This window comes from Nocardioides sp. cx-173 (genome assembly GCF_021117365.1).
Lineage (GTDB): Bacteria > Actinomycetota > Actinomycetes > Propionibacteriales > Nocardioidaceae > Nocardioides.
Window position 1 is genome coordinate 4,357,942 of sequence record NZ_CP088262.1, and the last position, 55,779, is coordinate 4,413,720.

The window sequence follows — 55,779 nt, forward strand, 5'->3', positions numbered from 1 at the left end:
CTGCCGTGGCCGACCAACCTGCCGCTCTACCTGGTCGCCGTCCTGGTCTGCGCCGTGCTGTTCGTGGCGTTCGCGTTCTGGACGGCGGCCTGGACCCGCACGGCCGAGGCGGCCCAGATGACCAGCCTGCCGGTGATCACGCTGGCCCTGCTCGGCACCATCACCCCGGCGCTGCCGCAGCGCTACGCCGAGATCGTGGAGCGCACCCCCGCCGGTGCGCTCGAGCAGCTGGTGCGGCTGTCCTGGTTCGGTGAGGACGACGCTCGGACGGTCGGCTCCCTCGACACCTGGGTCGCCGCCGGGGAGCCGGTCCTCGTCCTGCTGGCGTGGACCGCCGGGGCGGTCTGGCTGGCCGGCCGTTCCCTGCGGTGGGAGCCCCGGACCTGATCCGTAGGCTGACCCACCACGGTGACGAGGGGAGCGAGATGACGGGCGCGCGGCACGACCGCGGTCGGGGTTGGCCCTGGCGCAGCTGGTCGGCCCTCGACGAGGTCGAACGGGTCGACGTCTACACCCGCCAGTCGCTGTACCTGCTGCTGTGGTGCTCCCTCGGGTTCGTGCTGCTCGGGGGCGCCAACGAGGCGGACGCCGCGCCCGCCCGGCTCTCGCTGGTGCTGGCCGGCGCCGCCGTGCTCGGCGTACTCGGCACCCGGGCGCTCACCGCGGTCGCCGACCTCTACCCCGCCACCGGACCGCTCCCCTGGCGTCAGCTCGGATCGCTGCTCGCCGCCTGCGTCCTCGCCGTCGCCGGTCTGCTGGCACTGCCGCAGGACCTGCGGCTGGCCGCCGGGGCCGGCATCTGGGTCGTGCTGGCCTGGTCGCTCGGAGGACTGCGCGACCGCGTCGCGATCGCGTCGCTGCTGGTGGTCCTGACCCTGCTGCCCCTGGCGCTGACCGGCGAGTGGTGGGCGGCCGCCTACGGGCTCATCACCGGCTCGTTCTTCGTCTTCACCTGCCGGGTCTCCCTGTGGCTGCTGGGAGTCGTGACCGAGCTCGACGCGGCGCGCACCGCCCAGAGCGCGCTCGCGGTGGCCGAGGAGCGGCTGCGGTTCTCGCGCGACGTGCACGACGTGCTGGGGCGCCGGCTCTCCACGATCGCGGTGCAGGCCGAGCTCGCCGCGACGCTCGCCGGACGCGGCGACGAGGGCGCGGCCGAGCGGATGCTCGAGGTGCGCGGCATCGCCCACGAGGCGCTGCGGGAGGCCCGGGAGCTCGCCCGCGGCTACCGCGCGACCGACCTCGCCCAGGAGCTCGAGGGGGCGCGGGCGCTGCTGCAGTCGGCCGGCATCCGCACCGAGGTCGACGTCCAGGGCCTGGACCGGGCCTGGCACGAGCCCGCCGGCTGGGTGGTGCGCGAGGCGGTCACCAACGTGCTGCGCCACTCCGCGGCCACGGCCGTGTCGATCACCTACGCCGATCGCGTGCTCGAGGTGCGCAACGACGGGGCGAGGACCACCGACTCCGGCGACGGCAGCGGCCTGGCCGGCCTGCGGGCGCGGCTCGCGCCGCTCGGCGCCTCGCTCGAGGTCGTGCGCGACGCGCCGGCGTTCGCCGTACGACTGCGGATGCCGGACCACGAGCTCGCCGGAGCACCCGCGTGATCCGGCTCCTCGTCGCCGACGACGAGCACCTGATCCGCGCCGCCCTCGCCCAGCTCCTCGACCTCGAGGAGGACCTGCAGGTGGTCGCGCAGGCCGCCACCGGAGCCGAGGCCCTCGCGGCGGCGGTACGGGCCGCGGTGGACGTGGCGGTCCTCGACCTGCAGATGCCCGAGCCCGACGGCATCGCGGTCGCCGAGCGGCTCGGCGCCGAGCTGCCCGGCTGTCGTGTGGTGATCGTGACCAGCCACGGCCGCCCCGGCCACCTGAAGCGGGCGCTCACGGCGGGGGTGCGCGGCTTCCTGCCCAAGACGACCTCGGCGGCGACGCTCGCCGACGTCGTGCGCCAGGTGCACGCCGGTGGCCGGTACGTGGACCCCGAGCTGGCGGCCGAGGCGATCACCGCCGGCGACAGCCCGCTGACGCCGCGGGAGGCCGACGTACTCGAGCTGGCCGCCGACGGCGCGAGCATCGAGGAGATCGCCCAGCGTGCCTCGCTCTCCCCCGGCACGGTGCGCAACTACCTCTCCAACGCCGTCGCCAAGCTCGGCGCCGCCCACCGACACGAGGCCTGCGCCAAGGCGCGCCGGCTGGGCTGGATCTGAGGCCTACCGCCCCGAGCCGACCTCGACCGTGGACACCACCGAGGTCAGCGAGGGGCGACGCGGCGTCGAGGAGAAGCCGAAGCGCGGGGACGGGTCGATCGGCGCCAGCCCACCGAGGTCGCGACCGCCGTACGAGCCGGTGAGCGAGACGACGGCGTGGTGGTCGGTGGCGCCGTACCACTCGCGGCCGTCGCGGGCCCGTCCGCGCGTGCGTACGCCGGGCAGGACCAGGCGCGCCACCGGGTCGGTGAGCACCGTGAACCAGGTCGCCTCCGCGACGACGCGGGGCACGCAGCGCAGGACCCGGCCCAGCCAGGTGCGGCGGCCAACGGCCCACTCGAGCGACAGCGAGGGGGAGCGCAGCCGCCAGTGATCGCCGCGGACGCCGACCTCCACCGGCTCGACCCGGACCTCGTCGAACACGTAGGTCGCCGCGATCAGCCGGGCCACGTCCTCTCGCGGAGCGACGAGCACCCGGTGCCCGTCGGGACGCTCGAGCATCGCGTCCGCGAACGCGCCGTACGGCGAGCTCCGCCAGCGGCCGACCACGACGCGGACCCCGCTGGTGCTGCCGAGGCCGGTGATCTGCCCGCGGAACCGGGCGCGGGTCACCGGATCGGCGCCCCGGAGACGGTGCGCGCGATGACCAGCCGCTGGATCTCCGAGGTGCCCTCGAAGACGGTGTAGATCTTGGCGTCGCGGGCCATGCGCTCGACGGGGTACTCCCGGGTGAAGCCGTTGCCGCCGAGGATCTGCATCGCCCGCTCGGTGACGCGGACCGCGGTCTCGCCGGCGAACAGCTTGGACATCGAGCCCTCCGCCTTCTCGAAGCGCCTGCCCTGCCGCGCCATCCACGCCGCGCGCCACACGAGCAGCCGCGAGGCCTCGATCGAGGTGGCCATGTCGGCGAGCATGAACGCGATCGCCTGGTTCTCGATGATCGGCTTGCCGAACTGCTCGCGGGTCCGCGCGTAGTCCAGCGCCACCTCGTACGCCGCCCGCGCGATGCCGATCGCCTGCGCGCCGACCGCGGGGCGGGTGCGCTCGAAGGTCGCCATGGACGCGTTGCCCGAGGAGCCGACCCCCTGGCGTGCCTTGGCGAGGCGGGCGTCCAGCTTCTCCTTACCGCCGAGCAGGCAGCGCCCGGGCACGCGCACGTCGTCGAGGACGACCTCGGCGGTGTGGGAGGCGCGGATGCCGTGCTTGGCGAACTTCTGGCCCTGGCTGAGGCCCTTCGTGCCAGGAGGTACGACGAAGCTCGCCTGCCCGCGGGTGCGCAGCTCGGGGTCGACCACCGCGGTGACGACGTGGACGTCGGCCAGGCCGCCGTTGGTCGCCCAGGTCTTGGTGCCGGTGATGACCCACTCGTCGGTGGCCTCGTCGTAGCGGGCACGGGTGCGCATTGCCCCGACGTCGCTGCCGGCGTCCGGCTCGGAGGAGCAGAAGGCGCCGAGCTTGAGGTCGCCCGGCTCGCCGAACATCTGCGGCACCCACTCGCCGACCTGCTCGTCGGTGCCGTTGGCGCGCACGCCGGCCGCGGCGAGCGCCGTACCGCAGATGGCCAGGCCGATCCCGGCGTCTCCCCAGAACAGCTCCTCCATCACCACCGGGATGCCCAGGCCGGTCTCGTCGAAGGACTGGGTCGCGAAGAAGTCCAGCGAGTAGATCCCGGCCTTGGCGGCCTCCTCGACCACCGGCCACGGGAACTCCTCGCGCTCGTCCCACTCGTGGGCGGCGGGGCGGATGACGTCGGCGGCGAAGGTGTGCAGCCAGTCACGCAGCTCGACGTGGTCGGGGCCGAGCTCGAAGGAGGGCGTGGTCACCGCCCGAGAGTAGCCAGACCCGCCGCTGACCCGTCAGAAACTTTCTGACGGGTCAGCGGTGTGGGGTGCGCCTGGCGGCTCAGGTGACGGCGTCGTCCTCGTCCTCGGGCCCGTCGTCGGGCTCGGTGCCGTCGGCGAGGATCCCGTAGAGCTTACGGCGGGTCTCGACGAGGACCCCGACCGCGGCGCGGCGCTGGCCCTCGGAGCCGGCGCTGACGATCTGCCAGACCGCGCCCATGACCTGGCCGATCTCGGACTTGATGTCCGCCGAGCCCTCGACGGCACCGTCGGTGGGCTCGTCGCGCCGGAACGGCGCCCAGACCGCCGTCAGCTCGGCCGCGTGCTCGGCGACGTACCTCGCGCCCTCGGCGGTGAGCCTCAGGCTGCGGCGGCCGCGCTCGTCGTCGGTCTCGACGAGGCCCTCGTCCTCGAGCTGCTGGATGGTCGGGTAGACCGACCCCGGGCTCGGGCGCCAGGCGTCGTCGCTCTTCTCGGCGATGGCCTGGATGACCTGGTAGCCGTTGACCGGCTGCTCGGCCTCGCCGGCCTCGCGGAGCACGTCGAGGATGGCCGAGCGCACGTCGCCCCGGCGTACGCGGGGGCCGCGGCGCCGGTCGTCGGGCTCACCGAGGCCGAACAGCCCCGCCAGCCAGGGCGGCCCCTGGAGCCCGGAGCGTCCGCCCCAGCCGCCGCCGGCCCAGCCGCCCCGGTGTCCCTCCGGCCCGCCGTGGCCACGGCCGCGGTGCTGCTCCCAGGGGCCCTGCGGCCCCTCGGCCCACTCGCTGAAGCGGTCGTTGCTGCGTCGTTCTTGTCGATTGCGTCGTGGGTGTCCCATGAGTCGCGTCCTTCCGTGAGGGGAATCGCGGTACGCCGGAGAGTCCGACTGACTATCGACGACTGTTCGCGATATATCGCAAGCGTACGCGCGGGAGCATGCCGGCACAAGAACCGGTGGGGTAGTCCCTGACGAACGTGTCGGTGCAAACGCCGTTTCGACAACACAAACGTCCGGGACTACCCCGGAGGCGACAGCTCAGTGCGCCAACCAGGCGGCGTACGCGTCGAAGGTGTAGGGGCGGCCGAGGAAGTCGGCGACGAGGTCGGCGGCGTCCTTGCTGCCGCCGGGGGCGAGCACTCGGTCGCGGTAGCGGGCGGCGGTCTCGGGGGCGAAGAGGTCACCGGAGTCGAAGGCGCTGAACATGTCCTTGGCGATGACCAGCGACCACATGTACGTGTAGTACGCCGAGCTGTAGCCGCCGAGGTGGCCGAAGCTGGCGAACATGTGGGTGTCCTCGATGTAGGGGAACGGCGAGTACCTCGCCTGCAGCTCACGGGTCTTGGCGGTGAGGTCGTCGGGCCGCTCCTGGTGGAACCAGTAGGACATGGCCGCGTAGAACATCTGCTGACGAGCCAGGTAGGCCTTGCCGAAGTCGTCTCCCCTGCGCATCCGCTCCACCAGGTCGGCGGGGATCGGCTCGCCGGCCTCGTCGGTCGCAAAGGTTCGCAGCACGTCGGCGTCCCAGGCCCACTCCTCGAGCATCTGGCTGGGCGCCTCCACGAAGTCCCACTCGGTGCTGACGCCGGCGAAGCGCGTCCACTGCCCGCGGCCGGCGAGCACGTGGTGCACGAGGTGGCCGAACTCGTGGAAGAGCGTGACCACGTGGTCGTGCTCCATGAGCCCCCGCGAGAAGTTGCAGACCAGCACGCCCTCGGACAGCTGGCGTCCGGCGATGCCCTCGGTGAGGGTGAACTGCGCGGCGTGCTTGTACTTGCCCTCGCGCGGGTGCAGGTCGAGGTAGATCCGGCCGAAGGACTCCGACCCGTCGGCGTCGTAGACGTCGTAGGCCGTCACGTCGTCGGCCCACAGCGTCGCGTCCGTGGCCTCCTCGTAGCGAAGCCCGAAGAGCCGCCCGGTGACGTCGAGCAGGCCTTGGCGCACCTTGGGAAACGCGAAGTAGGTCCGCACCTGCTGGGCGTCGACCTGGAGCTGCTCCTTGCGGACGAGCTCCTCGTAGTAGCTGGCGTCGGCGCCCGTGATGGCGTCGGCGTCGGGGTGGTCCTGGCGGAAGCGCTCCAGCAGGACGGCCAGGTCGCGCTGCATGGGCTCCTCGGCGGCGGCGGTGATCTTGTCGATGAACGCCGGGATCGCCGGCCCGGTCCCGATCATCTTCACGTCCGCGTCGTACGACGCCCAGTCGTCGTAGCCGACCAGGGTGGCCAGCTCGTGGCGCAGCGCGAACATCTCCTGGAGCAGCGCGTCACTCGCCGGCCACCCGCGGTTGAGGAAGGCCATCGTCAGGTCGCGGCGTACGTCGGCGTCGTGCGCGAACATCCGCACCGGCACCACGTCGGGGTAGTCGGTCGTGACCGTCACCAGCCCGTCGTCCCCGGCCGGGTGCGCCTCGCGCCAGTCGGCGGGCAGGCCGTCGAGCCGCTCGGGGGCGACCTGGATGGTGCGGACGTCGTCGCGCACGACCTTGCCGAACTCCTGGTCCAGCTCGGTGATCCGCTCGTTGATCGCGGTGATCCGCGCCCGGGTCTCCTCATCCCGGTCGACGCCGGAGCGGCGGAAGTCCTCGAGCACCTTGTCCAGCAGCCGGGCCGCCTGGGGGTCGAGCCCGGCAGGGTCGAGCGCGGCGAACACGTCGTAGAGCCCGCGGTCCAGGCTCAGCTCGGTGGCCAGCCTCTGCACGTCCTGCTCCGCGGTCTCCGACTCGTCGCGCACCTCCTCGAGCGGGTGCACGTTGGACAGCAGCGAGCCCATGGCCGCCACGTTGCTCAGCTGCAGGCTCACCTCGTCCCACTGCCGCAGCGCGTCGAGGGTGTCGGTGGGCGGGGCGTCGCGCAGGCGCTGCGCGAGCTCGCGCGCCGTGCTCAATCCCGCCTCGGCGCGGGTCTGGACCCAGGCGAGGGCGGAGTCGGCGTCGGGCAGGTCCAGGGGGCTCAGGCTCACCGGGCCAGCCTGCCATGTGCCCGGCCGACGCAGCCGCCTCAGGTCAGCCAGCCAGCTGGTCGCGGCGGCGGGTGAGGTAGGCGCGCTCGGCGGGGTTGGCGGTGGCCGCGATGGCCTGGTCGTACGCCGCACGCGCGTCGGCGGAGTGGCCGAGGCGGCGCAGCAGGTCGGCGCGGGTGGCGTGGAAGGCGTGGTACCTCCCCAGCGCCGGCTGCTGCTCCGGCAGCCGGTCGACCACGGCGAGGGCGACCTCGGGGCCGTCGAGCTCGGCGAGCGCCACCGCGCGGTTGAGGGCGACCAGCGGGCTGGGCGCGACGGCGTACAGCTGGTCGTAGAGCGCCGCCACCTGGGCCCAGTCGGTGGCGGCCGCGGTGGGGGCGTCGGTGTGGACGGCGTTGATGGCGGCGAGCAGCTGGTACTGACCCGGGCGCCCGCCGGCGAGGCACTCGCGGACCAGGGCGTGCCCCTCGGCGATCAGCGTCCGGTCCCAGCCGCCGCGGTCCTGCTCGGGCAGCGGCACCAGCTCCCCGCCGGCCAGCCGCACCGGCCGCCGGGCCTCGATGAGCAGCATCAGCGCGAGCAGGCCGGCCACCTCGGGCACCGTGGGCAGCAGCCGCCGCAGCAGCCGGCCCAGCCGGATCGCCTCCCCGGTGAGCTCGTCGCGGATCGGCTCCGGGCCGGAGCCGGACAGGTAGCCCTCGTTGAAGATCAGGTAGACCACGGCCATCACCCCGGCCACGCGCTCCTGCAGGTCCGCCTCCGCGGGGACGCGGTAGGGGATCCGAGCGCCCTTGATCTTGGCCTTGGCGCGGGTGATCCGCTGCGCCATCGTCGTCTCGGGCACCAGGAACGCCTGGGCGATCTCCGCGACGGTGAGCCCGCCGAGCAGCCGCAGCGTGAGCGCCACGCGGGCCTCCGGGGCCAGCGCGGGGTGGCAGCAGGTGAAGAGCAGCCGCAGCCGGTCGTCCTCCACGACGCCCGTGGGCTCGTGGGGTGTGTCGTCCATGATCATCAGGGCCGCCTGGTGCTTGGCGTCGCGTCGCTGCTCCCGGCGGATCCGGTCGATGCCCTTGCGGGCCGCGGTGGTGGTCAGCCAGGCGCCCGGGTTGGGCGGGGTGCCGTCCACCGGCCACCGCTCGAGCGCGACCACGAGGGCCTCGCCGGCGGCCTCCTCGGCGGCGTCGATGTCGCCGAGGCGGCGTACGAGCGAGGCCACCACGCGGCCGTACTCCTCGCGGAAGATCCGTTCGGTCGCGGCGTGCGCGGTGCCGTCGGGCGCCTCGCTCACGCCTCCGGCTCGTCCTGGAACGGGCGGACCTCGACCTTGCCCTCGCACGCCTGGGAGCCCTCCTTGGCCCAGGCAAGAGCGGCGTCGAGGTCGGGCGCCTCGATGACCCAGAAGCCGCCGAGGTACTCCTTGCTCTCGACGAAGGGGCCGTCGGTGACGATCGGCGCGTCGCCGGTGTTGTCGACGGTGGTGGCCTGGTCGATCGGCTGCAGGCCGCCGGCGAAGACCCACGCGCCCTCGGCGCGCAGCTTCTCGTTGAATCGCTCGACGGCGTCGAAGACGGGCTGGTAGTCGGCCATGGTGCGGGTGTCGGCGGCGTCCTCGTCGACGTTGCCGTGGACTGCGAGCAGGTACTGCGTCATCGGAATCCTCCTGTGTCGGCGGCGGCCTCCTGGTCGCCTCTCACCCTGACTACGAACCGGTGCAGACGGCTACGACAACACGGGCCGAGGATTTCTGCCAGGACCTCCTCACCAGCCGTCGGTGCCGGGCCCGCCCTTGAACGGCCCGACGACGCGGCGGGTGATCCAGCCGCCGTAGAAGCCGCCCGGCTGGGGGTCGACGACCTCGCCGTCGACGGTGCACTGCTCGACGAGCAGGGGATTGACGGCGACGGCGCCGGCGATCGCCTCGAAGCCCTCGCGCGGCTCGAGGTAGGTCCACGCGGCCGAGCGCGCGACGGCCGAGCCCGCGGCCAGGTCGAAGTAGGACGCCTGGCCCTTCCACTCACACCAGGTCGCCCCCTCGGCCTCGCGCAGCACGCCGGGCGCGAACGCCGTACGCGGCAGGTAGTACGTCGGCGGGTGGCTGGTCTCGAGGACCCGCCACGACGTGTCGCTGCGGGCGACCACCTGCCCGCCGAGGAGGATCTCGACGTGCTCGTGGCTCGGCTCCACGCGAGGCGGGCGCGGGTAGTCCCAGACGGACTCCTGGTCGGGGCCCGCGGGGTCGGGGGTGGGGCGTCTCATCGGTCCCAGTGTGGCGCACGGGTGGTCAGCCGCGGTCCTCTGCGAGCGTGTGCGCAACGATCGCGTTGGCGTGCCCGTGGCCGAGGCCGTGCTGCTCCTTCAGCGCCGCCACCAACTGCATGTGCGTCGCCTCGGCGCCGTAGCCGGGCGAGGATCGGAGCACCTGCTTCCAGTGGGCGACGGGCTGGCCGTACTTCTTCTCGATGGCGGGGAAGTACGAGGCGGGGCCCTTCACCTGGTTGTTCACGACAGCCTCTCCTCGAGGTGGACGGTCACGGTGTCGCCTTCAGACTTGCCGCAGTCGACCCGAAGCGCGAAACGCACCGGGAGCTTGTGGTTGCCGTCGCCCAGCGCCATGAAGGAGCTCTCGAACGGCGCCCCATCGACGGTGCCGCGGACCTTCACGCGGCCGCGCCCCGGGGTGTGCTCATGCCATTCCGACCGCCGGACGCGTCGGAACTCATCGGCGACGTCCCGGTCGGTGCGGCGGGGTGTGGCTCGGGGCGGTGCTGCGCGGTGCCATCTCGCGGTCCTGACCTCGATCGCGGCGCCGCCGACGGACGACGTAGGTTCTGCCCGTGCAGATCCGCGCCTTGGTGGCCGACACCCGGCCGTTGCGCAACCCGCACTTCCGGCGGCTGTGGCGGGCCAACATCGTCACGGTCATCGGCGCACAGTTGACCGTCGTGGCGGTGCCGGCCCAGATCTACGCCGACACCGGCTCGTCGGCGTACGTCGGGCTGACGGGGCTGTTCGGCCTGGTGCCGCTGGTGGTCTTCGGGCTGTGGGGCGGCGCGCTCGCCGACGTGTTCGACCGCCGGGTGCTGCTGATCATCACCACGGTCGGGCTGATCGTCACGAGCGGGCTCTTCTACCTGCAGGCGGCGGCGGGGAGCACCAACGTATGGCTGCTGCTGTGCCTGTTCTCGGTGCAGCAGGCGTTCTTCGCCATGAACCAGCCGACCCGCAACGCGGTGCTGCCACGGCTGCTGGGCCCCGACCTGCTCCCGGCGGCCAACTCGCTCAACATGACCGTCACCCAGGCCGGTGCCATCGCCGGCCCGCTGGTCGCCGGCGCCCTGATCCCGGTGCTGGGCTTCGAGTGGCTCTACCTGCTCGACACGTTCACGCTGCTCGCCACGCTCTCGGCCGTCGTGCGGCTGCCCCCGCTGCCGGTGGAGGGGGCCGGGACCGGCACGCCGGGGCTGCGCTCGATCTTCGACGGGCTGGCCTACCTGCGCGGCCACCCGGTGCTGATGATGTCGTTCGTCGTCGACATCATCGCGATGGTCTTCGGGATGCCCCGGGCGCTGTTTCCCCAGATCGCGCACGAGAGCTTCCTCGGCCCCGAGGAGGGCGGCCTGGCGTTCGCCGCGCTGTTCGCCGCCATCCCGGCCGGCGCCGTCATCGGCGGAGTCTTCTCCGGCTGGGTCTCGCGGGTCAGCCGGCAGGGCGTCGCGGTCCTCGTGTGCATCGTCGTCTGGGGCGTGGCGATGGCCGGCTTCGGCCTCGCGGTCGCGCTCGCGGACCAGTGGCGTACGCCGATGCTGGCCGCCGCCGTCGCGATGCTGGTCGTCGGCGGCGCGGCCGACATGGCCTCCGCGGCGTTCCGGGTCAGCATGCTCCAGGCCTCCGCCTCCGACGCCGTGCGCGGGCGGCTGCAGGGGATCTTCACCGTCGTCGTGGCGGGCGGGCCCCGCATCGCCGACGTCGCCCACGGCGCCAGCGCCGCGATGGTCGGCACGGCCACCGCGGCCGCGGGCGGCGGCGTGCTCGTCGTCGTGCTCACCGTCGTCGCGGCGATCGCCGTCCCGTCGTTCGTGCGCTACCGGGTCACTCGCCCAGCAGCCCTCTGACGTACGCCGCCTGGCCGACGTGCTGCAGGTCGTCGGTGACCACGCTGGCGAGGCGCACCCCGAGCGTGACCGGCGGGTCCCAGCCCTCGTCGACGACGCGCTCCAGGTCGTCGGGCTCCAGGCCGGCGACGTAGGCGGTGCTCTGCTCGTGGACGGCGCGCAGGTAGCTGGTGAGGAGGGCCGCGTCCGCGCGCACCGCACCGACCTGCTCGGTGGTGTGACCGTAGCCGATCTCGGCCGGGTCGAAGGGCAGGCCGAACCGCTCGGCGTAGCCCTGGGCGGTGTAGACCTGCTCGATCCCGGCGACGTCGGCGACGTGATCGTCCTGGACCCGGGCGAGGTGCCAGACGAGCCAGGCGATGGTGTTGGCCCCCTCGGCGAGGCGGGTGGCGAGCTGGTCCTCGGTGAGGCCGTCGACGGCGGCCTCGGCGCTCTCGACGACGCGCCCCAAGAGCTCGGTCAGCAGCTGTGCGGGAGTCATGGCTCCGACGGTAACCCGGCCCCGAAGTGGGTATCGGCTCGTCATGACGAACTTCGGCTACACCCTGATGACCGAGCAGAGCGGGCCGCGCGACCTGGTCTCGTACGCCGTGGGCGCCGAGGAGGTCGGCTTCGACTTCGAGGTCTCCAGCGACCACTTCTCGCCGTGGCTGACCGAGCAGGGGCATGCGCCGTACGCCTGGTCGGTGCTGGGCGCCGTCGCCCACGCGACGTCGCGGGTCGGGCTGATGACCTACGTGACCTCGCCGATCCAGCGCTACCACCCGGCGGTCGTCGCGCAGAAGGCCGCGACGCTCGGGCTGCTGTCGGAGGGGCGGTTCACGCTCGGCCTGGGCTCCGGCGAGAGCCTCAACGAGCACGTGGTCGGCGGCGGCTGGCCGGGGATCGCGACCCGGCAGGAGCGGCTCGTGGAGGCCGTCGAGATCATCCGCGAGCTGTTCACCGGCGAGCTGGTCGACTACCGCGGCAACCACTTCGACGTCGACTCCGCCCGCATCTGGGACCTGCCGGACACGCCGGTGGAGCTGGCGCTCGCGGTCGCGGGCGAGCGCGCGATCTCGACCTTCGCGCCGCTGTCGGACCACCTGATCGCCGTGGAGCCCGACTCCTCGCTGGTGTCGACGTGGAACGACGTGGAGGGGGCGCCGCGGATCGGCGGGGACGGCGGCGCGCGGGCGATCGGCCAGATCCCGATCTGCTGGGCGCCGGACGCCGAGGAGGCGAAGGCGCTCGCGCACGAGCAGTTCCGCTGGTTCGGGGGCGGGTGGAAGGTCAACGCCGACCTGCCCACGCCGATGGGCTTCGCCGGCGCCACCCAGTTCGTGACCCCCGACGACGTGGCCGGGTCCATCCCGTGCGGCCCCGACCTGGACGCCATCGTCGAGGCGGTCTCGGCCTACTGGGAGGCCGGCTTCACCGACATCGCCCTCGTCCAGGTCGGCGACCGGCACCAGCGCGCCTTCCTCTCCGACGTCGCCGGCCCCCTGCTCGAGAAGCTGCGCGCCGCGGCGCCGTGAGCCGGTCGCGGCGCCGCGGTCCGACGGTCACACCGCCACGCTCGCGCTCGTCAGGTACGTAGACCCACTCACCCGAGAGAGGACCACGTCATGCTGAGCCAGAGCTCCTACCCCGCGGCGTACGTCGCCGCCTCCCGCGACGCCGTCAGCCGCCAGCTCGACGCCTACGCCGCGCTGCCCCTGTCCGCCGCCGACCGCGCCGGCTTCGAGCCCGACTACCTGCGCCAGCTGGTGCTCGCCCTCGACACCTACGCGCTGCACCGCAGCCGCGGGCAGGAGGGCAAGGACGGCAACCCGCTCAACGAGGTGCGCCTGCTGTGCACCTCGATCCGCGAGCACGACGGCGTGCTCACCGGCGAGAAGTCGATCAAGTACGCCCCCGACCGCTCCGTCCTCGGCCTGGCCGAGGGCGAGCAGATCACCCTGGACGCTGCCGGCTTCCGCCGCCTCGCCGACGGGTTCTTCGACGAGCTCGTGGTCCGCTTCCCGGGGTAGTCCCTGACGAATGTGTCACTGAGAGGCCTCTGGAACGACACACTCGTTAGGGACTACCCGACCGGGGTCCCTCAGTCGCGCAGCTTGGCCAGCCGGGCGAGGAGGGCGTCGCGGCGGTGCGCGTTGCCGTGCAGGTCGACGTAGCGCTCGGCGTACGTCGCCAGGAGGGCGTCGTCGAGGCGGCGCACGGCGCCGGGCGGGTAGCGGTAGTCCATGCGGGCGTTGAGGTCGTCGGGGCTGGCGCGGAGCACGTCGTTGAGCTCGTCGATGCTGGTGATGCCGAGCTCGAGCAGCAGCCCGGAGATCCACGCGTAGTGGTCGGTGCGCGACCAGCCGGCGTCGTCGTACTGCCCGGCGAGGTACGCCGCCAGCTCGCGCTGGTCGATCCGCGGGTCGTCGACCACCTCGTCGGGGCTCGGCGCCGCCGGGACCGCGCCGGTCGAGCGCAGCCGCTCGCGGATCGTGGAGAACTCCTGGTCGGCCAGCTCCAGCAGGCCGGCGGCGAGCGTGAAGCGGCGGTCCAGGTCGCGCGCGTGCTCGTCGGGGACGTCGCCCTTGTAGCGGATGTCGTGCTCGAACTCCGCCCACGCGTGCTGCAGCACCGTGCGGACCTGGACCTGCGCCACCCGCCCGCGCAGCGCGGCGTAGGCGCGCTCGCGCTCCCGCGCCGCGTCGAGCTCGATGAGCAGGTGCCGGCTGGCGTAGCCGAAGCGGCCCTGGCTGGCGGTCTCCTGGCCCAGGTCGCGGTCCTCCTTGACCACCACCTGGTCGCCGAGCAGCTCCGCGACGGCCGAGACGTCGCTGTGCACGTAGGTGATGACGCGCACGCCGATCTGGTCGGTGATCTCGCGCAGCGGGTCGGTGAAGACCGGCCGGCCGTCGACCATGCGCGCCGCCTTGACCGCGAAGGACTGCACGCTCTTGGTCCGCCCGGTGACCGAGAGGTAGTTGATGCCGGCCTCGTCCAGGATCGAGGTCACCAGCGCCACGAACTGCGCGGCGGCCTCCATCAGGGCCGGCTGCTGGGCGGCGTACTCCTGGGTCGCGGCCCGTGCGTCGGGCAGCGACGGGGTGACGATGTAGCCGGTCTCGAGGTCGCCGTACGTCGTGGTGCGCTCGGGCCAGCGCTCGCGGAAGTAGGCGACGTAGGCGCACACCACGGCGTCGACCTGGTCCTCGACGACGCGCAGCTCGCTCTTGCGGGTCGCCGTCTCGACCGCCAGGCGCAGCGCCGCCCAGTCGTCGCCGGTGCGGACCAGGCCCTGCACGTGCCCCATCAGGGTGAGCAGCTCGCCGCGCAGCAGGTCGAGGTCGCGGCCCCGCTTGTCCTTGTACTTCAGCGTCTTCGACAGCCCGAACAGCACCACGGTGGCCGGATGCGGGTAGACCTCGATCGCGCGCCGGGCGCGACCCGAGCGCGGGTTGAGGTCCAGACCGAGGCGCTGGCACACCCGGGCGCCGCGGGTCTCTCCGCCCGCGAACTCCGGCTTGCCGGTGTTGGCTGGGTGCGTGCCCGCCTCGAACCGCCGGAAGTCCTTGCTCAGGGCCTTCTCCGCGGGGCGCGACCCGGTCGGGTTGGTGACGATGAGCGGGGCGTCGATCGCGACCAGGCACTCCTCGGCGACGTACGGCGCCACGGTCTCGGCGATCTCCTCGTCGGTGCGCACCGCCCGGACCAGCACCAGGCGCGCCTCGTCGTCGAGGACCGCCACGCCGGTCGGCTGGCGCTCCCCCCACGCGAGGTCGATCCCGACGAAGTGCACGGGGACACCCTGCCCTACGGGCGGTCTCAGTGGACGGCGTACTCCCGCGCGATCGCGGCGCCGAGGCGCGCATTGCTGCGCACCAGCGCGATGTTGGCGGTGAGGCTGGCCCCGTCGGTGAGCTCGACGATGCGACCCAGGAGGTACGGCGTGGCGTCCTTGCCGCCGATGCCCAAGCGGTCCAGGTCGGCCAGCGCGTGGTCGATCACGGCGCCGATCTCGGCGGCCGGGATCTCGTCCTCGGCGGGGATCGGGTTGGCGACGACCAGCCCGCCGGCCAGGCCGAGGTCCCACTTCGCGCGCATCATCGCGGCCACGTCGGCGGGCGAGTCGAGGCGCATCGGCGCCCGGTGGCCGCTCTCGCGCGAGTAGAACGAGGGGAACTCCTCGGTCCCGTAGCCCACCACCGGCACCCCCAGCGTCTCCAAGGTCTCCAGCGTGAGGCCGATGTCGAGGATGCTCTTCACGCCCGCGCACACCACCGCCACGTCCGTGTGGCCCAGCTCGGTGAGGTCGGCCGAGACGTCGAAGGACGTCTCCGCACCACGGTGCACGCCGCCCAGCCCGCCGGTCACGAAGGTACGGATCCCGGCCAGGGCCGCCAGCCGCATGGTCGAGGCCACGGTGGTGGCGCCGTGCCCGCCCCGCGACACGACGTACGGCAGGTCGCGCACGCTGGCCTTCATCACGTCGGGATGGCTCGCGAGCAGCTCGAGGTCGTCGGGCGACAATCCGATCCGCGGGCGACCGTCGAGCACGGCGATCGTCGCGGGCGTGGCGCCGAGGTCGCGCACGATGCCCTCCACCTCGACGGCCATCGCGACGTTCTGGGGGTACGGCATGCCGTGGCTGATGATCGTGCTCTCCAGCGCGACGACCGGACGGCCCTCCGTGAGCGCGGCCGCCACCTCGTCGGTGACGCTCAGCGAGGGGTGGCTCACAGTCGGCTCCGCACCAGCTCGTCGGTGAGGTCCCGGCGCACGGTGTCGGGGGAGGCCACGGTCAGCGCCGCGGCCGCATGGCCGTAGGCCGCCGCCTCGCTCGGAGAGGCTCCGCCCAGCACCGCATGGCAGAACGCCGCCAGCATGGCGTCCCCGGCGCCGGTCACGTCCACCACCTCCCCGGGCACGGTCGCGAGCTGGGTCTCGCCGTCCGGGCCGCTCAGCACCGACCCACAGGGTCCGCGACGGACCCACACCAGCTCGACGTCCCGGGCGCGCAGCGCGGCCGGGCTGCCGCCCAGGACCGCGAGCTCGCCGGTGTTGGGGGTGGCGCACCACAGCGGCCGCTCCCCGACCAGGGGAGCGAGGGCGGCCGCCTTCGCCACGCTGACCGGGTCGAGCAGCACCCGGACCCCGGCCTCGGTCGCGTGCGTCCAGGCCGCGGCCAGCGTGTCGTTTCGCAGGTTGCCGTCGAGCACGACCAGGTCGGCGCTCGCGATCAGGTGGGCGTCGAGGTGCTCGGGCCCGAGCGTCGCGGTGGCCGCCATGTCGGCGACGCCCACGCTCAGCTCGCCGCTGGGCTCGAGCACGGCGAGGTAGGTGCCGGTCGCACCGGCCACCCGGCGTACGCCGGACACCTCGACCCCGGCGCCGGCCGTCGTGGCCACCAGGTCGTCGCCGAACACGTCGTCCCCCACGGCCGCGACCAGCGCGGTCGGGGTGCCGAGCCGGGCGAGGTTCTCGGCGATGTTGCGGCCCACCCCGCCGGGGCTCGTCGAGAGCGTCCCCGGGTTGCTCGTGCCGCGTACCACCGCGGACGTCGTCCGCGCCTTCAGGTCGAGATTGGCTCCCCCGATGACCACCACCGTCACGAGCGTGACGCTACCGGCGATGAGATGCGGTGTCCGCGGCGGTCTCTACCGTGGAAGGACGGCGGCGAGACAGCACACACGAGAGGCGAGGCCGTGGTCGAGATGATCCGCGCGACCGGACTGGTCAAGCGCTACCAGAAGGTGGAGGCCCTCGGCGGCCTGGACCTGTCGGTCGAGGAGGGTCGGGTCCTGGCGCTGCTGGGTCCCAACGGGGCGGGCAAGACGACCGCCGTCCGGATCCTGGCCACGCTGCTCGAGCCCGACGGCGGCTCCGCCCAGGTGGCGGGGGTCGACGTGGCCGCCGACCCCGACGGGGTGCGCTCGCGCATCGGCCTCTCCGGGCAGTACGCCGCCGTCGACGAGTACCTCACCGGCTACGAGAACCTCGAGATGGTCGGGCGCCTCTACGGCCTGGGCAAGCAGCGCTCCCGGCGGCGGGCGCGCGAGCTGCTCGAGCGCTTCGACCTCGCCGAGGCCGGCGACCGGCCCGCCAAGACCTACTCCGGCGGGATGCGCCGGCGCCTCGACCTCGCCGGGGCGCTCGTCGCCGAGCCGCCGGTGCTGATCCTCGACGAGCCGACGACGGGGCTCGACGTGCGCAGTCGGCTGCAGATGTGGGAGGTGATCCGCGAGCTGGTCGCCTCGGGCGCGACGCTGCTGCTGACGACGCAGTACCTCGAGGAGGCCGACCGGCTGGCCGACGCCATCGTGGTGATCGACCACGGTCGCACGATCGCCCGCGGCACCGCCGACGAGCTGAAGTCGCAGACCGGGGGCGAGCGCATCGAGGTGGTCCTCGCCGACGTCGCCGACCGCGCCGCGGCGGGCGCCGTACTCGGGAGGGTGGCGATCGGGGAGATCCAGGTCGACGACAACGGCCGCGACCTCGTCGCCGCCGTCGACGGGGGCGCCGGCGCGCTCGCGCAGGTGCTGAGCGGCTTCGCCGCCGACGGCGTGGAGGTGCTCGACGTCGGGCTGCGCCGCCCCACCCTCGACGACGTGTTCCTCAGCCTGACCGGCCGCGCCGCGGAGTCCGACCCGGCGACCGACGCGGCCACCGAGACCACCCAGGAGGTGTCGCCATGAGCGTCGGAGCCGCGCGCGCCGTCACCGACGGCTGGATCGTCGCCAAGCGCAACCTGATCAAGATCAAGCGGGTGCCCGAGGTGCTCGTGTTCGTGCTGATCTCGCCGATCATGTTCGTGCTGCTGTTCGCCTACGTGTTCGGCGGTGCGATCGACCCCGCCGGGGCCGTGGGCTACAAGGAGTTCCTCATCGGCGGGATCTTCGCGCAGACGGTCGTCTTCGGTGCGACGTTCACCGGCGCCGGACTGGCCGAGGACATGCAGAAGGGCATCATCGACCGGTTCCGCTCCCTGCCGATGTCCAACGCCGCGGTGCTCGTGGGCCGCACGACCTCCGACGTGGTCTACAACGTGCTGTCGCTGATCATCATGGCGCTCACCGGCCTGCTCGTGGGCTGGCGGATCCGCGAGGGCGTCCTCGACGCCGCCGCCGGCTTCCTGCTGCTGCTGCTCTTCGCCTACGCGATCAGCTGGGTGATGGCGTGGGTCGGGCTGCTGGTGCCGAGCGTGGAGGTCATCAACAACGCGTCGTTCATCGTGATCATGCCGCTGACCTTCGTCTCCAACGCGTTCGTGCCGCTGGAGTCGTTCTCCGGGGTGCTGCGCCACATCGTCGAGTGGAACCCCGTCTCCACCCTCACCCAGGCCGTACGCGAGCTGTTCGGCAACACCGACCCGGCGATCCCGGTCTCCGACGCCTGGTCGATGCAGCACCCCTTCGTCTACACACTGCTGTGGGTGGTGCTGATCCTGCTCGTCTTCGTGCCCCTGTCGGTGCGCCAGTACCGGCTCGCGAGCACCCGCTGAGGCGGTCGGCCGCCGCTAGCGCGGCCGGCCCAGGGCCCGCAGCGTCCGCCGTACGAGGGGCTCGTCGAGAGCACGCAGACCGAAGCGCAGCGTCCCCTTCCCCGACGCGTACGGCGCCAGGTCCAGCACCAGCCCCGGGTCGTCCGCCGGCGCCTCCGGCTCCGGGTAGATCGCCAGGTGCGTTCTCCACCCGGCCAGGTGGAGCAGCGACCGGCCCTCGCGGGTGAAGGTCGCCATGTTGTAGGCGATCGTCTCCTCGACGCCCGCGATCTCCTCGTGCACCCACCCCCGCACCGCCCGCACCGCCGCCGCCGGCCCCGGCTCGAGATCCGCGAGGTAGGCGTCCACGTCGGCGTACTTCTGCACCATCCGGGCAGGATATCCATCCGCCGCCGGGGATAGTCCCTGACGTTTGTGTCGCAATCTCCGTGCTTTGACAGCACAAACGTCCGGGGCTACCCCACCCGCCCGGTACGCCGTCAGCGCACCGGCAGCGACGCGTCCCGGTCGTCGAACAGCCGGACGGGGAGGGACTCGACGCCGTAGACGGCCGAGAGCTTGCGGAAGTCGAGGTCGGCGGGGTCGGCGGTGATGCGCAGGTCGGGGAAGCGGCGGGCGAGCCCGCGCAGGGCGATGCGCAGCTCCATCCGGGCGAGCTCGGCGCCGACGCAGCGGTGGATGCCGTGGCCGAAGGCGAGGTGGCGGGTGGGGACGCGCAGGGGGTCGAACCGGTCGGGCTCGGGGGTCAACGACGGGTCGCGGTTGGCCCCGAGCAGGGAGATGCCGAGGACGTCGCCGGCCCGGACGTGGTGGCCGGCGATCTCCATGTCGTCGCGGGCGAAGCGCACGAACGCGAGCTGGACCACGGTCAGGTGCCGCAGCAGCTCCTCGACGATGCGGTCGACAGCCGCGTCGTCGCCCTCCCGCATGAGGGTCATGGCCTCAGGGTGCTGGGCGAGCAGGTAGGTGCCGAGGGCGAGCATGCTGGCGGAGGTCTCGTAGCCGCCGAGGAAGACCCCGTCGGCGAGCCCGCCCAGCGTGACGTCGTCGAGCTCGTCACCGTGATCGCGCAGGAGGGCGCCGATCAGCCCCTCGCCGGGGTCCTTGCGCTGCTTGGCGACCGAGCTGATCAGGAACTCGCGGGTGTGGGCGGCGGCCCCGAAGACCCCCGCCCCGCCCTGCGACAGGTCGAACCGGGCGGCGCCGAGGCTGTGGAACCGGGCCCGGTCGTCGACGGGCAGGTCCAGCAGCTCGCAGATGACCTCGAAGGGGATCGGGAACGCGAACTGGTCGACCAGGTCGACCTCGGGTCCCAGCTCGGCCATCGCCTCGAGCCGCGCGTCGACGATCCGCTCGATCACCGGCTCCAGCCGGGCCAGCCGGCGCTTGGTGAACTCGGGGGTGAGGTAGCGGCGCAGCGCGGTGTGCGCCGGCGGGTCGGTCATGCCGAGCCCGCCGATCTGCTCGGAGTCGCCGCGCCCCTCCTGCGAGACGAACTGCCCCAGGTCGTTGGACGTGGCGGCGCCGTTGGCGAGCAGCGCCCGCGCCTCGTCGTACCCGCTGACCAGCCAGATGCCCTTGCCGAACATCTCCGCGATCCGCTTGACCGGCGTCTCCGCACGGACCGCGGCCATCTCCGGCAGCGGGTCGAGGCCGTCGCGCTTGAGCGGCATGGTGATCGAGTCGGGCAGGAACCGCAGCTTGCGCAGGTCGATGCCGTTGCGCGTCGAACGGGTCAGGAGGCGCGTCGCCACCCGGCGCTTGACGGTGCTGAGGAGACCCATGGCCCAAGTTCACCAGAAAGGAGGAGTTTTCGTGCATCAGGCATGACCCTGACCACACCCCGTGTCACTCCCGGTGCCGTCGCAGGACCTCCGGACTCACCGACGCGAGGAGCAGCAGACCCCCGACCTCGAGCACCAGAACCATGCCGTCCACCGTGCTCGGGCAGGGGACCGTGTCGTCCCGCTCAGCCGGAGCCCCGAGGAGCCGGGTCAGGAGCCTGATGCCCGCCGGCGGGCAACCATGGGCCAGCAGCTCACAGGTGCATTCGGCGTCCCAGTCATCACGCCTCATCAGGCGCAACAGCAGCAGGACGACCAGGTCGTCCGTGGCCGATGCCAAGGTCGCCGCTGGCACCCCCCGGAGCCGGTCGAGCGTCCGTCCCGCGAGGCGGCGGAGCGATGCCGCGTCGCACCCGGCAGCCACCGACTCACAGAGGGCGTCGACGAGGACGCCGGGGAGTAGATCGAGCGCCGGGTGGGCCGCCGCGGCTGGGCGAGTGGCCGACGGTGCCCGTGATCTCGACACTCGGCTTCTCGGCGGCCCCTGCGGCGGCCGCCGGCGCTCACGTGACTGACGACGTCGTCTGCTGTTGGCACCCATGGGCCCAGGGTGCGCGAGGAGGCCGACCTCGTGCCGGCTCTCTCCACAGGCCTCAGGTCGGCGGCGGCCCGTGGCCGTCGATGAGCGCCGCGAGCCGGCGCGGAGCCTGCAGGCGGTAGCTGTCGGTGAGCAGCTCGGCGACCTCCTGCCAGTCGGTGTCGTCGTCGAGGAGCAGGCCCGCCGCGGTCGGCCACCACTCCGGCCGGAAGTACGGCGGGCCGAGGTGGCCCAGCGCCGCGGCCTCGGCGGCCTCGGCCCGGAACACCAGCACCAGCGCCGGCCCCCGCGTCCCCGCCGCGCGGGCGTAGCCCTCCGGCCGGCCGTCTCGCACCTGGCAGACGTGGGCGAAGGTCCTCTGGCGCACCCGCCACCTCACCCCGACCCAGGCGTCCTCCTCGCGGGTCTCCGGCAGCGCGAGGCAGATCGCGGCAAGGCGTCGCACCACGTCTGCGAGCAGCTCGTCGTCCTGGTCCATACCGGCGACGCTAGCCACCGCCACGGACGGTCCCCGGGGTCACTCGGCGTCGAGCCGGGTGACCTCCTCGGGGGTGAGGTGGAGGTCCGCCGCCGCGGCGGAGTCGGTGATCGACTGGGGGCGCTTCGCACCGGGGATCGGGATGACGACCGGCGACTGGGCGAGCTCCCAGGCCAGGGCGACCTGCTGGGCGCTGACGCCGTGCGCGTCCGCGACCTCCTGGAAGGCCGGGTGCTTCTCGGCGAGCTCCTTGGCGTCGCTCAGGCCCCCCAGCGGGCTCCACGGCAGGAAGGCCAGCCCGAGCTGGTGACACACCTCGATCTCGGGACGGCTGCTGCGGAACTTCGGCGAGAACTGGTTCTGCACGCTCACCAGGGAGTCACCCAGTACGGCGTGCGCCGAGCGGATCTGCGCGGGGTCGGCGTTGGAGAGCCCGATCATGCGGACCTTGCCCGAGTCGGCGATCTCCTTGAGCGTGCCGATCACCTCGTCGTAGGGCACCTCCGGGTCCGGCCGGTGGTGCTGCCACAGGGCGATCTGCTCGACGCCGAGCCGCTCCAGGCTCGCGTCGACGGCCTCGTGCAGGTGCGAGGGCGAGCTGTCGGTCGCCCAGCCCCCGCCGTCGGTCCGCACGTGCCCGCCCTTGGTCGCGAGCAGGACCCGGTCGCGGACCCCGAGCTCGTCGAGGATGCCGGCGATCAGCCGCTCGTTGGCGCCCTGCGCCCGCGCACCGAGCTCCTCGCCCGGGCCGTAGGCGTCCGCGGTGTCGAAGAGGGTGACGCCGGCGTCGAGGGCGGCCCGCACCGTGTCGACCAGCTGCTCGCGCGGCTGGGTCCCGGTCTGGTCGAACGTCATGAGGCCGAGCCCGATGGCGCCGACCTCGATGCGTCCGGTGGTCTGGTTTCCAAGGTGTCGTGTCTGCACCCTTCGCAGCCTACGGACGCGACCTGCTCAGGACGACCCGCGCGCCGAGAACTCGTGGTGGGAGGTGGCGAGTGCCTCCTCCTCCCACGTACGCCGCTCGGCCGGCCGGGCGAGCGGGCTCTACGCTCAGGGGACATGTCCGGACCCTCACGCCTCGTGCTCGGCGCCCTGGCGCTGGTGCTCCTCTCGGCAGGCTGCGCGGCGACCACGGACGACGGGGCCGCGCCACCGCCCGCCGTGCCTGCCTCCGCTGCCCCGCCCGGTGACGCTCCCGCGCCGGCGGCTCCCGACGTCTCCGCGGCGTTCCGCGCTCTCGAGTCCCGCTTCGATGCCCGACTGGGCGTCTACGCCGTCGACACCGGGACCCGGGCACAGGTGGCCTGGCGCGACGGCGAGCGCTTCCCCTACGCCTCGACGGTGAAGGCACTGGCGACTGGCGCGCTGCTCGACCGGCTCGGTGTCGCGGGCCTCGACGCGGAGGTGCGGATCACCGCCGCGGAGATCCTCCCCCACTCCCCGGTCACCGAGCGGCGGGTCGGCTCCACCATGACCCTGCGCGAGCTCGCGGCGGCCGCCATGACCGAGAGCGACAACGCCGCGGCCAACCGCCTGTTCGAGGCCCTGGGCGGTCCGCGGGGCCTCGACGACGCCCTGGCCGCGCTGGGCGACGACGTCACGACCGTCTCGCGCACCGAGCCCGACCTCAACGAGGCGATCCCCGGCGACGAGCGTGACACCACGACGCCACGCGCGATCGCCGGCGACCTGCGCGAGTACGTGGTCGGGGACGCCCTCGGCGCCGAGGAGCGTCGGATGCTCACGGCCTGGCTGCGGGCCACGAGGACCGGCGACACCCTCGTGCGCGCGGATCTCCCGGCCGACTGGGTCGTGGGCGACAAGTCCGGAGGCGGCGGGTACGGCAGCCGGGGCGACATCGCGGTGATCTGGCCGACCACGGGGGCGCCGATCGTGATCGCGGTGCTCTCGACCCGCGACCGGTCCGACGCCCCGTACGACGACCGGCTGGTCGCGCGTGCGGCCGCCGTGGCGGTCGACGCGCTGAGGTGACCGGGCGCCCGATCCAGGTGTCCAGCTCGCCGCGTTCGACCCCCTCCAGCGTGAGCGGCCCGGACCAGCCCCGCTCGGCCAGCAGCTCCTGGTCCCTCGCGCGGACCAGGCGGGGACCGCCGTCGTTCACCGGGAGACCGGTTGCTCGGTCTCCGCGGCGACCGCGCGGGCAGCCTGCGATGTCGTGGTGCCCTGGTCCCGGGCGACCTCGAGGATCCGGCTGACCTGGTCGCCGATGGCGTCGATCCGCGCGTTCGTGGCCGCCTCGTCGAGGTCGAGTTCCTCGCGGCAGACCGCGTGGATGATCCCGCCCGCGCTCGCGATCACGTCCGGGACCCAGACGATCCCCCGCTCTCGCAGCACCACCTCCACCCCCTCGTCGGCCAGCTGGTTGTTGGCCGGCCCGACGACCAGCGTCGCCCGGCAGGATCGGGCAGTCGCGGCGGTGAGGAGTCCCCCGGTCGCCGCGGGCACCAGGACGTCGAGCTCCTCGTGGACTAGCTCGGTCGACGCCCAGGCCCGCCCGCGACGCTCCGCCTCGGGTCGCAGGCCGTCGTCGACATCCGACACGATCACCCGGGCACCAGCGGCCGCCAGCGTCGATGCGACGAGCCGGCCCACCCTCCCGAAGCCGACGACGCCGACCCTGAGGCCGGCGAGCCCCCGCCCGTGCGTGTGAGCGAGCGCCGCGGTCAGGGCCGCCACGACGCCGCGGGCCGTGCCCGGGCTGGAGTCCCCGCTGCCGCCGTGGGACTCGGGGCGGCAGAAGGCCCAGCCGTGGGCGTGGTCATGGATGAGCGCCATGTCGTCCGGCCCGGACCCGAGGTCGGGTCCGGTGAGGTAGCGGCCGTCCAGCTGCGCGATGCAGTCGGCGATGTCGAGGATGAGCGCACGCCGGGTGCTCGGGGCGAGCGCGCGGTCGGGGACCATGGCGACCGCCTTGCCGCCGCCGTGCGGGAGCCCGGCCAGCGCGCACTTCTGCGTCATCGCGCGGGAGAGGCGCAGCACGTCGGCCAGCCCCTCCTGCCAGGAGGGGTAGGCCCTGATCCGGCAACCCCCGATCGCCGGACCCGGCCCGGTCGAGTGGATCGCGATGGCGAGGGGGAGCCCGGTCCGCGTCCCGCGGGTGAGGCGCACCTCCTCATGCTCGGGGTCCAGGAGCTCTGGGTCTATAAGAGGTCGCGTTCGATCCATCCCGAAATGCTGCACCGTTCCTGCGCGCAGCCAGACACCGAAGAGCGATATGTTCGACGAATGCCCGAAACTCCGCTGCTCGATCGGATCGACAGCCAAATCGTCCACGCGCTCCAGCGAGATGCCCGGCTCCCGCTGCGCGACCTCGCCGAGATCGTCGGCGTCGCCGCATCGACGTGCTCGGAACGGATTCGCCGCCTCCAAGCGAGGGAAGTCATCTCCGGCTTCCACGCCGAGGTCGACCTGACCGCGCTCGGGCGGTCCGTCGAGGCGCTGGTCTTCGCCCAGGTCCGACCACTGAGCCGAGACCTCATCGAGCGCTTCCACCACGATGCCCTGGCCATGCCCGAGGTGATGGCGGTGTTCGTCCTGGCGGGCGGTGACGACTTCCTCCTGCACGTCGGTGTCGGCGACGTGCAGCAGCTCCACTCCTTCCTGGTCGACCGGCTCAGCAGCCGCAAGGAGGTCGTGCAGTTCCGGAGCTCCATCGTCTTCACCCACGGCCGCAAGCAGGCACTGGAGAACCTGCGACCGCCAGCCACCTGACGGCCTGGCCACCGCGGTCGTGATCAGCCGGTGCGTGGCGAGTACATGATGACCGCCACCCCGGCCAGGCAGAGCAGGGCGCCCGCGACGTCATAGCGGTCGGGACGGAACCCGTCGAGCGCCATCCCCCAGGCGAGAGAGCCCGCCACGAACACCCCGCCGTACGCGGCGAGGATCCGCCCGAAGTGGGCGTCGGGCTGGAGCGTGGCCACGAAGCCGTAGAGGCCGAGCCCTGCCAGACCAGCCACGCGCCACCGATCTCGGCGATCGCCGCCGCGCCGAAGAGGGCGAGCGATCTGAGGGCGTCCACGGCAGCATCCTGTCATCGGGCGCGCGCCACGGCGCAGGTCGCCGGTGTCCCTGGGCCCTCGGGCGCAGTTGCTCGCCGATACGACGCCGCCCGCGGGTCTGCTTCACGACAACGCGGCCTGGTACCGGGCAGCGGGCGGGATGCGGAGGTCGATCAGCCCGTCGACGCCACCGCCCCGAGCGCAAGGCTGGCGAATCCGGCGGTGATGAGGGCGACGCGCAGGTAGTGCAGCCGGTCCCAGCGCTGCACCTGGTCTCGCCAGTCGGCTGGCGCATCCCCCGGTGTCCAGGTCTTGGCGCGATTGTTGATCGGGACCAGCAGGGTCACCGAGATGACGACGCTCACCATGAGCAGCGCCGCTCCTATCGCCGCCGCCCAGGTCGAGCCCGCACCCTGCGCGAGCACCGCGACCGCGACGCACAGCAGGAACGACGCGACGTACCACCACGGCATGAGCCGGCCGAGGACGCGGCCGCCATCGGCGCGGCCCAGCAGGCCCGCATCGCCGGGCAGGCGGTCGAGGATGGGGTTGACGAAGACCGCCACGCAGAGCTCGACCCCCACCAGCAGGCCGGTCACGACCAGGGCAACCACCGCAATCGACGTCGTCATACCGATGATCGAAACACGGTGGTGCCAAAAGGCACAGTACTTACATTCTTGGCAGTGCCTACGCTCTCCGCATGCCCTCCTCGAGCTCTCGCCTGCCGCGTCCTCCCGAGACGGTCGAGCACTGCCCCGTCGACACCGCTCTCGCCGTGGTTCGCGGGCGATGGAAGGGGACGATCCTGTGGCTGCTCAGCGAGCGTCCGATGCGCACCAGCGAGCTGCGCCGCCGGATCCCCCGCATCAGCGAGCGCATGCTGATCCGCCACCTCCAGGAGCTGGTCGGCGACGGCGTGCTCGATCGGCACGACGCCGGAACGGTGCCGCCCCACGTGACGTACTCGGTCAGCGAGTACGGACGCACCCTGGAGCCGGTGGTGCGGGCGCTGTGCAGCTGGGGCGGTGACCACCTCGACCGGAAGACCGCAGCACGCTGACCCCCGCAGCCGGGCGTCCGCCTGGTGTCCTCACGCCCACCAATCGAGGTAGGAGTCGTCCTCGGCAGGGCTCTCGCAGACCCAGCCGGGGACAGGGAAGACCCGCCAGCGGACGGAGGATGACTCGCTTTCGACGCTGTCGGCGCACCGATCCGCCGCCCGATCGGACTGCGGAGCAAACAGGCCTGGCCCGAAGGCGTACACCGCGAGAGCCAGCACGAGCGCTGCCAGAACCAGGGCCCGAGTGCTCGTCATCTCGTCTCCATCAGTAGGCAGGGAAGCGGCATGGGTGTCGTCAGAAGCGGAAGGGAACGGCCGGACCAGGGGGATCCTCGCCCACGCGGCCGTCCACCGATTCGCGGAGCAGGTCGGCCTGGCCCGTGTGACGGCCGTACTCCTCGATCATGTCGACCATCAATCGCCGGATCGCGATGAGGCGGCGCCCGGCGGGTGGACGGTAGGTCGCCGCGGGTCCGTGCTCGTGAGTCAGTGCCGTCCGCAGTACTGCATCACTCCGGTCCACCGCGTCGTGCCAGAGCTCGTAGAGCACGGCCGGCGGGTCGTGGTCTGCCGACTCGAACACCCACCTCGACCGCGTCTCGGGCTCCTGCAGGGACCACGGCCGCGGCAACGGTCCATGTCCGAGATCGCGGGTGAAATTGAGGTCCTCCATGTAAGCGAGATGCTTCAGGAGCCGACCCAGCGTCAGCTCCGACCTGCCGACGCGTGCGGACAACCCGGCCGCGTCGAGACCCTCGCACTTCCAGATGAACGTCGCTCGTTGCCTCTGCAACGACCCCGCCAGCGTCTCGGCCTCGGAGCCGACCTCCGGCGGCTCCGCGTACCCGTCCCGACCTCGCTCAGCCATCACGTCAGCCTAGACGCGCGCAGGTCGACACACCCCCCGGATCTCCCCCTACCGTGGGTCGGGTGACCTTCTGGCAGCTGGTCGAGGCACGTGTGGTGGACCTGGTAGGCCTCGGAGCGACTGTCGAGCGAAGGACACCAGGCCTCGGCCCCCGGTGAGTCGTTCTACTACGTCGTCCTGCGCGACCCGGAGGGCAACGAGTTCTGCGTCAGTTGAGGGCTGTTGCCCAGGCGAGGCAGTGCCCCATAATTCGCGTGCCGGTGCTCCAGCAACCCACCATGCTGATCGGCATGGATGTCACTGCACTCACCCAGCCGGACCGGTACCCGCTCTCCGCCAAGTACGACAGTGAGTGGGTCCTGGGCCTCGACATGGGCCCGCACCCTCTCTGGCAACTCGAAGATCTGCTGACGGACCTCGATGTTCGCCCTGGCGCGAAGGTGTTGGACCTCGGCTGCGGCAAGGGCGCTACGTCAGTCTTTCTCGTACAGGAGTGTGACGTCGACGTGGTCGCGTTCGATCTCTGGGTCGACGAGGACGAGCTGCGGAGCAACTTGGAGGCGCAGGGGGTCGCAGAACGCGTGACGGCCGTCAACGGGGATGCCCGCAACCTGCCGTTCGATGACGACGCGTTCGACGTGATCGTCAGCATTGACGCCTTCGAGTACTTCGGCACCGACGTGCGCCTGTTGCCGACTGTCCTGCGCGTGCTGAAGCCAGCCGGTGGCATCGGCATCACGACCCCTGCCCTTCGGACAGATCCCTACCAGACCACTCCACCGACATACGTGACAGATGTGGTCGGGTGGGAAGCCGCCGGCTGGCATGCGCCCGACTGGTGGGCAAGGCACTGGCGCCTGAGCGGCTTGGTCGAGAACATCACTGCGAGGATGCAGGAGCATGGACATGAGGACTGGCTGCGGTGGGCCCACGCGCTCGGCGGGGATGAAGGCGAGGCCATCATCAACATGCTCAAAGCTGACCTTTCCCACGAGGTCGGCTTCTCTGTCGTGAGTGCGACGAAGCGGGAACGCCGGGCAATTGACCGGCCACCACCTGGCGGTCAGTGAGCCATGTCGACAAAACGGGAGTAGTGGCCCTGGAAGGCGACGGTGATGTCGCGGGTGGCGCCGTTGCGGTGCTTGGCGACGATCAGGTCGGCCTCGCCGGGGCGGGTCGACTCCTTCTCGTAGGCGTCGTCGCGGTGCAGCAGGATCACCATGTCGGCGTCCTGCTCCAGGGAGCCCGACTCACGCAGGTCGCTCATCATCGGCCGCTTGTCGGCGCGCTGCTCGGGGCCACGGTTGAGCTGCGAGAGCGCGATGATCGGGAGCTCGAGCTCCTTGGCGAGCAGCTTGATCTGACGGGAGAACTCCGAGACCTCGAGCTGGCGCGACTCGACCTTGCGACCCGACGTCATGAGCTGCATGTAGTCGATGACGATCAGGCGCAGGTCGTGGCGCTGCTTGAGCCGGCGGGCCTTGGCCCGGATCTCCATCATCGTCATGTTGGGCGAGTCGTCGATGAACATCGGCGCCGACGACACCTTGCCCATGTGACGGGCCAGCTTGTCCCAGTCCTCGCTGCCCATCTTGCCGTTGCGGATGTGGTTGAGCGGCACCTTCGCCTCCGCCGAGAGCAGGCGCATCGTGATCTCCGAGCGCGTCATCTCGAGGCTGAAGAAGACGCTGGCGAGGTTGTTGCTGATCGAGGCCGCGCGGCAGAAGTCGAGAGCCAGCGTGCTCTTTCCCATGGCGGGTCGCGCCGCGACGATGATCATCTGGCCGGAGTGCAGGCCGTTGGTCAGGTCGTCGAGGTCGGCGAAGCCGGTGGGCACGCCGTAGAGCCCGGACTCGCGGTTCTCGATGGCCTCGATCTCGTCGAGGACCTTGTCCATGATGTCGGACAGCGGCGCGTAGTCCTCCGCGCTGCGGCGGTCGGCCACCTGGTAGATCTCGGCCTGGGCCCGGTCGACGATGTCGTCGACCTGGCCCTCGCCGGCGTAGCCGATCTGGACGATCCGGGTGCCGGCGTCGACGAGGCGGCGCAGCACGGCCTTCTCCCGGACGATCTCGGCGTAGAAGGCGGCGTTGGCGGCGATGGGGACGTTGGCGGCGAGGGTGTGGAGGTACGGCGCCCCGCCGATCTTGGCCAGCTCGCCCCTGCGCTGGAGCTCGGAGGCGACGGTGATCATGTCGACGGGCTCGCCGCGCCCGAACAGGTCGATGATCGCGTCGTGGATGGTCTCGTGGGAGGGCCGGTAGAAGTCCACCCCGCGCAGCACCTCGGAGACCTCGGCGACGGCGTCCTTGGAGATCAGCATCGAGCCGAGCACCGACTGCTCGGCGGCCATGTCCTGCGGCGGCGTGCGGTCGCCGGGGCGGCTGGGTCGTTCACCGGGCGCGTAGGCGGCGGGACCGTCGCCCCAGTCGTCGAACGGGGGCTCGGGCGTGCCCCGGGTGTCGGACTCGGTGACGCTCAACGCGGGCTCCCTGTCGTCCGCACTCGCGCGCGGACGCTGGTCATGGGTGGAGGGGGTCGATGGTGCGGGATCGATGCTGCCGGCCGTGCGTGCGGGGGCGAGCCCGGACGCGTGTCGACACGCTAGGAGGGGGCGCCGACATCGGGAGGTCAGCTGCGAACTTACGGGCGCGCGGGCCCAGGTGGAAGCGGCCTATCCACAGGGCCTGGGGATAACCGGTGGATCCAGGTGGACGACACGCGGGTAACTGTGCACAGGATGGGGAGCAGCCTGTGGAGAAACGCCCGGGAACGCCGCCCATCAAGGCGCTGACCTGCGAAGACGCCGCAGAGGGCGTGTGCATGAAAAATACTTCGAGAGCATCTCGGTTCACCGGCCGTCCACCTCGTGGTCGCGCCCCGGATTGTCGACATGGCGCCCCAACGTCCGGGTTTCCACACGTTATCCACCGGTTGCGCTTTTACCACGACAATGGCGTGGTGCGCCGCGAAATCGACCGAGAGATCTGGCGGCTCGCGGTCCCGGCGTTCCTGGCGCTGGTGGCCGAGCCGCTGTTCCTGCTCAGCGACGCCGCGATCGTCGGCCACCTCGGCACCGCGGAGCTCGCCGGCCTCGGGATCGCGGCCGTGGTACTGCAGACCGCGATCGGCCTGTGCGTGTTCCTCGCCTACGGGACCACCGCCAGCGTCGCCCGCCACCTCGGCGCCGGGGACCGCGCCCGGGCGCTCGCCCAGGGCGTCGACGGAGTGTGGCTCGCGGTGCTCATCGGTCTGGTGACCACCGTGGCCGGAGTCGCCCTGACCGGCCCCCTCGTCGACGCGTTCGGGGCGGGCGAGCAGGTGTCCGAGCACGCGACGACGTACCTGCGGATCGCCTTCCTCGGCGCGGTGCCGCTGCTGGTCATGCTGGCCGCCACCGGCGTGCTGCGCGGGCTGCAGGACACCCGCACGCCGCTGGTCGTGGCGGTGGCCGGCAATGCGCTCAACATCGCCCTCAACCTGCTGCTCGTCTACGGCGCCGGCCCGGTGGCGGGCATGGGCCTGGCCGGCTCCGCGATCGGCTCGGTGCTCGCCCAGGTCGCGAGCGCCGCCGCACTCGTCGCGGTGGTCGTGCGGGCCGCCCGCCGGGAGGGCACGTCTTTGAGGCCCGATCTGCCCGGAGTCCGCGCGGCCGCCCGCGCCGCCGTCGCGCTGGTGATCCGCACGCTGACCCTGCGGGCCGCGCTGCTGGTCACGACGTACGCCGTGACCATCGGAGCCGGCGTCGACTCCGCCGTCGACCTGGCCACCCATCAGCTGGCGATGACGCTGTGGACGTTCCTCGCGTTCGCGCTGGATGCCATCGCGATCGCCGCGCAGGCGATCACCGGTCGCCACCTCGGCGCCGGCGACGTGGCGGCGACGCGTGCCGTCACCCGGCGCATGGTCTGGTGGGGGGTGGTCAGCGGCGTCGTCACCGGGCTGGGCCTCGCCGCCCTCAGCCCGGTGCTGGGCCCGCTGTTCAGCGACGACCCGGAGGTGCACCGGCTGCTCGTCCCGGTGCTCGTCGTGGCGGCGCTCGCTCAGCCGGTCGCCGGGGTGGTCTTCGTCCTCGACGGAGTCCTGATCGGCGCGGGGGACGGCGCCTACCTGGCCTGGGGCGGCGTCCTGACGCTCGCCGTCTACGCCCCGCTCGTCCTGCTCGCGGGCCACGCGCTCGGGAGCCTCGTCGCCATCTGGGCGGCGTTCGCCGCGGTGTTCATGGGCGCCCGCTTCGTCGTGCTCACCCATCGCGCCCGCACCGACCGCTGGCTGGTCACCGGCGTCCTACAGTGACGCCATGAAGCCCCTGCAGTCGGTCGCGATGGGGTGCGTGTTCGTGGCGCTCTACGCGCGGATCCAGGGCTACGACGCCTACGCCGACCCGTTCGGCTGGCTCCTCGTGATGCTCGGCGTACGCCGGCTCGCGGACGAGACGCCGCTGCGAGGCGCGATGCTCGGCACCGCCGCCCTGGCGCTGCTGGTCTCGCTGCCGCTGTGGCTGCCCGGCGTACGGGACCCGGTGGCGGACCTCGACGCCTCGGTCGGCTGGGCGCTGGGCCTGCCGGCGTTCGCCTGCCTCGCCGTGCTGTGCCACGGGCTGGCCGAGGCCGCCGACGCCGCCGACGATCCGGGGCCGGCGCGCTGGCTGCGACTGCTCCGCACGGCGGTGGCGGTCGTCGCGTTGCTCCCGGTGCTGGTCTTCGGCGCCGGGGTCGATGGCCTCGCCTCGACCGCCTCCCTGGTGTCGTCGGCCGTCTACGTCGCCCTGGTCTGGCTGCTCTTCAGCTACTCAGGCCGCCGCTGGGCGGTCAGGGCCGCCGTCGAGCGCCCCACGAGCAGCCCGGCTGCGTAGCCTCGCCTCCACCGTGGCGTTGAACCCGCGCCCGCACCGACTCACTCCTGGGAGAGCTCATGTCGCCTCGTACCGCCCGCCGCCGGGCGCTCGTCGCCGGGGCCCTGGTGGCCGCGCTGCTGCCCGCGATCGGTCCCGCCGCGCCCGCGGGCGCGGCCCCGGGGTGCACGACGGACGTGGACCGCTCGGCGCTGGCCCTCGGCGGCTGCGACGACGACACCCCGCCGGAGACGCAGATCCTCTCGGTCAGTCCCCGGCCGACGGCCGGCGGCTATGTGTCGTCGGGCTCGCTCACCTTCACCTTCCGCGGTGTCCACCCCGATGGCGACACCGACCCGATCGGGTTCCGGTGCCGGCTGGTCGGGCTGGAGAGCGCGCCCTCCGCCTGCAGCAGCCCCGCGACCTACCGCGGACTGGCCGACGACAAGCTCGACGGCTACGAGTTCCAGGTGACCGCCGTCGACACCACCGATGCCGCCCACGCCTGGGTCGACTGGCTCGCCCTGCCGATCCGGACCGAAGCCGACCCGAGCGACGCCGACCCCACGCCGGCCACGCAGGCGGTCCGGGTCGACACCCTCCTCCCCAACACCTACATCTTCGGCGACCTGTACGGCGGCCTCCACTACGACGTGCGCCCCTCGCTTCCGATGGCGCTCACGCCGGACCTGCCGGTGTTCGTGGACTCCAGCGAGAGCGCCGAGCGCGGTGGGGTCGGCTACGCCTGCACGGTCGGTGCTCGTGCGGTGCCGTGCCGCCAGGACCGGACGGTCCTGCGCCACCTGACGCCCGGGACCAAGGTGCTGAAGGTGGCCGCGGTCGACCCGGCCGGCAACCGCGACCCCAGTCCCGCGTCCCTGCGCTTCTCGGTGCCTCGCGACCTCACCGCCCCGGCGCGTGGGCCGTGGCGGACCCGGAAGGGGGCCGGCCACTTCGGCCGAGACGCGCTCGAGACCTCGAAGGTCGGTGCCCGGGTGGTCGTGCGGCCCGCTGGCGCGGTGCGCGAGGTGATCCTGCTGGCGCCCGCGGGACCCCGGCTGGGCGTCGTCACGGTGCGGATCGGGCGGGGCTTCAGCAAGCGGATCCGCCTGAGCGCCCCCCGCAACGAGGCCCTCAAGGTCTACGTCGTACGCCGCGTCGAGGACGGCCCGCTCCGCGGACCCATCACCATCGAGGTCACCTCCCTCGGCGCCGGCAAGGTCGCCCGCATCGACGCGCTGCTCGCCCACTGAGCGAAGCGCGGCCCGGGCAGATAACGCGGACGAGGCCGCCCTCCCGGAGGGAGGACGGCCTCGTGCGGTGGTGCGGTGGGGCTGGGTCAGGCGGGGATCACGTTGAGGGCCACCGAAGCGGACACCTCGTCGTGCAGCTTGACCGAGACCTGGTGGTTGCCGAGCGACTTGATCGGGTTGGTGACCACGATCGTGCGCTTGTCGACGGCCTCGCCGGACACCGAGGTGATGGCCTCGGCGATGTCGGCGACCGTGACGGAGCCGAACAGGCGGCCACCGTCACCGGCGCGGACCTTGACGTCGACCGGCGACGACTCGAGCTTGGTCTTGATCTGCTCGGCGTGGTCGTGGTCGCGCACGCCACGGGAGGCGCGGGCGGCCTTGATCGAGGTCACCTGCTTCTCGCCGCCACGGGTCCAGCGGATCGCGACGTTGCGGGGGATGAGGTAGTTGCGGCCGTAACCGTCCTTGACCTCGACCACGTCGCCGGGGGCACCGAGACCGGTGACCTCCTGGGTCAGGATGAGCTTCATGTTGTCCCTCTCCCTTATCGACCGGTGGACGTGTAGGGCAGCAGGGCGACCTCACGTGCGTTCTTGACGGCGATGGCGACGTCGCGCTGGTGCTGGACGCAGTTGCCGGTGACCCGACGCGCGCGGATCTTGCCGCGGTCGGAGATGAACTTGCGGAGCAGGGCGGTGTCCTTGTAGTCGACACCGGTCGCCTTCTCCTTGCAGAACTGGCAAACCTTCTTCTTGGGCTTGCGAATCACTGCCTTGGCCATTGTGGTGCTTCCTCTCTAGAAGCCCGGCCCCGAGTGGGTACGGCGCCGGAATGGTTCGGGTTGATTGCGGTTTCGAGACGACGCTGGTGCGCCTGCTCATGTGCTGTGCTGCGGATCGAGCTCAGAACGGGGGCTCCTCCGAGCCCACGCCGGGAGCGCCCCACGGGTCGGACGCCGGAGCGCCGCCACCCTGGCCGCCGGCCGGACGCGACGGCGCCGCGGTCGCCCACGGGTCGTCGCCGCCACCGGACTGGCCGCCCGAGGACTGACCGCCGCCGTAGCCGCCGCCACCACCGCCGCCGCCGGAGCGGCTGGCGCGGGTGACCTTGGCGGTGGCGTACTTCAGCGAGGGGCCGACCTCTTCGACGTCGATCTCGAAGACGGTGCGCTTCTCGCCCTCACGGGTCTCGTACTGGCGCGACTTGAGCCGCCCCTGCACGACGACGCGCATGCCCTTCTGCAGCGACTCGGCGACGTTCTCCGCCGCCTGGCGCCACACGGCACAGGAGAGGAAGAGGGCGTCGCCGTCCTTCCACTCGTTGGACTGCCGGTCGAAGGTGCGCGGCGTCGACGCGATCCGGAAGTTGGCCACCGCAGCCCCCGAGGGGGTGAAGCGGAGCTCCGGGTCGTCGACGAGGTTGCCGACCACGGTGATGACGGTCTCGCCTGCCATGTCAGGTCTCCCTAGCTGAAGTTGATCCCTGGTGGATCTCGGTGGTGCCTGTCGGCGCCCAGGCTCATCAAAGCCTGCGCCGTCGACAGTGGAAAGAGCGTGTCCACAGAGGGACGCCGACCTCAGGTCAGCGAACGAGCACCCGGGCGGATCACCTTCGTGCGGAGGATCGCCTCGTTGAGCGTGAGCTGGCGGTCGAACTCCTTGACCGTGGCCGGCTCGGCGCTCAGCTTGATGACGGCGTAGATGCCCTCGGCGTTCTTCTTGACCTCGTAGGCGAGGCGGCGACGTCCCCAGACGTCGACGTTCTCGACGGTGCCACCGTCGTTGCGGATGACGTTGAGGTACTTGTCGAGCGAGTCCTGAACGGTGCGCTCCTCGATGCTGGGATCGAGGATGACCATGACTTCGTAGTTGCGCAAAGCGGAACTACCTCCTTTGGACTTGGCGGCCACGGTCTCTCCGTGGCAGGAGGGGTATCGGTGGTTCATCTCGCGGCGCACCCGTCGGTGGGGCACCACAAGACAGGCAAGGTTAACAGCGCGCGGAGACCCTGTGGAAATCGCGGACCGGGCGGTCTGGAGCGGCCCTACCGTCGAGCGATGCGGACCACCGAGCCACCCCTCGCCGGGCGCCTCATCCTGCTCGACCCGATCGGGGCCGGCGGCATGGGCGAGGTCTGGCGGGCCTGGGACCTGCGCGGGCGACGCCTGGTGGCCGCCAAGGTCCTGGGCAGGTACGACGACGCCCTGCTGCAGCGCTTCGTCCGCGAGCAGGCGGTGCGCGTGCGCCACCCGCACGTCGTCGCGCCGCTCGACTGGGCCGCCGACGGCGGCCGGGCCGTGATCACCATGGACCTCGTGGCCGGCGGCTCGGTCGAGACGCTCCGGGCGGAGCACGGCCCACTGCCCGAGCCGCTGGTGGCGCTGCTCCTGGACCAGCTCCTGCAGGCACTGGCGGCCGTGCACGCGGCGGGCGTCGTCCATCGCGACGTCAAGCCGGCCAACCTGCTGCTCCAGCCGGGCGCCGTCCACCTGCGGCTCGCCGACTTCGGGGTCGCCGCCGTGCTCGACGGGCAGCGGCTGACCGGGGCCGGCCCCGTCGGCACCCACGGCTACGTCGCCCCCGAGGCCGAGCGCGGCGCACCGCCGCACCCACGCCAGGACCTGTATGCCGTCGGCGTGGTCGGCCGCCAGCTCACCGCGGCTCCCCACGGCGTACTCGGGCCGCTGCTCGACGCGCTGGCCGACCCGGACCCGCGGCGGCGACCGCCGTCGGCGCAGGAGGCGCTGACCCGGCTGCGCAGGCTGCCGCTCCCACGTCCGCAGTGGCCTCCGGTGCCCGACCGGCTCGGGCCCGCGCCGACCAGGGGCGACCCGGCGCGGACCGCGCTCGTCCTCGCCTGCCTGTGCTTCGCCCTGGCGGGACTGCTCAGCCTCGCGGTGCTCGTCGCGACCTGAGCCGGCGGGCCAGCAGCAGGGCCCAGCCGGCGGCGAGCAGCACCAGCGCCGCCGCGAGCAGGACCCAGGTCATGGCGGCGCCTACTGCAGCTGCAGCGGGTTCTCGGCGACGACCTGGCCCTGCTCGCCGACGACGAAGGCGCCGTTGACGCCCGACACGCCGGTGGGCACCTCGAACGGCACGTAGATGCAGACCGAGGCCTCCCCGAAGGACCAGGTGTCCTGCAGCGAGCCGAGCTGGTCGTCCCCGTCGAGGGAGGAGTAGGTCACGCCGATGGGGATGCCGTCGGGGAGGCCCTCGATGACGTACTCGGCGTACAGCATCTCCCCGGTCTCCGCACTCATCGTCTGCGGCGCCTCCGGCGAGCTCGAGCCGGCGCAGTCGCCCTGCTCGCCGTCGCGCGCCCAGCCCGCGGGCCGGAAGGTCGCGTCGTCGGGTACGTCGGCCGCGTCCGGGAGCTCCTCGGCGTACGGCGAGACGTAGTCGGGGTCGCCGCCCTCCTCGGCGATGCGCAGGACCTCGTCGGCGAGCGCGACCGGGCGGATCAGCGCCGAGCCCTGGGTGATCGCGCCGGCGTCCTCCGAGCCGGCCGTGATGACCGCGGTGTTGATGCCGATCAGCTCACCGTCGTCGTTGATGGACGGGCCGCCGGAGTTGCCGGAGCCGAGCCGCACGTCGCTGTCGATGAGCCCGCGCTCGGTGCCCACGATCTCGTCGGACTGGAACGTCGAGACGACGCCGCGGGTCACGGTCAGCGGGCGGTCCAGCGAGGCGCGCACGTTGCCGATCGACGGGTACCCCAGCGCGGTGATCTCGTCCCCGGTGCGCAGCTCGTCGCTGTCGCCGACCGGCAACGGCTCCGGCAGATCGATCTCGGAGTCCTCGAGAGGGTTGCCGTCCGCGTCCGCGCTGATCTTGAGGACCGCCAGGTCCAGGTAGCCGTCGGTGACGATCGGCTCCGCGCGGTAGGCCGCCGTGGCCGGCTTGTCGTCGTCCTCGGAGGTGAGCGAGACCAGCAGGTAGTCGGGGTCGGGCACCTCGCTGGCGCCGCCCTGACCCGGCGCGGACGGCAGCGCGACATGGGCGTTGGTCAGGATCAGCCCGTCCTCGCTGATGATGCTGCCCGAGCCGGAGTGCGTCGGCGTCCCGGTGTCGTCGACGGCGATCAGGAAGACCGCGGCGGCCTTGGCCCGCGCCAGGTCCGAGGCGCTGAGCCCGGCCGAGCCGCCGGTCGTGCCGCCGCCGCCGTTGTCGTCGTCGCCCAGGACCTCCACCACGGTGAGGCCGCCGCCCACGCCGAGCACGAGCCCGAACACCGCGGCCGCGAGCCTCATCTGCCCACGCCGCTTCTTCTTCGCGATCGAGGCGGCCGCCTGGCTGGCGTTGACCACGGGGACGAGCTCGAGCTCGAACCCCGCGGTCGGGTGGCCGAGCAGGACCTCGACCGGCTCCTCGATCTTGTGGCTGGTGATGCGCTCACCGTCGAGGTAGGAGCCGGCGGTCGAGCGGTCGACCCACCACCAGCCGTCGGGCCGGGGCTCGATGACCGCGTGCAGGCGGGAGACCGCCGCGTCGTCGACGACCACCTCGCACGACGGGTCGCGACCGATCCGCACCGGCATGTGGGGCTGGAAGCGCAGGTCGCCGCCGTCGCGGCGGCGTACCAGCAGGCTGGGCCCGCCGGCGCCGGGGAAGCCTGGCAGCGCCGCACCGGTGACCACGGTCTGGGCCAGCAGCGGGGAGGCCGGCGGGAAGGCGGGTCCGGCCTGGGGACGGTCCGTCGGTCCCGGCGGAGGCGGCGGGGGGAAGCCGGCGGGGGGCGGCGCCGCGACCGGCGGCGCGGCCGAGGGCGACGGGGCCACCGGGGCCACCGCGGCCGGTGGCGGCGCGGCCACCGGGGCCGAGACGCTCACCCGCAGCGTCAGCGCCTCCCCCTCCGCCCCGAAGGAGAGGGTGCACGTGCCGGTCAGCAGCGCCTGGCGCACCGGGCGGCCGTCGAGCCGGGTGCCGTGGGAGCTGCCGAGGTCGACGACCTCCCAGCCGTCACCGGCGGCGCGGATCTCCGCGTGCCGGCGCGAGACGGTGGGCTCCACCGCGACGATGTCGTTGTCCGCCTCGCGCCCGATCCGGAACGTACGTGGCTGCTCCGAGGCCCACGTCCCCGTGGGCGACTGGATGCTGATCGTGCTCATGACGGCCTCTTCTTCGGTCCCCTGCGCGGTGAGGGGCAGCGTATGCCCCGCACGCTCTATGCCCACCGCAACGACCACCGAATCCCCGGCGGTCGGAGACCGCCGAAAGACACGGGGCTTCGGGCGCTCGGCGCTACTTTCGAGTGCTGAGCTGAGCCACCGGGAACGCGCTGCCGCTTCCCGACCGGGTGCCGGGCATGCACAGGTCGGCCATCGCGGCACGGACCGCGGCGCTCTCTCCTTGCACCGGGAGCCGACGGGTCACCTCGTCGGACATCGGAGGCACCGGGACATGCGAAACCAGGGGGTGCACAGGGCGCACGTCCTGGGGCTCACCGTCACCGAAGAGCTCCTCGTGGAGCTTCTCGCCCTCGCGGAGTCCGGTGTACTCGATGCTGATGGGCAGGTGGGACTGCTCGATCAGCTGATGCGCGACATCGAGGATGCGCACGGGTGCGCCCATGTCGAGCACCAGCGCCTCCCCTGGGCGCCCGATGGCCGCCGCCTGGATGACCAGCTGGCACGCCTCCTCGATGGTCATGAAGAACCGGGTCACCTCAGGGTGGGTCACCGTCACGGGACCGCCGTCAGCGATCTGGCTGGCGAAGCTCGTCAGCACCGATCCACGGCTGCCGAGGACGTTGCCGAAGCGGACCGAGAGATAGGTGCCGGAGGCGTGCCTTGCCCGGTCTGCGGTGACCTGCTCGGCGATCCGCTTGGAGTAACCCAGCACGCTGCTGGGGTTGGCCGCCTTGTCCGTCGAGATGTTGACGAAGCGGTCGACGTCGACCAGGTCCGCGGCGTCCAGGACCGTACGGGTGCCAACGATGTTGGTCTTGACCGCCTCGGCCGGGTACTGCTCCAGCATGGGCAGGTGCTTGAGGGCCGCGGCGTGGAACACGACATCAGGGCGGCGGCTCGCGAACACCGCGTTGACGGCCTGGGAGTCGCGGATGTCGCACAGGATGACGTCGTCGGAGTCCAGCAGCGCCCGTCCGTGGATCGACAGCTGCACGGCGTGCAGGGCGGACTCGTCGCGGTCGAGCATCATCAGCTCGGCCGGCTCGAAGCGGTGGATCTGACGGCAGAGCTCGGAGCCGATCGAGCCTCCGGCGCCGGTCACCAGCACCTTGCGCCCGCGCAGGTAGCCGGCGATCGCGTCGATGTCGGTGTCGAGCTGGTTGCGCCCGAGCACATCGCTCAGGTTGATGTCGCGCAGGTCGCGGATGCCGACCGTGTGGGAGAGGAGCTGAGTCGTCGACGGAAGCACCTTGACGGCGACCCCGGCCGCGAGCGCGGCGACGCGAATGCGGTCGACGGTCTCGGCGGAGGCGCTCGGGATCGCGATGACCACCGTGCCCACCTCATGCCGGCTCGTCTGCTCCGCCAGCTCATCGATCGTGCCGAGCACCGGGATGTTGCGGATCCGGAGGTGTCGCTTGTGTGAGTCGTCATCGAGCAGACCGACCGGGCGCCACGTCCGCGTGGGGTCGCGCACCATGCTGCCGACCAGTTCACGGGCGGCCTCGCCGGCTCCGACGACGATGACCCGGACCCCGTCGCCGTGTCCCAGGTCCAGGTCGCGCTCCCACATGCGCCGCCAGATCGCTCGCCCCCATGCCGCTGCCACCAGGGCGCCCAGGGTGGCGCCGGCGGGCACCGAGCGTGGGATCCATTGGCCGACCCAGTTCAGTGCGAAGACGAGCGCGCCGGCCGTCATCACCGCCATGCCGAGCATGAGCATCTGGTCGAGGCTTCCCGTCTTGGCCCGTCCCTGGTGGAGGCGGACGGTGGAGGCGAGCGCGACGTAGAGCGTCGCGGTGGCCAGCGCCGTGAGGCCGATGCCGCCCCAGGGAACAGTCGCGTCCACTGCGTCGAGCCGCAGCCAGGCGACGGTGTAGTACGCGACGACCCACGCCACCACGTCGTAGACGATCGACAGCAGCGCTCGACGACGCCGGAGCACCGGCACTAGGTCCGACATCTCAATAACCCCACATTTAGATAGATCCCCATGTCACGACCCGAGCCAACAATGGTCGTGTTCTCGAAACACCCGGTACTACGTGCTAACGAGAAACTCTCCGGAGGTTACGCGAACCGAAGCCGACGCACAGGAAGTCCCCGGGATTGACCTTCCATATTTCGATTCCGGCGCCGGAGGACCAGCAGCAAGGGAGCAGGCTGCTCGCGTCAGCTTTTCCATGGCTGCCGCATTTCCGATGGTCTGCGGCAGTCGACACCCCGTCTGACAACATGAGCGCCGTGCAGACCACCTCGGAACCGTCGTCCAGGCGCCGTCGGATCGTCATCGGCCTGTGGGTCCTCTTCGCGCTCGGGGCCGCCCTGCTGGCGCTCGCGATCCCGCTCCGCAATGTTCCAGGGGAGGCCGAGGCCGCCAACGACGATCTGACGGCCGCCAAGACCGCCCTCGCCGCCGGGGACATGACGGCGGCCCGTGCCGCGCTCGCCAGCGCCCAGGAGCACGTCGACAAGGCCCAGGACGCTGCGCAGGGTTTCGGCGGTGACGTGTGGAGCAGGATCCCCCTCCTCGGCACGCCCGTCGCCGACGCCCGACACCTCGTCCAGGCCCTCGACGACGTGGCTGCGGTCGCGGCGATAGGGGTGGACCTGTACCCGTCCGTCGCAGGCAAGCAAGCGTCGCTGTTCCGCGACGGCCAGGTGGAGCGAGCCACCCTCGACCGCGTGATCGCCGGCGCGCGCGAGGCGGGGCCGTTCCTGAAGTCGGCCCAACGGGAGCTCGAGGAGGTGCGTGGCAACACCCCGATCCTGGGATCGACGATCAGCGCGAGACGCGATGCGGCCGCCGAGCAGGTGAACCCCCTGGCCGACGGCTTCACCCGGCTCGAGCCGTTGCTGGACGAGTTGCCCGCGTTCTTGGGCTTCGAGGGCAAGCGCAGCTACTTGATCGCCATGCTGAACCCCACCGAGCTCCGCTACTCCGGTGGCGCTGCCCTCGCGTTCGCGCCCATGGCATGGGAGGGGGGCACCCTCGAGATCGGTCGCGCCTTCCCTTCGACGCAGGACCCCCGGCTGCTCGTCCCGCACAAGTGGGAGCCGGTGCGGGGCAACACGTTCCACGCGGAGAACGCGCGCCTGGCCAACGCCACGTTCGCCCCGTCGTGGTCGGTCTCGGGTGAAGAGCTACTGCGGGCATGGCGCAGCGCCACGGGCGTCCGGTACGACGGCGTGATGGCCATGGACGTCGTCACGATGGCCAAGGTGCTCGAGGCCACAGGCCCTACCACCGTTCCCGGCGTCGGCGAGCTGAACGGCGACAACCTGACCGAGACCCTCGTAGGGAGCTACGACGACTACTATCCCGACCCCACTGCTCAGGATCAGGCTTTCGCCACCGTAGTCGCGGCGCTCCAGACGCAGCTGTTCAGTGATGGTGACTACGTGGCGAAGGCGCAGGCTCTCAAGCAGGCCGCCGACGGCCGCCACTTCGCGATCTACCTCAAAGACAAGCAACTCCAGCTTGCGTTCGGCGAGATGGGGATGGACGGCGATCTCGCGGACAGCCCGGGCGACTACGTCGGCGCGTTCACCCAGAGCCTGGTGGGCGCGAAGGTCGACTACTACCAGCGTCGCGAACTGGACCTCGACGTCACCCTCGACGAGGACGGCACTGCGACCAACGAGCTCGACGTGCTGCTGCTCAACGACACCCCGCCCTATGCCGTGCCGGGCACCGATCCACGGGAGGGCTACTTCACGCGGTGGTCCACTCTTTCAGTCGCAGCCTTCCTACCTGCCTCGGCCGACGTCGAGGACTTCTCGGTGGGAGACCAGGAGTGGGACGGCGAGGTCGGCACGTTCTTCGACCACACGTTCATCGACGACCATGTCGTACTTCCGCCGGGTGGCTCGACCCACGTCAAGGCGTCGTACACCGTCGATGCGGCGGCCGAACTCGATGAGTCCGGGGACCTCGTCTACCGCCTGGCCATCGACCCGCAGGGCACGGTTTACTCCGCGTCGGTCCAGGTGACAGTGCACCTGCCGAAGGACTTCCGGGCCAAGACGGTGCCCGCCGGGTGGACCGAGGAGGGCGCCACCCTCACGTTCCACACCGACGCGCTGGAGTCGAGCGAACAGTGGGAGATCGTCCTCGAGGACTAGGACGGTTGGCCCCGTCCCGTCACACTGGTGACTCGACGATAGCGACGGGGGACTGATCCACGCGGATCACGTCGCCACCTTCGATACGGCGCCCCTTGCCGTTGATTTCCTCGATTCGCGAGGCGGTCTCCGCGACCGTCACCTTCTGGGTCCCGCGCTCGCGCCAGAGGATCCGCAGTGTCATAACTCCCTTGTCCACGACACACGTGTAGAGCCTCTTCTCGACCTCGCAGACCGGCTGTGGGCCGCCGGCCAGCCAGCCGTGAACCTTGATATAGGCCGCGCCGGCTGGTGTGGTCACTCCCTCGCGTGCCAGTTCGACCGCGACGCCCGGGTAGCTGAACCACCCCAGCCAGTAGACGCGCTCGACCCCCAGCCCCGCGTGGAGCAAGTAGGTGCGGGCCACGACGGCCGCTTGCCGGTCGTCCGGATAGGGCCTCACGCCCATGGTCCCACCGCTGGGGACGCCGTAGTTGATCTCGTTTGTCCACACCGGCAGGTCCACTCCCCGGTCCGCCAGGATCCTTCTCGCCTGGCAGATGAGGACGAGCGCATCCTCAGGAGTGCCGTCCTGCAGGGGGAACGGGTCCAATGCGACCGCGTCCACGCTGTCAGCCACCGGCGCACCATGCACCTCCGTGGCCCAGAACTGGTCCATCCACTGCCTCTGCGACTCGAGACGAAGGGTGGTGGCCGGAGCGACCACGACAGCATCAGGGGCGACGGCGTGGATGATCCGGCCGGCAGTGGCGGTCAGCCGGGCCATCTGCGCAGGCGTGCCGGCCCAGTTGCCCACGATGTTGGGCTCCGGCCAGATCTGGTAGTCAAGGCGGTCGCCGTAACGCTCGACGACGACCGTGACCCATGCGCGCCACGCCGCTTCGTCGGGCATGGTGGCCGCGGCTGTGGCTGATCCCGGCCTCTTCGAGTGGAAGGCAGGCGTGAACCCGAGGACTACCATTGGCCGGGCACGACGGGCTTCCGCCGTCTCAACGATCTCGTCCAGTCGCTCGAAGTCGTACTGTCCCGGGGCGATCTCGACGAGATTCCAATAGGTTTGCGACGTGGTGAGGTTCACCGAACCGATCGGCGCTTGGGGGAAACCCGGCCCGATCGGCTCAGACACATGCATGCCCCAGTACGTGGACGGAATCTTGCCGGTGCGGGGACCACTCGCACACTCCGCCACGGGGCGCGCGTGCGAGGTGGCAGCCGGGGATGAGGCGGACGGCGTAGCCGGAGGACTTGCGGAGCGCCCTCCTGGAGAGCCGTCGTCGCGCTCGGACGAGCAAGCTGCGGTGCCGCCGATGACGAGCAGGGCCAAGAGCGCAGCCGTGGCTATGCGTGGGTTCAACAGGTACTCCTTGCTCGGGCTGGGTTCAGCGGCCACGCTACGTGCAAGCGAATCGCCACCGGCGTCCGCGGCGGCAAGGCCCAGTGCTGCTGAGGGCGTCGGGGCGGCAAGCTCTGCACCATGACCAGCATCACTGCGCCGGCCAGCGCGCCGCCGACCGGTGCGGCGAAGACTCCGGACCTGTCCCAGCACCACGACCGCGGACTTGCGTACCCCCCCGTCCCACGCAAGTGCCCCACGGGCTATCCTCCGGCGATGACGCGGGCCCTTCACTGCCGAGCGGGTAGAAGGCTGGCCGCCGTAGGCGCGGCCGCGATGCACCACGGCTGCTTGTTGGTCCGTGAGGCAGCCCTGTCGGAGATTGACTGATCACTGTCAGCGACCAACGCATTCAGACCATCTTCGGAGGACAGGAACCCGTGACATCACGAGTGGCCAGCTCGGCCGATATCGACGAGCGAGCCGTCATCGGAGAAGGGACGACGGTCTGGCACCTCGCCCAGGTCCGGGAGGACGCCCAGATCGGTGAGGATTGTGTGATCGGCCGGGGGGCCTATATCGGCGCCGGCGTCACGATGGGCCGAAACTGCAAGGTGCAGAACCATGCCCTCGTCTACGAGCCCGCCACTCTTGCCGAGGGTGTGTTCATTGGACCGGCCGCCGTCCTGACCAATGACACCTTCCCTCGGGCGGTCAACGCCGATGGCACCGCCAAGACGGCAGCAGACTGGGATGCGGTCGGCGTGGACATCGAACACGGAGCCTCGATCGGAGCACGCGCCGTGTGTGTTGCGCCGGTACGCGTGGGGGCATGGGCACTGGTGGCGGCGGGCGCAGTCGTGGTCGCCGACGTCCCCGACCATGCGCTCGTAGCGGGCGTCCCCGCTCGTCAGATTGGCTGGGTCGGTCGCGATGGCCGCCCGCTCCGTGCCGACGGCGACCATCTGGTCTGTCTCAGCACGGGACAACGATTCCAAGAGTCGGGTGGCCGCCTGGTCCCCCAGGAAGGCTGATTCGTGCCTGAGTTCATCCCTCCCGCGCGGCCGTTGATCGGCGAAGAGGAAAGAGCGGCCGTCGACCGGGTGATGCGCAGTGGCATGCTTGCGCAAGGACCTGAGGTCGCATCCTTCGAGCGCGAGTTCGCCGAGCACTTCGAGCTGGGGCGGGCCTGCGTCGCGGTCAACTCGGGTACGTCAGGGCTCCACCTAGGCATACTGGCAAGCGGCATCGGCCCAGGGGACGAGGTGATCGTTCCCTCGTTCACGTTTGCGGCGACCGCGAACTCCGTCGCCTTGACCGGGGCGACTCCCGTGTTCGCCGACATCGATCCGGAAAGCTTCTGCTTGGACCCCGCCTCGGTCCGGCGCTCCATCTCCGAGCGCACCAAAGCGATCATGCCCGTGCACCTGTACGGCCACCCAGCGGATATGCGATCGCTCGCGGATATCGCGGACGCTCGAGGCCTGTTGATCTTCGAGGACGCCGCACAGGCGCACGGCGCCCGTCTGAACGACCAGCCGGTCGGGTCCTTCGGGCAATTCGCGATGTTCTCCCTCTATCCGACCAAGAACATGACGTCCGGCGAGGGCGGGATGGTGTCGGTCGTTGACGCTCACACGGAACGCCAGGTGCGTCTGCTGCGAAACCAGGGCATGGAGCGCCAGTACGAGAACGAGCTGGTGGGGTTCAACAACCGAATGACCGACGTCCACGCCGCGATCGGACGCGTCCAGCTCACGAAGGTGAACGCCTGGAACTCCCGGCGAAGGGCGAACGCCGCCTTCTTCGACCAACACCTCGACGGCGTCGTCACGCCACCTCGGGCGGAGGGGATCGTTCACGCTTACCACCAGTACACGGTTCGCGTAGCCGAAGACCGAGACGGCTTCGCCAAGGCACTTCGGGAGGAGTTCAGCGTCGGCAGCGGAATGTTCTACCCCGTCCCTAACCACCGCCTGCCCTCATTCCGGAGCAAGGTCGAGCTTCCCGAGACCGAACGGGCCGCCGCGGAGTGCCTGAGCCTTCCCGTCCATCCCTCGATCACGGACGCTGACAGAGAGCGGATCGTCACGGCCGTCAACACCATTGCGAAGGCAGGTTCCTGACGTGGCACAGTTGCGTGCCGGCTTGATCGGCCTCGGCGCCATGGGGCGCAACCACGCCCGGGTACTGAGCGCTCTGGAGGGCGTGGAGTTCGTCGGTGCCGTGGACCCCGATCAGGTCGAGAGCCAACTCCTCTGGCCGGTCGTTGCCGACCTGAGCGAGCTTCTGGCTCTCGGGATCGACTACTGCGTCGTCGCGGCCCCCACGGTCCTCCACGAGCGACTGGGCCTCCAGCTGGCCGCAGCGGGTGTCCATGCCCTAATCGAGAAGCCCTTGGCGAGCACCAGCCGCGAGTCGAAGAACCTGGCTCAGGCCTTCGGGGAGCAGGGGCTTATCGCAGGCGTCGGCCACATCGAGCGGTACAACCCTGCGCTGCAGCAAGCACGATCCCGTTTGGCACAGGGGGACCTCGGTGAGGTCTACCAGGTCGCCACCCGGCGTCAGGGCCCGTTTCCGAGCAGGATCTCGGACGTGGGCGTCGTCATGGACCTCGCGACTCACGACATCGACCTCACGGCCTGGGTCACCCAGCAGCACTACAGCACGGTCGCCGCCCGGACGGCACACCGCTCCGGGCGCGAGCACGAGGACCTCGTGACGGTCGTCGGGACCCTTGCCGGTGGTGCCGTGGCCAGTCACCTCGTGAGCTGGTTGTCCCCCCTGAAGGAGCGGGTCACGGTGATCACGGGCGAGCGCGGCACGTTCGTCTGCGACACCTTGGGCGCCGAACTGACATTCCACGCCAACGGTCGCGCCGTCGAGACGTGGGACGACCTCGCGAACTTCAGAGGCGTCACCCAGGGGGACGTAATCCGTTTCGCGTTCGACCGGCCGGAACCCCTACGCGTCGAGCACGAGCAGTTTCGGGACGCGGTGCTAGGCAAGCAGGCCGACATCGTCACCATCGCCGACGGCGCGCAGACGGTCATGATCGCCGAGGCCTGTCTGGCTTCTGCCCGCGAGGGGACCACCGTTGCGGTGCCGCATCCCCCGACGAGCGCGTAACGTCGAGGAGTCGAGATGTTCAAAGCTCTTGTCGTCTACGGGACACGTCCGGAAGCGATCAAGCTCGCACCGATGATCCGGGCTCTCGCAGAGCACCCGGATGTCCACCCGGTCGTGGTGACGACCGGTCAGCACCCGGACATGGTGACGCAGATCCACCGTGACTACGGGATCCGTCCCGATCACGACCTGGCCGTTTTCCGCGAAGGGCAGTCGCTGGACCAGCTGATGGCGCGCATCCTCTTCGACCTGGGGCCCCTCATTGCGGCCGAGGCGCCCGACGTGGTCGTGGTGCAGGGGGACACCACAAGCTGCTGCGCCGGAGCGCTGGCCGCCCTCCACGCCCAGGTTCCCCTCGTCCACCTCGAGGCTGGAATGCGCAGTGGCAACAAGATGGCCCCCTACCCGGAGGAGTCCTATCGGCGCCTGATCGCGCAGATTTGTGACCTGCACCTGGCTGCCAGCCCGGCCAACCGGGAGAATCTTCTGCGCGAGGGCATCGCCGACGACGACATCCTGGTCGTCGGGAGCACAGCCATCGACTCATTGCTCGAGATGCTCTCCACCCCAGTCGACCTGACCGACTTCCGGCACATCATCGACAGACCGGGGCGTCTGGTCGTGGTCACGTGCCATCGGCGCGAGTCCTGGGGCCCCCCCATGGTGGGTATTGGCCGAGCCCTGGCCAACGTGGCCCGGAAGCACCCCAGCGACACGTTCCTCGTGTCCGCCCACCCCAACAAGATCGTCCGCGACGCCCTCCTTCCCCAGATCCGTGATGTCGACAACATCGAGATCGCCGAGCCAGTCGCCTACCGGCAGTTCGCCGCCCTCATGCAGCGCGCTCATGTCCTAGTGACCGACAGCGGCGGCATCCAGGCCGAGGCGCCCAGCCTGAAGGTGCCCACCCTCGTGCTGCGAGAGACCACCGAGTACGGCGAGACCGTGCGCGCCGGCACGGCTCGGCTGGTGGGCAGTGACCAGCGGGCCGTTGAACGTGAGCTGACCTTGCTCCTGGACGATGACCAGGCGCACGACGCCATGAGGCTGGGGTACAGCCCTTACGGTGACGGAAGGGCCGGCGAGCGCTCCGCGCAAGCACTCGTCAATCTCCTCCGCACCGGCTCGCATCAACTGGAGCCCGTCGTCCCCGCCGAGGGAGACGGCATCGTTCCTGAGGCCACATGATGACGGCTGACCATCCGCTCGCGGGACTTCACGTGTGCGTCGTCTCCACCGCCCATCCCCTGGACGACGTCCGCGTGACGAGCAAGCTCGTGGACTCCTTCCTCCAGGGGGGGTGCCGGGTCACCTGGGTCGGGACGGACCTCAGCGCGTTCCACGATCGCTACCGGCACTCCGGGGTGGACTATCGGTTGGTTCCGCCCGCGCGAGGCCGGCTCGGGAGACTGGCGCTGCGCTGGCGGCTTCGCGGCTCACTGCGAGACTTGCGAGACGTCGACTGGTTCTACGCACCGACGCCCGACGCCTGCGAGATCGCCGTCAACGTGGCTCGGCGTCAGGGAGGGCGGGTCCTCTACGACCTGCTCGAGGCGTATCACCGTGGCCTTCTCGATCGCTACGTCGGGGGCCGTGAGGCTCGTGCGCTTCGCAGCTACGTCCAGCGTCGTGTCACTCGCGTCTGCGCCGAGGCTGATCTGGTGTCGTACGTCAGCGAGCCCGTGCGCAGGCACTACGACTCACCCGACGCCGACTTCGTGCTCGTGAGGTCCTGCGCCCCGAGGTGGTTCGCTGAGGGTGCCCCCACGAGCACGCCGCCGGCCGCCGACGGTCTCCGTGTCCTGCATGGGAAGCTCAGTGCCATCAACGGAACCGCACCGTTGTTCGCGGCCCTGCGGCTTCTTCCGGACAGTGTCGCCTGCCGTGTGGTGATCGTCGTCGACCCAGACGCCCCCACCGATACGAGCATGATGTCGGAGGTGAGGGACCTCGAGGAGAAGGGGCGGCTGGAGGTGCTCGCGCCGGTGGCACACGCGCTCATGCCGGCCGTGATGCGAACCTGTCAGCTCGGCCTCATCGCCTATCCGCGCAGCCTGGGAGCCGAGAGCCTGCCCAACCGCCTGTTCGAGTACATGGCCTGCGGGGTTGCCGTGGCGGCTCCGAGCTACTCGCCCGAGATCCTGCGCATCCTGACGGAAGAGGACATCGGGCGCGGCTTCGACGCAGAAGACCCGGTCGCGATCGCCGCCATGCTGACCTGGGCGTCAGAGAACCTCCCGGAGCTCATCGAGGCCGGCGACCGCGCACGGCGTGCTTTCCTGGCCCGGCACAACTGGGATGCGGAGTTCGAACGCCTCACGCGGGCGATGACTCGGCCGTGACAGCGGTCCCGGACTGGGCGCGCTCGCCGGGCGCCAGGCGATGGGCCTTCTCATTGGCTGGTGTGACGGCCTACGGACTCGCGCTGTGGTGGGGATATCGCACCTTCGCCGTCGTCACCTACCCCTACCTCGGCTTCACGTACCGCACTCCCGACGCACTGGGGGTGCTCGTCGCGGCGGTCGGGCTGACCGGGTTGGCCGTCCTGCTGCCACGCCTCGTGCGGCGTCCTGGCGACTTCATGGTCTGGTTCTTCTTCGCTGTCGTGATCGCACCGGCCGCCCTCGTCCCGAGCTGGACTCACGATCTGTCTCCCCACGAGGCCAGGGTCTTCACGGTGGTTGCCCTGACCTCCTTCGCGCTCATCGTGGTCGCGAACCGCTGGTTCCCGCTGCCTTCGTGGAACCCTCCCCGACTGCGATCTCGTGACGTGGTCCTCGTCTACGCAGTGCTCTCCCTCGGGACCTACGGCTCACTGCTCACGATCATGGGGTCCAACCTGGAGGTCACCACGCTCACCGGCGTCAGAGAACTCCGCATCCTGTACCTGGAGAGGGTGTCGCAGGGGGGACCGCTTGTCGCCTATCTCGTCGCCGTCCAGGCGAACGTAGCGAACCCGCTTCTGCTGCTGCGGGGACTTCAGCGCCACTCCTGGTGCCTGGTGGCGATCGCCGTCCTCGGACAGGTCGTCATCTACTCCGCCACCGGCTATCGGACCACCTTGCTGACGGTGCCCGCAGTCCTCGCGATCGCATGGATGGCGAGACGACTGGGGGGCCGGATCCCCGGCCCGATCATCCCATCGGCACTGGGTGGAGCCTCGATACTCGGGACGACAACCGCCCTCACGACCGGATGGGTGACTCTCGGCCTGCTCGTCACGGTGCGGATGCTCTGCCTGCCGGCCGTGATCGCGCTGGCGCACGTGGACACTTTCTCCGACAGTCCTAAAGCCCGCTGGGCCTACAGCTTCGCAGGCCCGTTCCTGGACTATCCCTATGACGAGGTTCCCGCGCTCATGGTGGGGAACCTGATGACGGGTGATTCGGCCAACTACGCCAACAGCGGCTTCCTGGGAGACGGCTACGCGAACTTGGGGTACCCGGGTGTGCTCATCGAGGCAGCGCTGCTGGCGCTCGTGCTGGCCGCCCTCAACTACGCCAGTCGGGGCTTGTCCCCGGCGGTCGTCGCCACCATGGTTCTCGCTCCTGCAATGGTCGCAGCGAACATCAGCGCCTTCACCGCCATCCTCAGTGGGGGGCTGGCCGCAACTTTCGTGGCGGCGCTGCTCATGCCTCGTGAGGGATGGGAGGAGTCGGAGCGCCCGTGGTTCCCGCTGAGACGGCGCGCCAGCACATCCACCACGCCAGCGTGAAGGTCACGACCGAGGCGAAGCTGTAGCAGGCAATGGTCTGGGCCGCGCTCAAGCCTGCCATGGCGGGAACGACAATCGACATCACCACTGCGGCCAACCGAACACCGTCCCACAGCGCCTGTCTGCCCGGCATCCCGACGATGATCAGGGTTTGCGACAAGGGGAACGCCACGATCTGCGCCAAGAGACCGGGCGCCAACAGTGCCGCAAACAGGCCGGCGGTCTCCCACCGCTGCCCGAAGGCCAGACCGAACGCCCACGGGCCCAGCACCGCGAGCGGGGCACAGATGACCAGCCCGGCCCACACGAGACGGCGAGACGTGCTGACGAACATCCGATGGAGACCCGGCAGGTCGTCACGGGCGCGTTGGGCCGCTTCGTTCAGGTAGACCTGAGCAACAGCGGTGCCCAGTAGCAGCATCGGCGCCCAGAGCACCCGCTGGGTGAGTCCGAACCAGCCAGTGACCGCCTCGCCGAAGTACACCGAGATCAGCAGAAGCGGCGTATGCACTCCCATGGCGTTCAGGAGCCCAGCGGGGGTAAGCCACAGCGCCAGCGCCCGGTACCGCCTGAGCTGAGTCCCCAGGCGTCGCGGTGCCCAGGCGCCTCCCGCCACAGCCCGCCGAAGACCAGACCCGAACGCGACGGTGACGGCTCCCACTGCTTGTCCGACACCGAGGCCGACGAGCAGCCCTCCGGGGCGCCATTGCAGGGCTCCCAGTACCAACTGGGTGAACACCGTCGCGCTTGCCTGGAGAAAGTTGCGTGCTCCGATCGCACGGAACCGCCCTTGCCGGACGGCGTACTGGTTCAGGACGACGAAGGCGGCCGTCACGCCGGCGGTGATCGGGACCAACCAGAGCCAGCGCTCCAGCGCAGGCTGGCCAAAGAGGCTCGCGAGTTGCGAAGACGCCCCCCAGGCAGCCAGGGTGCAGACCGACGTCGAGAAGACGATGAACGCGAGGCCGAGGCCGACCACAGAAGCGGCGTCGGCATCATCTCGCGGAAGCGGCACGGCTTGTTCTAGTCTGAGCGCGAAGACCGTGCCCAGGATCATAACGAGTGCCGAGAACACCCCCAGGAGCCCGAACGCCTCCGGCGAGTACATCCTCGCCAGCACCGGCGCAGCAGCGAACGTCGCCAACTGACCTGCGATCGTGCCGGCCATGACTTGACCGAGACGACGGGAACGGGGTGCATCAGGCACGAATGCCGGCCCAGCCATGATGGCGAGAGGCGGTGGAGGCGATGAATCGCACCACCCGGTTGCTCGTGTCACCGATCTCGTAGCCGGCGGGGCTCGAGCTCGTCACGGGGCCGTCATCGAGGACGATCCGAACCGCGCGCTCGACGTCGTCGGGGTCAAGGCCGGTCATCATGATCGAGCCGCTGTCGAGCGCCTCGGGCCGTTCGATCGAGTCCCTGAGGGTAACCGCCGGGAACCCCAGGATCGACGACTCCTCGGCGATCGTGCCCGAGTCCGACAGCACGCACGCCGCGCGCAACTGCAGCAGGTTGTAGTCATGGAAGCCGAACGGCTCCAACCAGCGGATGTCCCCCTGCTCCCGGCGAGGCTCCGCCGTCGCGGGCTCCAGCTGCTCGAGCCGCTTACGCGTTCGTGGGTGCGTGGAGACCACGATCGGGAGGTTGTGCACCCGCTGCACGCGGTCGAGGCAGGCAAGGAGCGCGCGCAGGCGATCCGGACTGTCGACGTTCTCCTCGCGGTGTGCGCTCACCAGGAAGTACCCCCCGGCCTTCAGGCCCAGGCGGTCCAGGACGTCTGACGCCTCGATCCGGTCGCGGAAGTGCTCGAGAACCTCACGCATCGGTGAGCCAGTCACGATCACCCGTCGCGGATGCAATCCCTCAGCGAGCAGGTTGCGGCGCGCGTGCTCGGTGTAGGCAAGGTTGAAGTCGGCCACGTGGTCGACCAGTCGCCGGTTGGTCTCTTCCGGGACGTTCTCGTCGAAGCACCGGTTGCCGGCCTCCATGTGGTACGTCGGGATCCGCATCCTCTTCGCCATCACGGTCGCGAGGCAGGAGTTCGTGTCGCCCAGGACCAGGAACGCGTCCGGGCGCTCCTCCAGCAACACCTGCTCGGTGCCCACCAGGACTCCTCCCAGCACGGATCCCAGGCTGCTGGTGTCCACCCCGAGATAGTGGTCGGGCGCGCGCAGCCCGAGGTCGTCGAAGAAGACCTCGTTGAGCTGCCGGTCGTAGTTCTGTCCGGTATGCACGAGGACGTGCTCGATCCCATCGGTGGCGTCGAGCCGCGCCATCACCCGGGCCAGCCGGATGATCTCCGGACGGGTCCCGACAATCGTCATCACCTTCACGGCAGGGCCACCTTCTCGGGGTACTGGTCGGGGTTGTCGGGGTCGAGCAGCTGGTCGGCCCAGAACATCGTGACGAGCTCGCTGCTCCCCACGTTGCGGATGTCGTGCACCCACAACGTGGGCATGTCCACGAAGGAAGGCCTTTCCCCACTGAGGCGGAACGTGACGACCTCGTCGTGCAGTAACCGGCGCAGTCTGATCTCCGCCTCGCCCTTCAGCACGAAGAAGCGCTCCACTTTGTGCAGGTGGTAGTGGTCGCCGCGCATCTGTCCAGGCAGGGTCGTGGACACGAACGACTGACCCGTGCCGCCGTGAGACCGCACCGTCTCGAAGAGATCCCCGCGGTTATCGGAGTGCACCTGTGGCGAGAGCGGCCACATCGCGGGGAAGGCAGCGGCGCGGTAGGTGTTGAAGAGGTTCACCTCGAACCGCCCGGGAAGCGGAGGGATCTCGCCCCGCGTCGCGTACAGGGTGTGGGCTTCCTCGAGCAGGGTCAACACCTCGCTGATGGCCCGGGGCTCCGCCTCGACCGTGCGGCGCTCGGTGCGCCCGACGGAGTCGAGCAGCTCACGCGCTGCGTCCTGGGCGTGCAGCAAGGGAACCTCGCGGTCCCCCGTGACCGTCGGGCGGCGTCCGGCGGCCACCTCGTGGGCAAAGGTGGCCACGAAGGAGTTGTACGCCGGCCGGCCGTGCTCACCGAACAGGTTGGGGAGCAGCAGGTCGGCGAGGTGCCCGCCGGAAGCCTGGACCACGGCCGCGAGCTCGGCCGCCGCGGCTGCCTTTCCCCGACCGTAGGGGTTGTCGAGCTCGGCCTGGACGGAGTTGGCGTAGACCACGTCGATCGGCCGCCCCTCGCGCCGCAGCGCCTTGGCGAGCTCCCGCGCGAGGGCGACGTTGCCCTGCTCGACCTCCTCGTCGGAGCCGGCCCGGTTGACACCGGCCAGGTGCAGAACGGCGTCCACCCCCGCCAAGGAGGTGGCGAGCCGCTGGGGGTCGGCGAAGTGTTCACGACCGAGCCGGACGGCGTCGACACCGCTCAGCGCCCGCAGGCGGCTGGCCGTGTGCCACCCGAGGAAGCCGTGGCCACCTGTGATTGCGATCTTCACGCAAGCTCCTTCCAGGCATCGTGCCCGTACGGCGGACGCCAGCGAGTGTCCAGCCACCCGGGCGCCTGTCGCTGACCGAACCACATCATCTCGAGCCGACGTGTCAGCCCAGCCACACGGCCCGATCGAGTGCCGGCCCGAAAGCCGAGCGCCAAAATCCTCTGAGCCAGGGCCTCGGGAACGTGTCGAGGTTCGCGATCCCCGAGCACCCTGACCAGTCCTGCCGTGGTCAGACCCTCCCACGGCTGGAGCACAACCGGAGGTGGCTTCTCGTCGGTCGTAGCCACATGCGCGATCGCGTCTGCGACATTGGTGACCAGCACCTGGGGGGTCGGGCGATCACCCCGTCCGGCGACCGAGGCCGCGGGAGACCGCAGCGCCAGCGCCAGCGTCCGCGTCACCGCACGGCCCGGGCCGTGGACCGAGGTGGGGCGAAAGCACACCGTGTCACCCGCCCGAGCGCGGACCAAGTCCTCCGCCCACGCCTTCGCCGCCGAGTAGGGGCTGAACGGCTCCATCTCCGTCGACTCGTCGAGGACGGCGCGCCGTCCCTGGACCGCCGCGGAGCTCACGTGGACCAGCCTGGCATGGGGAGGCGCTGCTACCGCCACGGCGGCTGGCAGCAGGGCATCGGCACCGACGAGGGCGTCGTTGCCTCCTGCCGTGGCGGTGGCCAGGCCAGCGGCGTTGACCACGACGGAGCAGTCAGCGAGGAGGTGTCTGAGGCTCTCGATCTCGTGCACGAGGTCGAAGCGCTGCAACTCACCGCGAACGAGCGCTTCGCCCCGTGCGCTGGTGGAAAGCCGCGGGGCTCGTACCCGCTGGGTGACCGCACCGTGCCGGTCGAGCGCTTCGACCACCGCCGAGCCCAGGAACCCGGTGGCCCCCAGGACCGCCACACGCGCCGTTGTCATCGCCGCCTGCGCTGGGCGGCCGTCTCGAGCATCCGCTCCAGGTGCGCGGCCCCCGCGTCGGAGCTGAGCTCCCGCTCATACGCGGCACGCCCGCGGTCCCCCATCGCCGCTCTCTCTGCGGGAGGCAGGTCTACCAGCGCTCGCATGGCGGCCGCCAGCTCGGAGGGGGTCTCCGGCGTCACCGTCAGCCCACACCTCACTCGCTCGACCAGCTCAGCGGCATCACCGGCGACCGAGCAGAGCACTGGCGCTCCGCACGCCATCGACGCCTGCAGCTTGCTCGGGATCGTGCCCCTGAAGAGCTCCAGGTCGCGAAGGCTCACCAGCTGGGCCACCGACGAGGCCATCAGCCCGGGCATCTCCGCCATCGGCCGCGGTCCCAAGAAACAGACGCGTTCGCTCACCTGCAGCCGTTGCGCAAGAGCCTCGAGACCCGGGCGAGCCACACCATCGCCCACGAGAGCCAGACCGATGTCCTCACGATCGGGCAGCAGGGAGATCGCATGGACAGCGTGCTCG

Annotated in this window: 57 protein-coding genes and 1 pseudogene (2 of these 58 cut by a window edge); 23 read left to right on the forward strand and 35 right to left on the reverse strand. The window is 71.2% G+C overall.

From position 1 onward, the window contains the following. The 3 genes in view from LQ940_RS21250 to LQ940_RS21260 are tightly spaced (at most 38 nt apart) and all read left to right on the forward strand, a layout consistent with a single transcriptional unit that may run on beyond the window. Positions 1-387, forward strand: the 3' portion of a protein-coding gene (locus LQ940_RS21250) for an ABC transporter permease (RefSeq protein WP_231241327.1). It extends 396 nt beyond the left edge of the window; 387 of the gene's 783 nt are visible here — the last part of the coding sequence; its start codon lies beyond the left edge, outside the window; it ends in the stop codon at positions 385-387. A 38-nt stretch (positions 388-425) separates the two neighbouring features. Next, a complete protein-coding gene (locus tag LQ940_RS21255) occupies positions 426-1,601 on the forward strand; it encodes a sensor histidine kinase (RefSeq protein ID WP_231241326.1) in 1,176 nt (391 codons plus the stop codon). Beyond that, positions 1,598-2,203 (forward strand): response regulator transcription factor, encoded by a 606-nt coding sequence (locus LQ940_RS21260; protein WP_231241325.1) that lies wholly within the window; start codon positions 1,598-1,600, stop codon positions 2,201-2,203. Before LQ940_RS21255 ends, LQ940_RS21260 begins: the two co-directional genes overlap by 4 nt. 3 nt (positions 2,204-2,206) lie before the next feature. Here the strand turns inward: LQ940_RS21260 and LQ940_RS21265 are convergent, their stop codons facing one another. The 9 genes from LQ940_RS21265 to LQ940_RS21305 all read right to left on the reverse strand — a co-directional run bounded on the left by LQ940_RS21265 (position 2,207) and on the right by LQ940_RS21305 (position 9,778). After that, complete coding sequence (locus tag LQ940_RS21265) at positions 2,207-2,815, reverse strand: hypothetical protein (protein WP_231241324.1); 609 nt, start codon at positions 2,813-2,815, stop codon at positions 2,207-2,209. After that, entirely contained in the window at positions 2,812-4,026 is a 1,215-nt protein-coding gene (locus tag LQ940_RS21270; RefSeq protein WP_231241323.1) for an acyl-CoA dehydrogenase family protein, read from the reverse strand. Before LQ940_RS21270 ends, LQ940_RS21265 begins: the two co-directional genes overlap by 4 nt. 79 nt (positions 4,027-4,105) lie before the next feature. Continuing rightward, positions 4,106-4,861, reverse strand: coding sequence for a PadR family transcriptional regulator (locus LQ940_RS21275; RefSeq protein ID WP_231241322.1), 756 nt, complete (start codon positions 4,859-4,861; stop codon positions 4,106-4,108). Between the two features lie 198 nt (positions 4,862-5,059). Further along, positions 5,060-6,979, reverse strand: coding sequence for a M3 family metallopeptidase (locus LQ940_RS21280; RefSeq protein WP_231241321.1), 1,920 nt, complete (start codon positions 6,977-6,979; stop codon positions 5,060-5,062). 43 nt (positions 6,980-7,022) lie between these two features. Then, positions 7,023-8,267 (reverse strand): RNA polymerase sigma factor, encoded by a 1,245-nt coding sequence (locus LQ940_RS21285; protein WP_231241320.1) that lies wholly within the window; start codon positions 8,265-8,267, stop codon positions 7,023-7,025. After that, positions 8,264-8,629 carry a YciI family protein gene (locus LQ940_RS21290; RefSeq protein ID WP_231241319.1) on the reverse strand — a complete coding sequence of 122 codons (366 nt, stop codon included), beginning with the start codon at positions 8,627-8,629 and terminating at the stop codon, positions 8,264-8,266. The genes LQ940_RS21285 and LQ940_RS21290 overlap by 4 nt, the downstream gene beginning before the upstream one ends. Positions 8,630-8,737: 108 nt before the next feature. After that, positions 8,738-9,235: a DUF427 domain-containing protein gene (locus tag LQ940_RS21295; protein WP_231241318.1), complete on the reverse strand. Its 498-nt coding sequence runs from the start codon at positions 9,233-9,235 to the stop codon at positions 8,738-8,740. A 25-nt stretch (positions 9,236-9,260) separates the two neighbouring features. Continuing rightward, a complete protein-coding gene (locus LQ940_RS21300) occupies positions 9,261-9,482 on the reverse strand; it encodes a DUF4287 domain-containing protein (protein WP_231241317.1) in 222 nt (73 codons plus the stop codon). After that, positions 9,479-9,778 carry a DUF1905 domain-containing protein gene (locus LQ940_RS21305; RefSeq protein ID WP_231241471.1) on the reverse strand — a complete coding sequence of 100 codons (300 nt, stop codon included), beginning with the start codon at positions 9,776-9,778 and terminating at the stop codon, positions 9,479-9,481. The genes LQ940_RS21300 and LQ940_RS21305 overlap by 4 nt, the downstream gene beginning before the upstream one ends. 35 nt (positions 9,779-9,813) lie before the next feature. On the opposite strand from LQ940_RS21305, the gene LQ940_RS21310 reads away from it, so the two are divergent. Then, positions 9,814-11,091, forward strand: a complete 1,278-nt coding sequence (locus LQ940_RS21310; RefSeq protein WP_231241316.1) for an MFS transporter — start codon at positions 9,814-9,816, stop codon at positions 11,089-11,091. Here LQ940_RS21310 and LQ940_RS21315 read toward each other — a convergent pair. Further along, complete coding sequence (locus LQ940_RS21315) at positions 11,069-11,572, reverse strand: mycothiol transferase (protein ID WP_231241315.1); 504 nt, start codon at positions 11,570-11,572, stop codon at positions 11,069-11,071. The two genes, LQ940_RS21310 and LQ940_RS21315, sit on opposite strands and share 23 nt — an antisense overlap. Before the next feature lie 43 nt (positions 11,573-11,615). On the opposite strand from LQ940_RS21315, the gene LQ940_RS21320 reads away from it, so the two are divergent. Continuing rightward, positions 11,616-12,608 (forward strand): TIGR03557 family F420-dependent LLM class oxidoreductase, encoded by a 993-nt coding sequence (locus LQ940_RS21320; RefSeq protein WP_231241314.1) that lies wholly within the window; start codon positions 11,616-11,618, stop codon positions 12,606-12,608. A gap of 90 nt (positions 12,609-12,698) precedes the next feature. Beyond that, positions 12,699-13,103: a hypothetical protein gene (locus tag LQ940_RS21325; RefSeq protein ID WP_231241313.1), complete on the forward strand. Its 405-nt coding sequence runs from the start codon at positions 12,699-12,701 to the stop codon at positions 13,101-13,103. A 71-nt stretch (positions 13,104-13,174) separates the two neighbouring features. On the opposite strand, the gene LQ940_RS21330 is transcribed toward LQ940_RS21325, so the two are convergent. From LQ940_RS21330 to LQ940_RS21340, 3 genes are read right to left on the reverse strand one after another with little or no spacing between them, the layout of a single operon-like run. Further along, on the reverse strand, positions 13,175-14,866 hold the full coding sequence (locus tag LQ940_RS21330; protein WP_231241312.1) for a DUF429 domain-containing protein: 1,692 nt from the start codon (positions 14,864-14,866) through the stop codon (positions 13,175-13,177). Positions 14,867-14,892: 26 nt separating this feature from the next. Next, on the reverse strand, positions 14,893-15,807 hold the full coding sequence (locus tag LQ940_RS21335) for a pseudouridine-5'-phosphate glycosidase (protein ID WP_231241311.1): 915 nt from the start codon (positions 15,805-15,807) through the stop codon (positions 14,893-14,895). Next, positions 15,804-16,679 (reverse strand): carbohydrate kinase family protein, encoded by an 876-nt coding sequence (locus tag LQ940_RS21340; protein WP_231241310.1) that lies wholly within the window; start codon positions 16,677-16,679, stop codon positions 15,804-15,806. Before LQ940_RS21340 ends, LQ940_RS21335 begins: the two co-directional genes overlap by 4 nt. A gap of 102 nt (positions 16,680-16,781) precedes the next feature. Here LQ940_RS21340 and LQ940_RS21345 point away from each other — a divergent pair, with 102 nt between their 5' ends. Next, complete coding sequence (locus LQ940_RS21345) at positions 16,782-17,765, forward strand: ATP-binding cassette domain-containing protein (RefSeq protein WP_231241470.1); 984 nt, start codon at positions 16,782-16,784, stop codon at positions 17,763-17,765. Further along, entirely contained in the window at positions 17,762-18,571 is an 810-nt protein-coding gene (locus LQ940_RS21350) for an ABC transporter permease (RefSeq protein ID WP_231241309.1), read from the forward strand. The genes LQ940_RS21345 and LQ940_RS21350 overlap by 4 nt, the downstream gene beginning before the upstream one ends. A gap of 15 nt (positions 18,572-18,586) precedes the next feature. On the opposite strand, the gene LQ940_RS21355 is transcribed toward LQ940_RS21350, so the two are convergent. The 5 genes from LQ940_RS21355 to LQ940_RS21375 all read right to left on the reverse strand — a co-directional run bounded on the left by LQ940_RS21355 (position 18,587) and on the right by LQ940_RS21375 (position 22,355). Next, positions 18,587-18,940 carry an iron chaperone gene (locus LQ940_RS21355; RefSeq protein WP_231241308.1) on the reverse strand — a complete coding sequence of 118 codons (354 nt, stop codon included), beginning with the start codon at positions 18,938-18,940 and terminating at the stop codon, positions 18,587-18,589. 110 nt (positions 18,941-19,050) lie between these two features. Continuing rightward, positions 19,051-20,355, reverse strand: a complete 1,305-nt coding sequence (locus tag LQ940_RS21360; protein ID WP_231241307.1) for a cytochrome P450 — start codon at positions 20,353-20,355, stop codon at positions 19,051-19,053. A 64-nt stretch (positions 20,356-20,419) separates the two neighbouring features. Beyond that, positions 20,420-20,695 (reverse strand): hypothetical protein, encoded by a 276-nt coding sequence (locus LQ940_RS21365; RefSeq protein ID WP_231241306.1) that lies wholly within the window; start codon positions 20,693-20,695, stop codon positions 20,420-20,422. 313 nt (positions 20,696-21,008) lie between these two features. Beyond that, positions 21,009-21,431: an MmcQ/YjbR family DNA-binding protein gene (locus tag LQ940_RS21370; RefSeq protein ID WP_231241305.1), complete on the reverse strand. Its 423-nt coding sequence runs from the start codon at positions 21,429-21,431 to the stop codon at positions 21,009-21,011. A gap of 39 nt (positions 21,432-21,470) precedes the next feature. Beyond that, on the reverse strand, positions 21,471-22,355 hold the full coding sequence (locus LQ940_RS21375; protein ID WP_231241304.1) for an aldo/keto reductase: 885 nt from the start codon (positions 22,353-22,355) through the stop codon (positions 21,471-21,473). Between the two features lie 135 nt (positions 22,356-22,490). Between LQ940_RS21375 and bla the strand changes: the two genes are divergently transcribed. Beyond that, entirely contained in the window at positions 22,491-23,423 is a 933-nt protein-coding gene (gene bla / locus LQ940_RS21380; RefSeq protein WP_231241303.1) for a class A beta-lactamase, read from the forward strand. 126 nt (positions 23,424-23,549) lie between these two features. Here the strand turns inward: bla and LQ940_RS21385 are convergent, their stop codons facing one another. After that, entirely contained in the window at positions 23,550-24,617 is a 1,068-nt protein-coding gene (locus LQ940_RS21385) for a Glu/Leu/Phe/Val dehydrogenase dimerization domain-containing protein (protein ID WP_231241302.1), read from the reverse strand. A 60-nt stretch (positions 24,618-24,677) separates the two neighbouring features. On the opposite strand from LQ940_RS21385, the gene LQ940_RS21390 reads away from it, so the two are divergent. Next, positions 24,678-25,163 (forward strand): Lrp/AsnC family transcriptional regulator, encoded by a 486-nt coding sequence (locus LQ940_RS21390; RefSeq protein WP_231241301.1) that lies wholly within the window; start codon positions 24,678-24,680, stop codon positions 25,161-25,163. 23 nt (positions 25,164-25,186) lie between these two features. On the opposite strand, the pseudogene LQ940_RS21395 reads toward LQ940_RS21390, so the two are convergent. Both LQ940_RS21395 and LQ940_RS21400 read right to left on the reverse strand, forming a co-directional pair. Continuing rightward, positions 25,187-25,473: pseudogene (locus tag LQ940_RS21395) on the reverse strand (YnfA family protein). A gap of 153 nt (positions 25,474-25,626) precedes the next feature. Further along, the gene (locus LQ940_RS21400; protein WP_231241300.1) at positions 25,627-26,085 is read right to left on the reverse strand and encodes a DUF1772 domain-containing protein; all 459 of its coding nucleotides are present in this window, start codon (positions 26,083-26,085) and stop codon (positions 25,627-25,629) included. A gap of 71 nt (positions 26,086-26,156) precedes the next feature. On the opposite strand from LQ940_RS21400, the gene LQ940_RS21405 reads away from it, so the two are divergent. After that, complete coding sequence (locus LQ940_RS21405; protein WP_231241299.1) at positions 26,157-26,516, forward strand: winged helix-turn-helix transcriptional regulator; 360 nt, start codon at positions 26,157-26,159, stop codon at positions 26,514-26,516. Between the two features lie 295 nt (positions 26,517-26,811). Here the strand turns inward: LQ940_RS21405 and LQ940_RS21410 are convergent, their stop codons facing one another. After that, positions 26,812-27,384 carry a mycothiol transferase gene (locus tag LQ940_RS21410; RefSeq protein ID WP_231241298.1) on the reverse strand — a complete coding sequence of 191 codons (573 nt, stop codon included), beginning with the start codon at positions 27,382-27,384 and terminating at the stop codon, positions 26,812-26,814. Positions 27,385-27,662: 278 nt separating this feature from the next. On the opposite strand from LQ940_RS21410, the gene LQ940_RS21415 reads away from it, so the two are divergent. After that, positions 27,663-28,454: an SAM-dependent methyltransferase gene (locus LQ940_RS21415; RefSeq protein WP_231241297.1), complete on the forward strand. Its 792-nt coding sequence runs from the start codon at positions 27,663-27,665 to the stop codon at positions 28,452-28,454. Here the strand turns inward: LQ940_RS21415 and dnaB are convergent. After that, the gene (gene dnaB / locus LQ940_RS21420) at positions 28,448-29,866 is read right to left on the reverse strand and encodes a replicative DNA helicase (RefSeq protein WP_269214283.1); all 1,419 of its coding nucleotides are present in this window, start codon (positions 29,864-29,866) and stop codon (positions 28,448-28,450) included. The two genes, LQ940_RS21415 and dnaB, sit on opposite strands and share 7 nt — an antisense overlap. A 476-nt stretch (positions 29,867-30,342) precedes the next feature. On the opposite strand from dnaB, the gene LQ940_RS21425 reads away from it, so the two are divergent. Genes LQ940_RS21425 through LQ940_RS21435 form a run of 3 tightly spaced genes read left to right on the forward strand, consistent with a single transcriptional unit; the run spans position 30,343 to position 33,471 of the window. Continuing rightward, a complete protein-coding gene (locus LQ940_RS21425; protein WP_442939780.1) occupies positions 30,343-31,680 on the forward strand; it encodes an MATE family efflux transporter in 1,338 nt (445 codons plus the stop codon). Positions 31,681-31,684: 4 nt separating this feature from the next. Next, on the forward strand, positions 31,685-32,239 hold the full coding sequence (locus tag LQ940_RS21430) for a hypothetical protein (protein ID WP_231241295.1): 555 nt from the start codon (positions 31,685-31,687) through the stop codon (positions 32,237-32,239). Between the two features lie 59 nt (positions 32,240-32,298). Beyond that, positions 32,299-33,471, forward strand: coding sequence for a hypothetical protein (locus LQ940_RS21435; RefSeq protein ID WP_231241294.1), 1,173 nt, complete (start codon positions 32,299-32,301; stop codon positions 33,469-33,471). 86 nt (positions 33,472-33,557) lie between these two features. Here the strand turns inward: LQ940_RS21435 and rplI are convergent, their stop codons facing one another. The 4 genes from rplI to rpsF form a co-directional block, all read right to left on the reverse strand. Beyond that, on the reverse strand, positions 33,558-34,004 hold the full coding sequence (gene rplI / locus LQ940_RS21440) for a 50S ribosomal protein L9 (RefSeq protein ID WP_231241293.1): 447 nt from the start codon (positions 34,002-34,004) through the stop codon (positions 33,558-33,560). Between the two features lie 14 nt (positions 34,005-34,018). Next, the gene (rpsR, locus tag LQ940_RS21445) at positions 34,019-34,255 is read right to left on the reverse strand and encodes a 30S ribosomal protein S18 (protein ID WP_011758085.1); all 237 of its coding nucleotides are present in this window, start codon (positions 34,253-34,255) and stop codon (positions 34,019-34,021) included. A gap of 121 nt (positions 34,256-34,376) precedes the next feature. Further along, positions 34,377-34,928, reverse strand: a complete 552-nt coding sequence (locus LQ940_RS21450; RefSeq protein WP_231241292.1) for a single-stranded DNA-binding protein — start codon at positions 34,926-34,928, stop codon at positions 34,377-34,379. A gap of 122 nt (positions 34,929-35,050) precedes the next feature. After that, positions 35,051-35,350 (reverse strand): 30S ribosomal protein S6, encoded by a 300-nt coding sequence (rpsF, locus tag LQ940_RS21455; RefSeq protein WP_231241291.1) that lies wholly within the window; start codon positions 35,348-35,350, stop codon positions 35,051-35,053. A 180-nt stretch (positions 35,351-35,530) separates the two neighbouring features. On the opposite strand from rpsF, the gene LQ940_RS21460 reads away from it, so the two are divergent. Then, a complete protein-coding gene (locus LQ940_RS21460; RefSeq protein ID WP_231241290.1) occupies positions 35,531-36,388 on the forward strand; it encodes a serine/threonine-protein kinase in 858 nt (285 codons plus the stop codon). 81 nt (positions 36,389-36,469) lie between these two features. Here the strand turns inward: LQ940_RS21460 and LQ940_RS21465 are convergent, their stop codons facing one another. Beyond that, entirely contained in the window at positions 36,470-38,581 is a 2,112-nt protein-coding gene (locus LQ940_RS21465; RefSeq protein ID WP_231241289.1) for an FHA domain-containing protein, read from the reverse strand. A 133-nt stretch (positions 38,582-38,714) separates the two neighbouring features. After that, complete coding sequence (locus LQ940_RS21470; RefSeq protein ID WP_231241288.1) at positions 38,715-40,565, reverse strand: polysaccharide biosynthesis protein; 1,851 nt, start codon at positions 40,563-40,565, stop codon at positions 38,715-38,717. Positions 40,566-40,846: 281 nt separating this feature from the next. Between LQ940_RS21470 and LQ940_RS21475 the strand changes: the two genes are divergently transcribed. After that, complete coding sequence (locus tag LQ940_RS21475; protein ID WP_231365054.1) at positions 40,847-42,727, forward strand: DUF4012 domain-containing protein; 1,881 nt, start codon at positions 40,847-40,849, stop codon at positions 42,725-42,727. Positions 42,728-42,746: 19 nt separating this feature from the next. On the opposite strand, the gene LQ940_RS21480 is transcribed toward LQ940_RS21475, so the two are convergent. After that, positions 42,747-43,853: a hypothetical protein gene (locus LQ940_RS21480; RefSeq protein WP_231241286.1), complete on the reverse strand. Its 1,107-nt coding sequence runs from the start codon at positions 43,851-43,853 to the stop codon at positions 42,747-42,749. 647 nt (positions 43,854-44,500) lie between these two features. Between LQ940_RS21480 and LQ940_RS21485 the strand changes: the two genes are divergently transcribed. From LQ940_RS21485 to LQ940_RS21510, 6 genes are all read left to right on the forward strand, one after another. After that, positions 44,501-45,094, forward strand: coding sequence for an N-acetyltransferase (locus tag LQ940_RS21485; protein ID WP_231241285.1), 594 nt, complete (start codon positions 44,501-44,503; stop codon positions 45,092-45,094). A 3-nt stretch (positions 45,095-45,097) separates the two neighbouring features. Further along, entirely contained in the window at positions 45,098-46,186 is a 1,089-nt protein-coding gene (locus tag LQ940_RS21490) for a DegT/DnrJ/EryC1/StrS family aminotransferase (protein WP_231241284.1), read from the forward strand. Position 46,187: 1 nt separating this feature from the next. Continuing rightward, positions 46,188-47,189 carry a Gfo/Idh/MocA family protein gene (locus tag LQ940_RS21495; protein WP_231241283.1) on the forward strand — a complete coding sequence of 334 codons (1,002 nt, stop codon included), beginning with the start codon at positions 46,188-46,190 and terminating at the stop codon, positions 47,187-47,189. A 15-nt stretch (positions 47,190-47,204) separates the two neighbouring features. Next, positions 47,205-48,377 (forward strand): non-hydrolyzing UDP-N-acetylglucosamine 2-epimerase, encoded by a 1,173-nt coding sequence (gene wecB / locus LQ940_RS21500; protein ID WP_231241282.1) that lies wholly within the window; start codon positions 47,205-47,207, stop codon positions 48,375-48,377. 74 nt (positions 48,378-48,451) lie between these two features. Next, a complete protein-coding gene (locus LQ940_RS21505; protein WP_231365055.1) occupies positions 48,452-49,531 on the forward strand; it encodes a glycosyltransferase family protein in 1,080 nt (359 codons plus the stop codon). Between the two features lie 62 nt (positions 49,532-49,593). Next, positions 49,594-50,904 (forward strand): hypothetical protein, encoded by a 1,311-nt coding sequence (locus tag LQ940_RS21510; RefSeq protein WP_231241280.1) that lies wholly within the window; start codon positions 49,594-49,596, stop codon positions 50,902-50,904. On the opposite strand, the gene LQ940_RS21515 is transcribed toward LQ940_RS21510, so the two are convergent. The 5 genes in view from LQ940_RS21515 to LQ940_RS21535 are tightly spaced (at most 53 nt apart) and all read right to left on the reverse strand, a layout consistent with a single transcriptional unit that may run on beyond the window. Continuing rightward, the gene (locus LQ940_RS21515) at positions 50,819-52,072 is read right to left on the reverse strand and encodes a lipopolysaccharide biosynthesis protein (protein ID WP_231241279.1); all 1,254 of its coding nucleotides are present in this window, start codon (positions 52,070-52,072) and stop codon (positions 50,819-50,821) included. The two genes, LQ940_RS21510 and LQ940_RS21515, sit on opposite strands and share 86 nt — an antisense overlap. Before the next feature lie 31 nt (positions 52,073-52,103). Next, positions 52,104-53,183 carry a non-hydrolyzing UDP-N-acetylglucosamine 2-epimerase gene (gene wecB, locus LQ940_RS21520; RefSeq protein ID WP_231241278.1) on the reverse strand — a complete coding sequence of 360 codons (1,080 nt, stop codon included), beginning with the start codon at positions 53,181-53,183 and terminating at the stop codon, positions 52,104-52,106. 53 nt (positions 53,184-53,236) lie between these two features. After that, the gene (locus LQ940_RS21525; RefSeq protein ID WP_231241277.1) at positions 53,237-54,346 is read right to left on the reverse strand and encodes a polysaccharide biosynthesis C-terminal domain-containing protein; all 1,110 of its coding nucleotides are present in this window, start codon (positions 54,344-54,346) and stop codon (positions 53,237-53,239) included. Beyond that, positions 54,343-55,245 (reverse strand): NAD-dependent epimerase/dehydratase family protein, encoded by a 903-nt coding sequence (locus tag LQ940_RS21530; protein ID WP_231241276.1) that lies wholly within the window; start codon positions 55,243-55,245, stop codon positions 54,343-54,345. The genes LQ940_RS21525 and LQ940_RS21530 overlap by 4 nt, the downstream gene beginning before the upstream one ends. Before the next feature lie 11 nt (positions 55,246-55,256). Next, a protein-coding gene (locus LQ940_RS21535; protein WP_231241275.1) for a glycosyltransferase family 4 protein crosses the window boundary here: on the reverse strand, positions 55,257-55,779 show its 3' end. It continues 716 nt past the right edge of the window; only the last 523 of its 1,239 coding nucleotides appear in the window; the start codon falls outside the window, past its right edge — the gene reads right to left on this strand; the stop codon is at positions 55,257-55,259.

Excerpts from the sequence above, each read along its gene's own strand:
- LQ940_RS21405 (WP_231241299.1), top strand. The coding sequence starts at position 26,157 with ATGCCCTCCTCGAGCTCTCGCCTGCCGCGTCCTCCCGAGACGGTCGAG.
- LQ940_RS21350 (WP_231241309.1), top strand. The coding sequence starts at position 17,762 with ATGAGCGTCGGAGCCGCGCGCGCCGTCACCGACGGCTGGATCGTCGCC.
- rplI (WP_231241293.1), bottom strand. The coding sequence starts at position 34,004 with ATGAAGCTCATCCTGACCCAGGAGGTCACCGGTCTCGGTGCCCCCGGC.
- LQ940_RS21275 (WP_231241322.1), bottom strand. The coding sequence starts at position 4,861 with ATGGGACACCCACGACGCAATCGACAAGAACGACGCAGCAACGACCGC.
- LQ940_RS21435 (WP_231241294.1), top strand. The coding sequence starts at position 32,299 with ATGTCGCCTCGTACCGCCCGCCGCCGGGCGCTCGTCGCCGGGGCCCTG.
- LQ940_RS21370 (WP_231241305.1), bottom strand. The coding sequence starts at position 21,431 with ATGGACCAGGACGACGAGCTGCTCGCAGACGTGGTGCGACGCCTTGCC.
- LQ940_RS21390 (WP_231241301.1), top strand. The coding sequence starts at position 24,678 with ATGCCCGAAACTCCGCTGCTCGATCGGATCGACAGCCAAATCGTCCAC.
- LQ940_RS21320 (WP_231241314.1), top strand. The coding sequence starts at position 11,616 with ATGACGAACTTCGGCTACACCCTGATGACCGAGCAGAGCGGGCCGCGC.
- rpsR (WP_011758085.1), bottom strand. The coding sequence starts at position 34,255 with ATGGCCAAGGCAGTGATTCGCAAGCCCAAGAAGAAGGTTTGCCAGTTC.
- LQ940_RS21255 (WP_231241326.1), top strand. The coding sequence starts at position 426 with ATGACGGGCGCGCGGCACGACCGCGGTCGGGGTTGGCCCTGGCGCAGC.
- LQ940_RS21360 (WP_231241307.1), bottom strand. The coding sequence starts at position 20,355 with ATGGGTCTCCTCAGCACCGTCAAGCGCCGGGTGGCGACGCGCCTCCTG.
- bla (WP_231241303.1), top strand. The coding sequence starts at position 22,491 with ATGTCCGGACCCTCACGCCTCGTGCTCGGCGCCCTGGCGCTGGTGCTC.
- LQ940_RS21295 (WP_231241318.1), bottom strand. The coding sequence starts at position 9,235 with ATGAGACGCCCCACCCCCGACCCCGCGGGCCCCGACCAGGAGTCCGTC.
- LQ940_RS21470 (WP_231241288.1), bottom strand. The coding sequence starts at position 40,565 with ATGTCGGACCTAGTGCCGGTGCTCCGGCGTCGTCGAGCGCTGCTGTCG.
- LQ940_RS21410 (WP_231241298.1), bottom strand. The coding sequence starts at position 27,384 with ATGGCTGAGCGAGGTCGGGACGGGTACGCGGAGCCGCCGGAGGTCGGC.
- LQ940_RS21355 (WP_231241308.1), bottom strand. The coding sequence starts at position 18,940 with ATGGTGCAGAAGTACGCCGACGTGGACGCCTACCTCGCGGATCTCGAG.
- LQ940_RS21515 (WP_231241279.1), bottom strand. The coding sequence starts at position 52,072 with ATGGCCGGCACGATCGCAGGTCAGTTGGCGACGTTCGCTGCTGCGCCG.
- LQ940_RS21415 (WP_231241297.1), top strand. The coding sequence starts at position 27,663 with ATGCTGATCGGCATGGATGTCACTGCACTCACCCAGCCGGACCGGTAC.
- LQ940_RS21450 (WP_231241292.1), bottom strand. The coding sequence starts at position 34,928 with ATGGCAGGCGAGACCGTCATCACCGTGGTCGGCAACCTCGTCGACGAC.
- LQ940_RS21465 (WP_231241289.1), bottom strand. The coding sequence starts at position 38,581 with ATGAGCACGATCAGCATCCAGTCGCCCACGGGGACGTGGGCCTCGGAG.
- LQ940_RS21315 (WP_231241315.1), bottom strand. The coding sequence starts at position 11,572 with ATGACTCCCGCACAGCTGCTGACCGAGCTCTTGGGGCGCGTCGTCGAG.
- LQ940_RS21430 (WP_231241295.1), top strand. The coding sequence starts at position 31,685 with ATGAAGCCCCTGCAGTCGGTCGCGATGGGGTGCGTGTTCGTGGCGCTC.
- LQ940_RS21400 (WP_231241300.1), bottom strand. The coding sequence starts at position 26,085 with ATGACGACGTCGATTGCGGTGGTTGCCCTGGTCGTGACCGGCCTGCTG.
- LQ940_RS21385 (WP_231241302.1), bottom strand. The coding sequence starts at position 24,617 with ATGGATCGAACGCGACCTCTTATAGACCCAGAGCTCCTGGACCCCGAG.
- LQ940_RS21325 (WP_231241313.1), top strand. The coding sequence starts at position 12,699 with ATGCTGAGCCAGAGCTCCTACCCCGCGGCGTACGTCGCCGCCTCCCGC.
- LQ940_RS21345 (WP_231241470.1), top strand. The coding sequence starts at position 16,782 with ATGATCCGCGCGACCGGACTGGTCAAGCGCTACCAGAAGGTGGAGGCC.
- wecB (WP_231241278.1), bottom strand. The coding sequence starts at position 53,183 with ATGGCGCGGCTCGACGCCACCGATGGGATCGAGCACGTCCTCGTGCAT.
- LQ940_RS21290 (WP_231241319.1), bottom strand. The coding sequence starts at position 8,629 with ATGACGCAGTACCTGCTCGCAGTCCACGGCAACGTCGACGAGGACGCC.
- LQ940_RS21460 (WP_231241290.1), top strand. The coding sequence starts at position 35,531 with ATGCGGACCACCGAGCCACCCCTCGCCGGGCGCCTCATCCTGCTCGAC.
- wecB (WP_231241282.1), top strand. The coding sequence starts at position 47,205 with ATGTTCAAAGCTCTTGTCGTCTACGGGACACGTCCGGAAGCGATCAAG.